The 55,179-nt window shown below is 69.5% G+C and carries 60 protein-coding genes and 5 pseudogenes (2 of these 65 only partly in view); 34 read left to right on the top strand and 31 right to left on the bottom strand.

The features are described 5' to 3' along the window. Window positions 1–441 carry the 3' portion of a hypothetical protein gene (locus AB0N63_RS27980; RefSeq protein ID WP_365532919.1) on the top strand. It extends 69 nt beyond the left edge of the window, so 441 of the gene's 510 nt are visible here — the last part of the coding sequence; its start codon lies beyond the left edge, outside the window; the stop codon is at window positions 439–441. Window position 442: 1 nt separating this feature from the next. On the opposite strand, the gene AB0N63_RS27975 is transcribed toward AB0N63_RS27980, so the two are convergent. Together AB0N63_RS27975 and AB0N63_RS27970 are read right to left on the bottom strand one after the other, a co-directional pair. After that, a complete protein-coding gene (locus AB0N63_RS27975; RefSeq protein WP_365532917.1) occupies window positions 443–823 on the bottom strand; it encodes a toxin Doc in 381 nt (126 codons plus the stop codon). A gap of 3 nt (window positions 824–826) precedes the next feature. Further along, window positions 827–1,063 carry an antitoxin MazE7 gene (locus tag AB0N63_RS27970; RefSeq protein ID WP_365532915.1) on the bottom strand — a complete coding sequence of 79 codons (237 nt, stop codon included), beginning with the start codon at window positions 1,061–1,063 and terminating at the stop codon, window positions 827–829. Between the two features lie 211 nt (window positions 1,064–1,274). Between AB0N63_RS27970 and AB0N63_RS27965 the strand changes: the two genes are divergently transcribed. Both AB0N63_RS27965 and AB0N63_RS27960 read left to right on the top strand, forming a co-directional pair. Beyond that, complete coding sequence (locus AB0N63_RS27965) at window positions 1,275–1,754, top strand: diadenosine tetraphosphate hydrolase (RefSeq protein WP_365532913.1); 480 nt, start codon at window positions 1,275–1,277, stop codon at window positions 1,752–1,754. 194 nt (window positions 1,755–1,948) lie between these two features. After that, on the top strand, window positions 1,949–2,302 hold the full coding sequence (locus AB0N63_RS27960; protein WP_365532911.1) for a TetR family transcriptional regulator C-terminal domain-containing protein: 354 nt from the start codon (window positions 1,949–1,951) through the stop codon (window positions 2,300–2,302). 122 nt (window positions 2,303–2,424) lie between these two features. Here the strand turns inward: AB0N63_RS27960 and AB0N63_RS27955 are convergent, their stop codons facing one another. Then, window positions 2,425–2,802 (bottom strand): MerR family transcriptional regulator, encoded by a 378-nt coding sequence (locus AB0N63_RS27955; RefSeq protein WP_365532909.1) that lies wholly within the window; start codon window positions 2,800–2,802, stop codon window positions 2,425–2,427. A gap of 128 nt (window positions 2,803–2,930) precedes the next feature. Between AB0N63_RS27955 and AB0N63_RS27950 the strand changes: the two genes are divergently transcribed. Next, on the top strand, window positions 2,931–3,872 hold the full coding sequence (locus tag AB0N63_RS27950) for an aromatic alcohol reductase (protein ID WP_365532906.1): 942 nt from the start codon (window positions 2,931–2,933) through the stop codon (window positions 3,870–3,872). Between the two features lie 90 nt (window positions 3,873–3,962). After that, window positions 3,963–4,121: pseudogene (locus AB0N63_RS27945) on the top strand (VOC family protein); the annotation flags it as partial. 163 nt (window positions 4,122–4,284) lie between these two features. On the opposite strand, the gene AB0N63_RS27940 reads toward AB0N63_RS27945, so the two are convergent. Then, on the bottom strand, window positions 4,285–4,419 hold the full coding sequence (locus AB0N63_RS27940) for a hypothetical protein (RefSeq protein ID WP_365532904.1): 135 nt from the start codon (window positions 4,417–4,419) through the stop codon (window positions 4,285–4,287). Window positions 4,420–4,884: 465 nt separating this feature from the next. Between AB0N63_RS27940 and AB0N63_RS27935 the strand changes: the two genes are divergently transcribed. From AB0N63_RS27935 to AB0N63_RS27925, 3 genes are all read left to right on the top strand, one after another. Beyond that, a complete protein-coding gene (locus tag AB0N63_RS27935) occupies window positions 4,885–5,349 on the top strand; it encodes a DUF2199 domain-containing protein (protein WP_365532920.1) in 465 nt (154 codons plus the stop codon). Next, a complete protein-coding gene (locus AB0N63_RS27930; RefSeq protein WP_365532901.1) occupies window positions 5,349–6,011 on the top strand; it encodes a hypothetical protein in 663 nt (220 codons plus the stop codon). Before AB0N63_RS27935 ends, AB0N63_RS27930 begins: the two co-directional genes overlap by 1 nt. A gap of 100 nt (window positions 6,012–6,111) precedes the next feature. After that, complete coding sequence (locus AB0N63_RS27925; protein ID WP_365532899.1) at window positions 6,112–6,762, top strand: DUF6000 family protein; 651 nt, start codon at window positions 6,112–6,114, stop codon at window positions 6,760–6,762. A 19-nt stretch (window positions 6,763–6,781) separates the two neighbouring features. Here the strand turns inward: AB0N63_RS27925 and AB0N63_RS27920 are convergent, their stop codons facing one another. From AB0N63_RS27920 to AB0N63_RS27910, 3 genes are all read right to left on the bottom strand, one after another. Continuing rightward, complete coding sequence (locus AB0N63_RS27920; RefSeq protein ID WP_365532896.1) at window positions 6,782–6,922, bottom strand: hypothetical protein; 141 nt, start codon at window positions 6,920–6,922, stop codon at window positions 6,782–6,784. Between the two features lie 195 nt (window positions 6,923–7,117). After that, window positions 7,118–7,588: a Pycsar system effector family protein gene (locus tag AB0N63_RS27915; protein ID WP_365532893.1), complete on the bottom strand. Its 471-nt coding sequence runs from the start codon at window positions 7,586–7,588 to the stop codon at window positions 7,118–7,120. A 537-nt stretch (window positions 7,589–8,125) separates the two neighbouring features. Further along, window positions 8,126–8,695: a hypothetical protein gene (locus tag AB0N63_RS27910; RefSeq protein WP_365532891.1), complete on the bottom strand. Its 570-nt coding sequence runs from the start codon at window positions 8,693–8,695 to the stop codon at window positions 8,126–8,128. On the opposite strand from AB0N63_RS27910, the gene AB0N63_RS27905 reads away from it, so the two are divergent. The 3 genes from AB0N63_RS27905 (at window position 8,682) to AB0N63_RS27895 (ending at window position 10,770) form a co-directional block, all read left to right on the top strand. Beyond that, complete coding sequence (locus tag AB0N63_RS27905) at window positions 8,682–8,999, top strand: hypothetical protein (protein WP_365532888.1); 318 nt, start codon at window positions 8,682–8,684, stop codon at window positions 8,997–8,999. The genes AB0N63_RS27910 and AB0N63_RS27905 overlap by 14 nt on opposite strands. Window positions 9,000–9,179: 180 nt before the next feature. Further along, window positions 9,180–10,142, top strand: a complete 963-nt coding sequence (locus tag AB0N63_RS27900) for a PIN domain-containing protein (protein ID WP_365532885.1) — start codon at window positions 9,180–9,182, stop codon at window positions 10,140–10,142. 106 nt (window positions 10,143–10,248) lie between these two features. Then, window positions 10,249–10,770, top strand: coding sequence for a hypothetical protein (locus AB0N63_RS27895; RefSeq protein WP_365532883.1), 522 nt, complete (start codon window positions 10,249–10,251; stop codon window positions 10,768–10,770). 140 nt (window positions 10,771–10,910) lie between these two features. Here the strand turns inward: AB0N63_RS27895 and AB0N63_RS27890 are convergent, their stop codons facing one another. From AB0N63_RS27890 to AB0N63_RS27860, 7 genes are all read right to left on the bottom strand, one after another. Then, entirely contained in the window at window positions 10,911–12,668 is a 1,758-nt protein-coding gene (locus AB0N63_RS27890) for a hypothetical protein (RefSeq protein WP_365532881.1), read from the bottom strand. A gap of 296 nt (window positions 12,669–12,964) precedes the next feature. Then, window positions 12,965–13,165: a hypothetical protein gene (locus tag AB0N63_RS27885; protein WP_365532878.1), complete on the bottom strand. Its 201-nt coding sequence runs from the start codon at window positions 13,163–13,165 to the stop codon at window positions 12,965–12,967. A gap of 248 nt (window positions 13,166–13,413) precedes the next feature. Further along, window positions 13,414–14,985, bottom strand: a complete 1,572-nt coding sequence (locus AB0N63_RS27880) for a Helicase associated domain protein (protein WP_365532876.1) — start codon at window positions 14,983–14,985, stop codon at window positions 13,414–13,416. Window positions 14,986–15,201: 216 nt separating this feature from the next. After that, window positions 15,202–15,759, bottom strand: a complete 558-nt coding sequence (locus AB0N63_RS27875) for an XRE family transcriptional regulator (protein WP_365532873.1) — start codon at window positions 15,757–15,759, stop codon at window positions 15,202–15,204. Between the two features lie 3 nt (window positions 15,760–15,762). Continuing rightward, a complete protein-coding gene (locus tag AB0N63_RS27870; RefSeq protein ID WP_365532871.1) occupies window positions 15,763–16,146 on the bottom strand; it encodes a hypothetical protein in 384 nt (127 codons plus the stop codon). A gap of 47 nt (window positions 16,147–16,193) precedes the next feature. Continuing rightward, entirely contained in the window at window positions 16,194–18,329 is a 2,136-nt protein-coding gene (locus AB0N63_RS27865) for a helix-turn-helix domain-containing protein (RefSeq protein ID WP_365532869.1), read from the bottom strand. 204 nt (window positions 18,330–18,533) lie between these two features. Beyond that, complete coding sequence (locus AB0N63_RS27860; protein ID WP_365532867.1) at window positions 18,534–18,701, bottom strand: hypothetical protein; 168 nt, start codon at window positions 18,699–18,701, stop codon at window positions 18,534–18,536. A gap of 150 nt (window positions 18,702–18,851) precedes the next feature. Here AB0N63_RS27860 and AB0N63_RS27855 point away from each other — a divergent pair, with 150 nt between their 5' ends. Then, window positions 18,852–19,064 (top strand): hypothetical protein, encoded by a 213-nt coding sequence (locus AB0N63_RS27855; protein WP_365532866.1) that lies wholly within the window; start codon window positions 18,852–18,854, stop codon window positions 19,062–19,064. A 400-nt stretch (window positions 19,065–19,464) separates the two neighbouring features. Here the strand turns inward: AB0N63_RS27855 and AB0N63_RS27850 are convergent, their stop codons facing one another. Together AB0N63_RS27850 and AB0N63_RS27845 are read right to left on the bottom strand one after the other, a co-directional pair. After that, window positions 19,465–20,172 (bottom strand): hypothetical protein, encoded by a 708-nt coding sequence (locus AB0N63_RS27850; RefSeq protein ID WP_365532864.1) that lies wholly within the window; start codon window positions 20,170–20,172, stop codon window positions 19,465–19,467. Next, window positions 20,169–20,528, bottom strand: a complete 360-nt coding sequence (locus tag AB0N63_RS27845; protein WP_365532862.1) for a sigma factor-like helix-turn-helix DNA-binding protein — start codon at window positions 20,526–20,528, stop codon at window positions 20,169–20,171. Before AB0N63_RS27845 ends, AB0N63_RS27850 begins: the two co-directional genes overlap by 4 nt. 47 nt (window positions 20,529–20,575) lie before the next feature. Between AB0N63_RS27845 and AB0N63_RS27840 the strand changes: the two genes are divergently transcribed. Continuing rightward, the gene (locus AB0N63_RS27840; RefSeq protein WP_365532860.1) at window positions 20,576–20,737 is read left to right on the top strand and encodes a hypothetical protein; all 162 of its coding nucleotides are present in this window, start codon (window positions 20,576–20,578) and stop codon (window positions 20,735–20,737) included. Between the two features lie 587 nt (window positions 20,738–21,324). Here the strand turns inward: AB0N63_RS27840 and AB0N63_RS27835 are convergent. The 5 genes and pseudogenes from AB0N63_RS27835 to AB0N63_RS27815 all read right to left on the bottom strand — a co-directional run. Beyond that, window positions 21,325–21,432, bottom strand: a pseudogene (locus tag AB0N63_RS27835) (DnaJ C-terminal domain-containing protein); the annotation flags it as partial. Window positions 21,433–21,450: 18 nt separating this feature from the next. After that, entirely contained in the window at window positions 21,451–22,308 is an 858-nt protein-coding gene (locus AB0N63_RS27830) for a hypothetical protein (protein WP_365532858.1), read from the bottom strand. 894 nt (window positions 22,309–23,202) lie between these two features. Continuing rightward, the gene (locus tag AB0N63_RS27825; RefSeq protein ID WP_365532855.1) at window positions 23,203–23,598 is read right to left on the bottom strand and encodes a hypothetical protein; all 396 of its coding nucleotides are present in this window, start codon (window positions 23,596–23,598) and stop codon (window positions 23,203–23,205) included. A gap of 103 nt (window positions 23,599–23,701) precedes the next feature. Beyond that, window positions 23,702–24,058: a hypothetical protein gene (locus AB0N63_RS27820; protein WP_365532854.1), complete on the bottom strand. Its 357-nt coding sequence runs from the start codon at window positions 24,056–24,058 to the stop codon at window positions 23,702–23,704. A gap of 38 nt (window positions 24,059–24,096) precedes the next feature. Then, window positions 24,097–24,743, bottom strand: a pseudogene (locus AB0N63_RS27815) (IS3 family transposase); the annotation flags it as partial. 66 nt (window positions 24,744–24,809) lie between these two features. Between AB0N63_RS27815 and AB0N63_RS27810 the strand changes: the two are divergent. Then, a pseudogene (locus AB0N63_RS27810) lies at window positions 24,810–25,466 on the top strand (hypothetical protein); the annotation flags it as partial. 100 nt (window positions 25,467–25,566) lie between these two features. On the opposite strand, the pseudogene dnaB reads toward AB0N63_RS27810, so the two are convergent. The 6 genes and pseudogenes from dnaB to AB0N63_RS27780 all read right to left on the bottom strand — a co-directional run. Further along, window positions 25,567–26,877 (bottom strand): annotated as a pseudogene (dnaB, locus tag AB0N63_RS27805) (replicative DNA helicase); the annotation flags it as partial. A gap of 144 nt (window positions 26,878–27,021) precedes the next feature. After that, window positions 27,022–27,591, bottom strand: a complete 570-nt coding sequence (locus AB0N63_RS27800) for a DciA family protein (protein ID WP_365532852.1) — start codon at window positions 27,589–27,591, stop codon at window positions 27,022–27,024. After that, entirely contained in the window at window positions 27,588–28,148 is a 561-nt protein-coding gene (locus tag AB0N63_RS27795; protein ID WP_365532849.1) for a hypothetical protein, read from the bottom strand. The genes AB0N63_RS27800 and AB0N63_RS27795 overlap by 4 nt, the downstream gene beginning before the upstream one ends. 67 nt (window positions 28,149–28,215) lie before the next feature. Beyond that, window positions 28,216–28,659: a hypothetical protein gene (locus tag AB0N63_RS27790; protein WP_365532847.1), complete on the bottom strand. Its 444-nt coding sequence runs from the start codon at window positions 28,657–28,659 to the stop codon at window positions 28,216–28,218. A 110-nt stretch (window positions 28,660–28,769) separates the two neighbouring features. Next, window positions 28,770–31,037, bottom strand: a complete 2,268-nt coding sequence (locus AB0N63_RS27785; protein ID WP_365532845.1) for a hypothetical protein — start codon at window positions 31,035–31,037, stop codon at window positions 28,770–28,772. Window positions 31,038–32,074: 1,037 nt separating this feature from the next. Further along, entirely contained in the window at window positions 32,075–32,374 is a 300-nt protein-coding gene (locus tag AB0N63_RS27780; RefSeq protein WP_365532842.1) for a helix-turn-helix domain-containing protein, read from the bottom strand. 113 nt (window positions 32,375–32,487) lie between these two features. On the opposite strand from AB0N63_RS27780, the gene AB0N63_RS27775 reads away from it, so the two are divergent. Together AB0N63_RS27775 and AB0N63_RS27770 are read left to right on the top strand one after the other, a co-directional pair. Then, window positions 32,488–33,132, top strand: coding sequence for an HAD family hydrolase (locus AB0N63_RS27775; RefSeq protein WP_365532841.1), 645 nt, complete (start codon window positions 32,488–32,490; stop codon window positions 33,130–33,132). 10 nt (window positions 33,133–33,142) lie between these two features. Next, window positions 33,143–33,982, top strand: a complete 840-nt coding sequence (locus AB0N63_RS27770) for a DUF1932 domain-containing protein (protein WP_365532839.1) — start codon at window positions 33,143–33,145, stop codon at window positions 33,980–33,982. A 7-nt stretch (window positions 33,983–33,989) separates the two neighbouring features. Here AB0N63_RS27770 and AB0N63_RS27765 read toward each other — a convergent pair whose 3' ends face one another. From AB0N63_RS27765 to AB0N63_RS27755, 3 genes are all read right to left on the bottom strand, one after another. Next, window positions 33,990–34,559, bottom strand: coding sequence for a guanylate kinase (locus tag AB0N63_RS27765; RefSeq protein ID WP_365532837.1), 570 nt, complete (start codon window positions 34,557–34,559; stop codon window positions 33,990–33,992). After that, complete coding sequence (locus AB0N63_RS27760; protein WP_365532835.1) at window positions 34,556–35,593, bottom strand: AAA family ATPase; 1,038 nt, start codon at window positions 35,591–35,593, stop codon at window positions 34,556–34,558. Before AB0N63_RS27760 ends, AB0N63_RS27765 begins: the two co-directional genes overlap by 4 nt. A 182-nt stretch (window positions 35,594–35,775) precedes the next feature. Further along, window positions 35,776–36,567, bottom strand: coding sequence for a GntR family transcriptional regulator (locus tag AB0N63_RS27755; RefSeq protein ID WP_365532834.1), 792 nt, complete (start codon window positions 36,565–36,567; stop codon window positions 35,776–35,778). A gap of 438 nt (window positions 36,568–37,005) precedes the next feature. Here AB0N63_RS27755 and AB0N63_RS27750 point away from each other — a divergent pair, with 438 nt between their 5' ends. The 13 genes from AB0N63_RS27750 (at window position 37,006) to AB0N63_RS27690 (ending at window position 48,583) form a co-directional block, all read left to right on the top strand. Further along, a complete protein-coding gene (locus tag AB0N63_RS27750; protein WP_365532832.1) occupies window positions 37,006–37,614 on the top strand; it encodes a hypothetical protein in 609 nt (202 codons plus the stop codon). Between the two features lie 173 nt (window positions 37,615–37,787). Continuing rightward, window positions 37,788–37,952, top strand: coding sequence for a hypothetical protein (locus tag AB0N63_RS27745; RefSeq protein ID WP_365532830.1), 165 nt, complete (start codon window positions 37,788–37,790; stop codon window positions 37,950–37,952). 272 nt (window positions 37,953–38,224) lie between these two features. Next, the gene (locus tag AB0N63_RS27740; protein WP_365532827.1) at window positions 38,225–38,536 is read left to right on the top strand and encodes a WhiB family transcriptional regulator; all 312 of its coding nucleotides are present in this window, start codon (window positions 38,225–38,227) and stop codon (window positions 38,534–38,536) included. 110 nt (window positions 38,537–38,646) lie between these two features. Then, a complete protein-coding gene (locus tag AB0N63_RS27735; protein ID WP_365532825.1) occupies window positions 38,647–39,006 on the top strand; it encodes a hypothetical protein in 360 nt (119 codons plus the stop codon). Between the two features lie 240 nt (window positions 39,007–39,246). Further along, window positions 39,247–41,115, top strand: a complete 1,869-nt coding sequence (locus AB0N63_RS27730; protein WP_365532824.1) for a DUF2637 domain-containing protein — start codon at window positions 39,247–39,249, stop codon at window positions 41,113–41,115. Between the two features lie 135 nt (window positions 41,116–41,250). Beyond that, window positions 41,251–41,799, top strand: a complete 549-nt coding sequence (locus AB0N63_RS27725) for a hypothetical protein (RefSeq protein ID WP_365532823.1) — start codon at window positions 41,251–41,253, stop codon at window positions 41,797–41,799. Beyond that, the gene (locus AB0N63_RS27720; RefSeq protein WP_311579348.1) at window positions 41,796–41,999 is read left to right on the top strand and encodes a hypothetical protein; all 204 of its coding nucleotides are present in this window, start codon (window positions 41,796–41,798) and stop codon (window positions 41,997–41,999) included. The genes AB0N63_RS27725 and AB0N63_RS27720 overlap by 4 nt, the downstream gene beginning before the upstream one ends. A 123-nt stretch (window positions 42,000–42,122) precedes the next feature. After that, a complete protein-coding gene (locus AB0N63_RS27715; protein ID WP_365532821.1) occupies window positions 42,123–44,753 on the top strand; it encodes a hypothetical protein in 2,631 nt (876 codons plus the stop codon). A gap of 11 nt (window positions 44,754–44,764) precedes the next feature. After that, window positions 44,765–45,193, top strand: coding sequence for a conjugal transfer protein TraB (locus AB0N63_RS27710; RefSeq protein WP_365532819.1), 429 nt, complete (start codon window positions 44,765–44,767; stop codon window positions 45,191–45,193). 84 nt (window positions 45,194–45,277) lie between these two features. After that, entirely contained in the window at window positions 45,278–47,545 is a 2,268-nt protein-coding gene (locus AB0N63_RS27705) for a hypothetical protein (RefSeq protein ID WP_365532817.1), read from the top strand. 39 nt (window positions 47,546–47,584) lie between these two features. Then, on the top strand, window positions 47,585–47,773 hold the full coding sequence (locus AB0N63_RS27700; RefSeq protein WP_029380917.1) for a hypothetical protein: 189 nt from the start codon (window positions 47,585–47,587) through the stop codon (window positions 47,771–47,773). A 48-nt stretch (window positions 47,774–47,821) separates the two neighbouring features. Then, window positions 47,822–48,013 (top strand): hypothetical protein, encoded by a 192-nt coding sequence (locus AB0N63_RS27695; protein WP_365532815.1) that lies wholly within the window; start codon window positions 47,822–47,824, stop codon window positions 48,011–48,013. An 84-nt stretch (window positions 48,014–48,097) separates the two neighbouring features. After that, window positions 48,098–48,583 (top strand): hypothetical protein, encoded by a 486-nt coding sequence (locus tag AB0N63_RS27690; protein ID WP_365532813.1) that lies wholly within the window; start codon window positions 48,098–48,100, stop codon window positions 48,581–48,583. 83 nt (window positions 48,584–48,666) lie between these two features. Here AB0N63_RS27690 and AB0N63_RS27685 read toward each other — a convergent pair whose 3' ends face one another. Further along, on the bottom strand, window positions 48,667–48,885 hold the full coding sequence (locus AB0N63_RS27685) for a hypothetical protein (RefSeq protein ID WP_217144802.1): 219 nt from the start codon (window positions 48,883–48,885) through the stop codon (window positions 48,667–48,669). Window positions 48,886–48,978: 93 nt separating this feature from the next. Between AB0N63_RS27685 and AB0N63_RS27680 the strand changes: the two genes are divergently transcribed. From AB0N63_RS27680 to AB0N63_RS27660, 5 genes are all read left to right on the top strand, one after another. Further along, entirely contained in the window at window positions 48,979–49,413 is a 435-nt protein-coding gene (locus AB0N63_RS27680) for a hypothetical protein (RefSeq protein WP_365532811.1), read from the top strand. A 46-nt stretch (window positions 49,414–49,459) separates the two neighbouring features. Continuing rightward, window positions 49,460–50,554 (top strand): hypothetical protein, encoded by a 1,095-nt coding sequence (locus AB0N63_RS27675; RefSeq protein ID WP_365532808.1) that lies wholly within the window; start codon window positions 49,460–49,462, stop codon window positions 50,552–50,554. 93 nt (window positions 50,555–50,647) lie between these two features. After that, complete coding sequence (locus AB0N63_RS27670; protein ID WP_365532807.1) at window positions 50,648–52,180, top strand: integrase; 1,533 nt, start codon at window positions 50,648–50,650, stop codon at window positions 52,178–52,180. Then, window positions 52,177–54,054 (top strand): hypothetical protein, encoded by a 1,878-nt coding sequence (locus AB0N63_RS27665; protein ID WP_365532806.1) that lies wholly within the window; start codon window positions 52,177–52,179, stop codon window positions 54,052–54,054. Before AB0N63_RS27670 ends, AB0N63_RS27665 begins: the two co-directional genes overlap by 4 nt. Next, window positions 54,051–55,179 carry the 5' portion of a hypothetical protein gene (locus AB0N63_RS27660; RefSeq protein ID WP_365532805.1) on the top strand. 965 nt of this gene lie beyond the right edge of the window, so the window shows 1,129 of its 2,094 coding nt (coding positions 1–1,129); the start codon lies at window positions 54,051–54,053; its stop codon lies off the right edge, out of view. Before AB0N63_RS27665 ends, AB0N63_RS27660 begins: the two co-directional genes overlap by 4 nt.

Here is a 55,179-nt window from a genome sequence, read left to right as displayed (position 1 = left end):
GGCCTGGAACGGCTGCTGCTGGAGTTCCGCGCCCTGGTCGCGAAGCAGGAGCCGGGCAGCTGGACCCGTATGACGGACTACGACCTGTCCTTCGAGCGCCTGGCCGACGCCGTCGACGCGGCGACCGCGACCCGGCGGGGTGCCCACTGGGAGGGCCCCGATCTGCGGATGCGCTGCACCACGACCGAGGCCGCCTACACCTGGCCCACGGGCGGCCCGTACGACGGCGGGACGCCGGTCGTGTGGAACGTGCCGGGCTACGGTTCCACGCCGCCTCCAGCGATCCCCGGTGCCCCCGGCCGAAGGCGCTGTGCGGCTTCAGCTGGTCGACGCAGGAGGGCCGTGTCGTGGACGGTCCGCTGGACTGCCGCGAGTGCCTGCGCGAGGTCCAGCTCGGTGCCGAACGCCCCTGCGGCAACGAGCGCGCGGCGGCCGCCGTGATCTAGGGCAGTCGCAGGGAGCGCAGCCGTTCGGCGATGGTGAACGAGTCGAGCCGCAGAGCGGTGATGTCGGCGATCAGTTCGCGCCAGGCCTCGAACTTCGTGTTCACGCGCTCCCCGTGCATCCCCAGGTACGCCACGGCCACGCCGAAGCCGTACAGCTCATTGCGTGCGGGCAGCGGGCGGAGCACGGCGCACTCCTCCAGCATCACGGCCGCCCGCCAGAAGGCATCGGGGTGGTGCTGGTCATGGCGGGGCGGGTCGACCTTGTGCCGGGCGGCCAGGCCGACGAAGACGGAGTAGTCGTTGACCGCGAGGTCGTCCAGCAGCTCAGCCTGGCGTTCCAGGAACCACCGGTAGTCGACGTAGTACTCGGCAGGCACAGGTCAGGCCGCCCGCGGGGCGGTGTGCGCCGGCGCCGGGCCGTATTCGGCGTCGAACGCGGCGACCGTCTCCGGGTCGCTGGTGACCTGCCGGAAGATCTCGGCACCCTCAGCCAGGGCGCGCTCGCGCCGCTTCTCCTCGGCCACCTGCGCCAGGTAGGTGGCCAGCGGCAGCCCTGCCGCGTCGGCCAGGGCCTGCAGCGCGTCCGCGGTGGTGTCGTCGATCTCGATGCCAGCCATGTATCGAGTATGCCGCCTGAGACCACCCCGGGACCACCGACCTGGAAATCTCTCCCTGACCTGGGCGTTTATGGTTCATCGAGCGCGGCCTGATGGGAATCTTTGAAAACGGCCGGGGCCGCTCCTCGCCTCACTTGCTTGGTCCTTGAACTGTGTGGGGAGGATGGAGATCGAAGAGCGGTCCTTGATCACCAGAATGTAGGTTTTGGCCATGACTGGTGACTGGCGGAGGGACCGGATCGGGACTGCGCTGAGGGGCGAGAACCCGACCGTGCTGCGACGGCTGACGTCGGGGTTCGCGGTGATCGGGGACGTTCAGTTCCTGCCTGGCTACTCGGTCCTGCTCGTGGACGAGCCGGACGTGCAGCGGCTGTCGGACCTGCCGAGGGCGAAGCGGCTGTCGTTCCTGTCTGACATGGACCAACTCGGCGAAGCGGTCGAGCGTGTCTGTCGGCGGCTGGACCCGGCTTTCCGCCGGGTGAACCTGGAGATCCTGGGGAACACGGACCCGTTCTTGCATGCGCATGTCTGGCCGCGGTTCGAGTGGGAGCCTGCCGATGTGGTGGGTGCTCCGGTGTGGCTCTATCCGCGTGAACGGTGGAGCGACGAGAAGTCCAGGCTCGGTCCGCAGCATGACGTGCTGCGGGAGGCGATCGGCAGTGAACTGGACCAACTGCGCTCGGTGACCTGAGTGTTGTGGGCCCGCCGACCGTCAGGTCGGCGGGCCCGGTGATCGGTGACGGTCAGCCGTAGCTCACTGGAGGCATCTGAGCGGGGCGATGTCGGTGACGCGGTTGGTGATCGTGGGGCGAGCGGCTTCCTGGGTGGCTGGGCAGGCTCGACGAGGAAGACGACCGCAGGTTCCTCGCCGAGGCGCCTGCCACCATGGCTGCCTTCTTCGACCGCCTGGTGGACTGGGCTGCAGCAAACGCCGAACGCCCGGGCCGCACCCAGATGAACAATGTCCTGGTAGCCGAGGCCGCTGATCCGTCCCACCCGGCCCACGCATTCTTCCGCGCCCGCTACGACCGGGTCATCAGCGGGTGTGAGCGGATCGCCAAGGATGCGGTCACGGCAGGCGAACTACGCTCGGAAGCCGACATTCACGAGATCGCAGTCACCATCGCAGCCGTGATGGACGGCCTCCAGCTCCAGTGGGCCCTCGCCCCTGACACCTTCGACATGCCAGGTCACCTGCGCCGCATTCTCGACGCCATGTATGCGGGCATCAAGGCCTGAAGCGCGCATCGGCTGCAAGGGGCTGCGTATAGGGAAGTGCGGGCAGGCTTTGACGCCGTTCGCGAGGGCGCGCCGGGCTTGCTTCTACTCGATGCCCGCCCTCGGGTCCCGGGGGGTTGCAATCACGCTGGGGTCAGCAGGTCTGCGTGGCCCGTTCGCCGGAGGTAGTCGATCACCGCGTCTCGGCTCTTCTCCAGGCACACGATCCTGTTCTCGACGACGCGCAGCTCGCGAGCGAGCTCCTCTGCCAGGATCTGGGTGCACGCGCCTGCCGCGTCCTGGGTCGACGGAGCCTCGATGTCCAGCACGATCTTGATCATCCTCGTCGACAGACCAGCCTCGACGAGCGCCCGGACGTGACGTGCATGCTCGACCTGCTCCTCGGAGTAGTCGCGGTAACCGTTGGCCGACCGCGACGACTCGATGAGCCCCTGCTGCTCGTAGTAGCGGAGCATCCGAGCCGGGGCTCCTACCTTTTTTGCGGCCTCACTGATCTTCATCACTCACTCGCTCCTCCTTGCCGGCCGACAATTTGACCTTGACACTGATGTCAAAGTTTACGGTGCTTCTTGAGGCCCCAGCGACCAGAACGTTCTGGGGGAAAGACGAACACGAGAGGGACCTTCAGATGACCAGCGACAGCTCGATGCCCACCTCCCGGGACATCCTCATCATCGGAGCCGGGGAGCTCGGCATGCCCGTAATCCGCAACGTCGTCCGACGAGCGAAGGACGTGGAGGGCTCGTCCGTCAGCGTGCTCCTGCGGGCCGGCGCCATCACGTCCACGGCACCCGACAAGCAGCGCGACATCGCTGAGATCAAGAACCTGGGCGTGAAGATCGTCGAAGGGGACCTCGTGAAAAACACCGTCGCCGAGCTCGCCTCCCTCTTCGCCGACTACGACACGGTCATCGGGTGCACGGGCATCACCGCCGGACTCGAGACCCCCATGAAGGTCGCCCAGGCCGCCCTCCAGGCGAGGCTCCCGCGGTACTTCCCGTGGCAGTTCGGCGTCGACTTCGACGTCATCGGCCGAGGAAGCCCGCAGGACATCTTCGACTCCCAGCTGGACGTCCGTGACCTGCTCCGGTCCCAGGACCAGACCGAGTGGGTCATCATCTCCACCGGCATGTTCATGAACTACCTCTTCGAGCCCGGCTCGGGCATGGTGGACCTGCCCAACGACACCGTCAACGCACTGGGAAGTCTCGAGACGGCGGTCACCGTGACGACACCCGAAGACATCGGCGTCCTGACCGCGGACATCCTCTTCACCGAACCTCGCATCCGCAACGAGATCGTCTACCTCGCCGGTGACACCATCACCTACGGCGAGCTGGCCGAGACGCTGGAGACCGTGCTAGAGCGTCCGTTCCGCCGTGTGGTGTGGACGGTTCCGTCGCTGCTCGACGAGCTGGCCGCCGACCCCGACAACATGACGCGGAAGTACCGCGCGGTCTTCGCGCAGGGCCGCGGCGTCGCGTGGGCGAAGGACGACACCTACAACGCACGCCACGCGATCCCCGTGACTGACCTCCGCCAGTGGGTCAAGGAGAACCTCGCCGGCTGACGCATCCCCCAGCCCCCACGCGCGGGCGGCATCGGCCTGCAGTTCCTCACCGGCGACCTCCAGGGCAGCCATGACCCGGGCGGCGTCGTGGTCGGCACGCTCGGCGAGCTCTCCGAGATTGCCCGAAAGCTCCAGTGGCGCCGCGCGCCGGGCGGCGCCACCAACCACCTGGTGTCGAAGTCGCTCTACGCCAAGGACCCCGACGGCATCGAGTTCGAGGTGATGTGCCGGGTGCCGCGCGAGGGCTGGATGCCGTGAATGGCTTGCACCTCGCTCAGAGCCGATGCTACGGGGCGCTCAGAGCCGCTTCTGGGACTCGGGACACCGTCAACCTCAGGGAGGAACTGGGCGGCGCAACGTCGACGCCCGCCAACCGAGACAGACACTCGAGTCTCCCCATAGGCGAGGAGCGTCAGCGGCCCTGCGAGAGCGCGACATCGGAGAAGGTGGACACGACTTTCGCCGCGTTAAGCGCGGAATCTCCGATCGCGCTCCCGGCGCGGGTCAGTCCGAGCAGGGCGGCGAAGAGGGCGGGACGATGCTGCATGCTGGATCTCTCCTGAGCTCGAAGGGGTGAGGGAGCGGGCCGCCGGCCTTTGCCGGTGCTGCGGCCGCCCGGTTGTGCGGGCTCCGTCCCGGCCTGGACGGTCGGGACAGGTCTTGCGCACGCGGCCAGCCGGTGAACGGCCGGTGCGGGGAGGGTCATCAGGTGCTCGGGTCGACGGGCGTACCGTCGAAGCACTCCAGGCAGCAGCCGAGCTTCTTCGATGTTGGCGGGGTGCACTTGTTCCGTAGCTGCGGTATTCCAGTGCCAAGGCGCCACGGAAGCCGCTTGCCATCGCTTGTCCTCGGGGTAGCCAGCTGTGACTGAGCGGAGTAGTTGGCTGCGCGGAGTTGTGCCGAGCAAGCCCCCTTCGGGTACGGCTGGAGTCCGTCGCTAGGCTCCGGGCCCATGACCAGTGACTTGGGGTTCACCTGCGCGTGCTGCGGGGCCCACCACCCTGAGGTGCCGATGAACTACACGGCCGAGGGCCCCGCCGTGTGGGCTCCGGCCTTCGCCGACGCCGACGACTGCTTGTTCTCCACGGACCAGTGCGTGGTCCGCGCTCAGCACTACTTCGTCAAAGGCCTGATCGAGATACCGGTCATCGGCAGCGACGAGGCGTTCTCCTGGGGCGTCTGGGTTTCGCTCAGCCGAGAAAGCTTCTCCCGGGCCTCAGACCTGTGGGACAGACCCGGCCGCGAAACGGAGAAGCCCTACTTCGGCTGGCTCACCACCGATCTTCCGGTGTACCCGGCGACGTCGCTCAATATGACAACGCGCGTCCATACCCGCCCGGTTGGCGAGCGCCCCTTCGTCGAGCTGGAACCGACTGAGCACCCCCTCGCCGTCGAGCAGCGCCCAGGGATCAGCCTGGAGCGTGTGCGGGAGATTGCGTCGCCCGTGCTCCACGCGGGTGAGGGCGAGCAGCGGTAATGGCTGACCAGCCCGTATCGCCCGTCCCGGTCGCGCCTGCCGGCCTGAGCCGCAGGGCCCAGCGGTTCATCGAGACGGAGGGCATCCGCGTTCGCCGACAGGACATCCGGCGACATCGCGACGGGTGGATCGAGCAGGGGATCCCCGCTGCGGAGATCGAACGTGCCACTGCTTTCCAGGACCGCTGGGGCGGCCTCGCCTTGCCGCCTGCCCCGTTCTACGAGGGTGGTCCGCGCATCCTGGACGCTGACTGCCCCGAAGAGACGCCCGCAGAAGGCTGGTCATTTCCGGCAGGGGACTGCCGGGTGTCCATGGCCTACGGCTTCGTGATCGGCCCCGACGGTGCGTTCGGTATCGCCGCCGACCGCTGGACGCCCCTGCATGCCAGCACTGACGGATGGGTGGAATCCCTGGCGCTCGCAGCTCATGCCCGCCGCTGGGCCACGACCGTCACAAGGGTCACGCGCAATGCCGTCGACGCACTGGATCTCGGCGAATTCGAGCCGGTCCCCGAAGTACAGGGCGTGACGGACTCTTGGTGGCGGGGCAAGGACTCCCTCATCGCCGTGTACCGGGGTGAGGCCGTGGGCCTTGGCGCCCCGCAATGCCTCGAAGCCCACATCTACGGGGGTCTCGACGAGTGGGGTCTCCATGGCGGCTGACCCGCGGGCCTTGGAGCTGGGTCTGCCTCTGCTCAGCTAACAGCAGACCAAGGGAGGGGCTGGCTCTGTTCCGCGGTGACAAGGCAAGATCGGCTGTGTGATGTGCAATCCGCACGACGATGCCGAGTTGCTGACCTTGGTTCGCCGCTATGTCACGCCCGAGCGGCGCTACCTGAAGCTCGGCGGCGGCTTGCTACGCGTGCAAAGTCCTGAGTGTGACCGATTCATGCAAGATCTCCGTGAGGACGCAGGACTCATCACCGCCGATGAGATCGCCAAGCTGCTTGAAGGCGGCTGGCGAGAGCGGAGAACTGCGGCTTGGCCCATAGCTGTCTCCCGCTGGACGGAGTTCCGTGAGCGCCTCGGGGAACTCCTGCTGGCCAGCGAGGTCTGCTGCACTGGGCTCGCCTACAGCGTGGCCCTGGCCAGTTTCGGAACGGCGCGCGACGCCGATCTGCTCGCCGCCTACCTGGATCGCTACCTCCGCCGTCCTGACCTCGGATACGACCAGACTGTCGTCATGGGCGCTCTCCAGTTCATCGACCTGAACCTCGGAGGGGGTCAAGCCGACCGCTTCCGGCAACCGGGGGGCCTGTGGCAACAGTGGCTCCAGGATGCACCGCACATGCAGGGCGACTCGGACCCCACACCCTCCTCCTTGAGCCTCATTCGTCGGCTCTGCGCGTTCATCGATGAATGCGCAGAGGCGCGAGGACCGGCCCCTTCTCCCGGTGGTCTCTCTGGGCCGTGATCGCCGTCCGGGGGAGCGGTCAGATCTGTGTGCGGGACGCGATGTAGTCGAGCCAGTCGCGTATGGCGTATCCGGTCCAGCGGGTGGCGTTGCTGATGCTGGTGCCGGTGAAGTCGGCGAGGACGGACGCTGGTAGGTCTGTGGCGAGCGCGAGCTGCACAATTGTGCAGATCCGATCTTGGGCAGCGGCCTCGTTGCCTGCGTTCCCGTGCTGCACGGGCGTCTGCCGCCCGGGGGTGCCGGGTGGTCGGGCATGCTGGAGGTGTTCCGCCCTGTGACGGGGACGGAGCAGTTCGGGGCGGTCGACTTCTGCCGATGCTGCGGCCGCCCCGGGCATACAGCCCGCCATCCGGTGTCAGGCGGCCAGCGCGGTGAGCGCGGCCAGGGCCAGGAGCGCGAGGGCGAGGAGGATGCAGTCGACCGCGCGGCGCAGCCGGCCGAACTTGACGAGGGCGATCACGGACAGGACGCGGATGCGGGCGGTGCGGGTGTCGCCATTCATGCAGGCGCGGATACCGTCCTCGTCCAGCCGTGCCCAGTATGGGAACGATGCCCGGTCGCCTCCGCTGAGGCGGGGGCGGACGACCAGGAGCAGCAGGACGGTGGCGGCGGCGAGCGCGGTGACGGCGAGGGCTCCGAGGATCGCGGCGGGCGTGGGCAGGTGGTGGCCGGCGAGGGAGGCGAGGCCGGCTAAGGCCGCCCCTGTGAAGGCCAGGAGCAGGGAGGCCTTGCCGTCGGTGCGGCCGATCTCCGTGGTGACGGCCGCCAGAGCGTCGGTGAGGTTGGTGTCGGCGGTCGCGGCGGCCGGGGTGGTCGGAGCGGACATGAGGACGTCTCCTGTCGTGGTCAGGTAGCGATGACGGGACGGGACCACGAGCGCCCGCCGGCTCCCACAACAACTGACTCCGACCCCGACCCGGACGGCGGCGAGGACGCCCCCGCCCCCGAGGTCCGGCCCATCCTCCGGCTAGCCGGCTGAACCGCCGCCGCACCCTCGCACCATCACGGCGCCCCCGACCGGGAGGGCGCCGTCGTCGTTCCCGGCAGGGACCGAGCAGCGAGCCAGTAGCACCGGCTACACCGGATCGTTCTGGAGCAGCAGAACAAACCGGCGCCGCCCGTTGCACCATCCCGGGGCCGGCCTCCGACCCGTGCAGCACCCTTGTGCTACGCGGGCCCATGTAAATGCTGCGCTGCACCCACGACACCGCCCTGCCGCCATCCGACGGCCACCACCAGGAGCAGCACCAGGTCCCTGCCGCAGGCCCTCGCCTCACACCTGACAACCTCACAGCACCCCCCGGCCACCAGGGAAAACAGGGTGTATGACTCACAGCAAGCCGGTGTCCGCGAGCGGCGGCGGTCAGAGGACGGTGCCGTGCAGGGCGCGGCGGTCACCGGATATGGCGTAGCGGCGGGCGGCGTGGCCGTGCTCGAGGGGCTCCCCGATCTCCTCACAGAGCAGAGCGAGGACGTCGGCCGCGTCGGTGTCTGACAGGTAGGTCGGCGCGACTTCGAGCATCAGCTCGCCGATCGCGTGGGTGCTGGCGGCGAGTTCGTCGACAACGCGGCGCAGCGCGGCGACGGTCGGGTCCGCCGACGCGTCGTCGGACGGCGGGGGCGGCGCGGTTCGGATGTCACGGACGGCCTCGCGGACCACCGCGCGCACCGTGGCCTCATCAAGGGCCTGGAGGCCGTTGTGAGCGAGCGCGGCGAGGCGGCGGGTGATCTCCGCGACGTCACCGCTACGGCCAGAGACGGCGATCAGGGCGCGCTGGGACAGGCCGTAGTTGAGCGCGGCCGCAGCGGCCGGGCCGGTGTCTCGCATGCGAGACGGATCGGTGCCGGCGGCGACGGCACCGTGGATCGCGGCCAGCGAGCGGGCGACGTCCAGGAGCCGGTACGCCTGCGCGCGGCTGATGCCGAACTCCACGGCGCAGTACGACTCCCAGGTGCCGTGCCCGAGCGGCACCCCGGACGCGGGCGGTGTGCGCGTCGCGGACCCGGGCGGCGAGCACCGCCACGGAGCGCCGGACGTCGTCCATCGCCTCGCGCAGCCCGGCCGTCATCTCCCGGGCGCGGGCCGCAGTGAGCGGCGGCCGCGTCGGTTCGGCGACGTCGCCCTGGTCCTGGTCGTGCTCGCCCATGACTCCATCGTCCGCCGCGTCGGCGGCTCCGGCCCGGGGCGTACGGAAGCACGGCACGCGAGCTCCACCTCACAGGCCACACCCTCATAGGGCACCTCGCCTACCTGGGCAAATGGCGTGTGAGCCTTATAGACCTCACATCGTGACAGGGGCTCCGTGACACGATTCCGGGCCACAGGCGGAGCGGGCGCCGGCCCCCTTGGAGGCGGCGGTGGATGTAGCACTGGAAACCTGCGGCACCGTGTGGCCCGCCCCTGGCAGGATCCACGCATGCTCATCACGCCCCGCCCGGGAACCGACCGGCAGAACCTACTCGATGCGCTGCGGACCGTACACACGGCAGCGTCCAACGAACGCGGCCGCGGGTATACCAGCGCCTACGGCAGGCTGCTCGGCTATCTGGAGTGGGCCCTGCGCTCAGCTCAGCAGCTGCGGAACCTCGTCAGTGCCGAGGACCTCACCGCCCTGGTCCTGACGAAGCGCCACGACACGCTCCTGGACGGTGTCGGGCACCTCGCGGGCTCGGAGCAGCAGCGCCTTGTGAACCTGCTCGTGGACCAGGAGCTGGCGGAGCGCGACGAGGCCCTCAAGGCGGCGATAGACCTGCTGCGGTCGCTGATGAACCGCTGGGACGGCCCGGAGTGGTTCGTCGTCGCTGACTCCAGTTTCTACATTCAGAACGCCGACAAGCTAGAAGACGTCGACCTCCACAAGGTGCTGGGGCTGCCGTCCGGTGAGCACATCCGGTTGCTGTTCCCGATCACCGTGGTCGACGAGCTGGACGGCCTGAAGGAGGCGGGCAAGCACCGGCCGCGCTGGCGAGCGGGCCACACGCTGGGACTTCTGGACGGCACGCTGAACGGATCCCTGTCCGGGATCTGGCGCCGGTCCCGCCTCACCCAGGACGAAGTCCGCGGCCAGATCAGTCTGGAGATCGTCCTGGATCCGCTGGGGCACGTGCGGCTGCCCCTCGCAGATGACGAGATCATTGACCGGGCGGTCGCCATTCAGTCCCTCGCAGGGCGGCCCGTGCGGCTATTGACCTGCGACACCAGTCAGCACACCCGCGGCAAGGCGGCCGGTCTGCAGGTGACGAAGGTTCCGGCGAAGGATCCCGGGTCGGAACCCGACTGGGAGGCGCAGGACAGCCCCGGAAACGGCACTCGCGCCAAGCGTCGCGAAAGGCAGGCCGCCGACGCGGCAGGCCGCCAGGGAGACGCACCGGCAGGCTAGAGGCCCGGCGTCCGGCCGGCCGGAACACAGCGGGCCGCGCCGGATCGAGGCCAGCGGTTTGTGTGAGGACTCCCCCCGCAGCCCGCCGACTCACTACGGTCAGCGCATGACCAGTGACGGTGTAGTCGTGGACGAGGCAGTCCGTGCGGCATGGGACTCGTACCGGATCTTAGAGAAGCGCACGTCAGAGAAGGAACGTCGGCAGGCGCAGCAGCGTGTCCAGGCCGCGATGGACACCTACGGCCGGGAGGAAGTGTCCCGGGGTGCGGTCTTCCTGGTGGGCGTGCTGACCGCGCACATCATCGGCCAGCAGGAGGGCGAGGAGGAGGACCGCCTCGATCCGCTCAGCGATCTGATCCCGGCCGTGATCCGCAAGCTGCCCGGCTTCGAACTGGCCGACCCCGCCCAGGTACCGATGGTGACCGGCGTCCTCATGGCCGCAGCCATGGGCATGGACACCGTGGCCTGGCGCGACCAGTTCGGGACGATCCCACCGCAGGAAGCCCTGGTACACAACTTCGTGCTCTGGCTGCTCGCCGACCTCTTCGACAGCCTGGTCGAACAGCCCGGCGCCACCGACCAGATCATGCGGGAGACTTTCAACTCCCTCGCCTCAGACTCCGGTTGATCCCCAGACGCCGCCGCACCGAGCAGCTGCGGCCACAGGCATGAAGTGCCGCCCCGCGCCAGGGCCGCCGATGGATCGCGGTCGTGAGGCTGCCCTTCGCGGGGGCGGGTGGATGTAGGACGTACCCTGCGCCGTACAGCTCAGGCAGCCGGGCTCAGGCCCGCTGTGGTCATCGTCGTCTCGGGGCGGGAGGCGGCAGCCTTGAGACGCATCCGTTCCTTGACCACGTCCTCGCCCTGGAAAGCATCCCAGTACGAGTGGGTAGTGACAGTTGCGGACAGTTCGAGGCACTCCCGGCGCAGCCGGGCGACGGATGCCTTCTGCTCGTTGGTCCATCCCGGGCTGGGCTCCCGGCCTCCGGTGACCTCGCCAGTATGAGGGTGTTCGATACCGGGCCAGCCCTCCAGGGGTTCCACCGACCAGGGCAGGGACCGCAGCAGCGCCGACAGCTCCGCGGTGGCCTGGTTCAGGCGGGTCCGGGCGGCGAGCAGGTCGCTGGGAAACGACGTCTCGGCCATGACCGAAACAATACGCGTGTTCGAATCTGGTTCGTCTTTCGGCGCGCCTGTGCCAGGCGCGTCCTGAGGGGCTTGCCGGACCTCTGCAGTGGGGGCGCTGACCGGCTGTGGCGGCTCTGCGCCCAGGGGCGGGGCGGTGGGCTGTGCCGTCTGGTCACGCCGGAGAGCCCCGGTCTCGCCCTCCCCGGGCTGCGGCCGGCGGAGGACCAGCGGTACACCGTGCGGCGCGAGTTCCGCCGCGGCTGGGTGCACGGGAGGCTGCGGCCTGTCGACAGTGATGGAGAGCTGCGCGAGGCCGCGTCGGGGCAGCGGTGCGCTTGGCGTCCACTTTTCCTCTCCGAATCGGCAGGACAGCTCCGCCTCCTCACCCGAGAAGTGGATCGCGTCGCCAGGTTCGACGACTCCCTCAGCCGGCGGCTCGTCGATCGGCCGGTACCCGGACCACGTGGCCCGGTCCTGGGCAGGCACCCACATGTATGTCCCAGCCCGCGGGCTGCGTTGTGAGGGGATGAAGAGCGGCACCACGGTTCCGGTGGCCGCGCCGATCAACGTCTGTCCGACGGTGACGCCCCGGGTGTTTCCGGCTCCCCCGGTCCAGCCCGTACCTTCGTCGTCCAGCCGCCGGGGGGTGTCCCACTGCAGGTGCACCCGGCCGCAGCCGGTCTTCGCCAGCCCGTCGGGGCATGGACGCTCGGCCGCCGCTGTGCAGGTCCACTCGACGAGGACGCGGTACCCGCCCATCAGCGGAAGATCGGTGGCATTGCTGATCTGCCGCCATGTCGCCGGCCGGGTCAGCATCCAGTTCGCTCGGTCGACGAGGTGGAACTTGTCGTTGTCGGTGATCCAGTTGGCGGTGAGCCCGGCGCTGGCGTGTGCTCGGGACCGGCGCAGGACCGTCCCGGAGCTGGCGTTGTAGTACTGAGCCTCGCATCCCAGGTTCAGTCCTCCATCGCCGATGACGGTTACGTCCGGCCGGGCCGTTCGGAACTTGGTCGCCTTCTCCACGTCGTACCGGATGCCGGCCGCGTCACAGGTCCGGGCCACGAACTCCTTCATGGCCTTGTGCCGGTCGCTCTCTTCCGGCGTCATCTCGTGGGACGTGGGCAGGTGCGCCGCCCGCAAGCGCACCAGGCCATCGGGGCCGCGATGCTTCCGGACGTACATGAAACGGCTCTGCACGCCGTTCTGCTCTGCCTTGCACATGCGACCCGCCTGGCTTTCGACGCACTGCAGCAGGAACCGGTCGCGTTCGGCGATCGGGCGGAGGAGCGCGTCGATCAGATCGGGCACGAGGTGTCTGCTGGCGCGGGGGAGACCGAGGTCGTCCTTGTCGAGTGCGAGGACTTGCTGGAGTTCCTCGTGCCAGACGCCGTTCGCCAACGTGCACCGCCTTCGCTTGGGAGGACTTCCCTTCGAAGGTAGAGCCGGGCACTGACAATCCACCAGATGCCGGGTGGTCATAGGGAATTCCGGCAATCTGGTTCGTCCCGGATCAACGGGTTCGGTGTCGGCCGGTGTCGGCTACTACGGTCGCTGACCGAGTTCCTGTCACGCTGGCGATGTCCTTTCTGCGGGGTGAGCGGCGGTACGAGAGCCGGGCCCCGGCAGTTGCGATGCCGGGATCCGGCCCGTGGTGTGCCGGCCGGGTCAGGCGGCGGCTGGGGTGAGGCCAGGGTCTAGTGGCGGCCGGTGGCCAGGTGGACCGTGAGGGTGTCGCCGTCGGCGGTGGCGGCCCGGTAGGCGGGGTGGGGCAGAAGCGCGGGGAGGACGACGTCGCGCAGCACGGCGGCGGTGGGACCGTCGGCCGGGGCCGGGGCCGGGGCGCCGGTCGGGTCCTGGAACACCTCGCTGTCGGGGCTGGACTGGAAGTCGAGCACCCAAGTGCCTCCGGCCGCGGTGAAGGCGATTTGTCGCCCTGGATGCCGGCGTCGGTGACGTCGCTGGTGCCCGGGTGGTCCTCCAGGACGTCGGCCAGGCGCACGGCCTCTTCGTCCACGGTGGTCAGCGGGCTCTTTTCGCGGTCGATAGGCAGATGTCACTGGGCGCTTCAGTCGGCCAGTTGAGCATCGGAGCTGACGAGCGGCAATGCACCTGACGACCCCGACTTGCCAAGGCCTACAGAGGGTCAGGGCAAAACCTCCCCGTAGTGGGCCAGGAGCGCCCTCAGCTGAAGAGCCTTGTCGTCGCTGCGGCCCTGGAGGCGGCTCTTGTTGTTACGCTTCCACCTTGCGAGTGCCTTCTCCTGCTCGTCGCCGAGGTTCAGGCTGGGCTGAATGTGCCCCCGCGCCGACCCGAAATCCGCGAGCTGCTGGAACATCGAGGTCCACTGGTCTCCGCGTTGGTTCCAGGTCCATCCCGGCAGCGCCTCGAGTTCGGCCTTCTGAGCGGCGGAGAGCACATCGCGGCGGGAGCGCCAGGAGTTCAGCCACACGCCGACGGGGTGGCCGTCCCACTCCTCGCGCTGCTTGATCGACGAAACGGCCCGACCGGTGGCTGCGCAGAACCGCCGCATCACCGCGACCTTCGTTTCCTGGGCGTCCTGGTAGGGGTCCCACGACCAACCGGGCACCTTCTCCATGGCCTCCAGCTGATCGCCAGGCAGATCCCCTCCGCGGGCGATCAGATCGGCTCGCCGCCCCCGCAGATTGTTTGCCCACACGGTCGCGGCACGGCGTGACAGCACCTGCTCCCGTTCACCTGGGTCCGCCAGCTCAGCCCACCGCAGGTAGCGGTCGTAGCTAGCCCAGAAGCCAGCCTCGTTCGCGGTCTGGGCCGACCAGCAGGCGATCGTCGCCAAGCGCTCGGCCCGGTCGCTCCGAAGGCGGCCGGTACGCTGTAGATCCCGCTGCTTGCGGCACCAGCGCCCCAGGCTCCGCCCGTCGACGCGGACCTCATCCGAGGGGTAGCAGTCGACGGCAGCGGCCGCGTACTCGGCTAGGCCCTCGAACATGGAGTCCCACGCATCGTTCTGCGCCGACGACTCAAGCTTTCGTGCTGCCTGTTCGCCGATGCGCTCGCGGATCCACCTGCGCGCCGTCTCTTCCGCCTGCGGCGCGTCCAGGGCGCGGTAGTGCTCGGCCGTGGCCGGGGCCAGCAGGCCCAGTGCTGCCAGGTGATCGAGGATGTCGGCTGCCGCGGCCTCCGGCTCGGCGAGGAAGCCGACCTGCGCGTCGTAGGCCGGTGAAAGGAGGTCGAGCGGTGCCTCCCGGATGCGCACCACGGTCCAGCCGGCGTCGCGTAGGCGCTGGGATTTCGCGATGTCTGTCTTGCGCGCCTTCTCGGTCCCGTGGAAGTAGGACCCGTCGAACTCGAGGACCAGGCGCAGTCCGTCGGTATCGACCAGCATGTCGACGCGCTCGACCTGCCCAGTGTGGACGGCATCACGGTTGACGTCGATCGAAAGGACGGTGCTGAGCTCGGCCTTCAACCGCAGTTCCTGCACTGAGGTCTGGCGCAGGCGGCAGCTGGGGCAGCCGGTGCCGTAGCGCTTGCGGAACCCTCCCGTGCGGTTGTTCACCACGGCTTCCCACGGCTCGTGCTCGTCGGGGAAGTCCGGGCAGTTCCACCACACCCTCTGGTTGGCCCCGACGGTCAACTCGTCCGCGTTGATACCGGACTTGTCGACGTTCAGCGTCGCAGCCAGCTCCGGTTTCACCACCGACAGCCGGTTCGCATCCGTGATACGCAATGTCCCCACCCCGACTGCTCCTTCCGCCCCCAGGGTCGCCGAGGCCACCGTATGCGCCGCCTCGGACACTTGAGCCAGCCGCCCCCACAGTGAGGCCCCCAACGAAGAGGTCAAGGCCACACCCCGCCGAGACCATCAGGATTCAACTGGCCGACTGAGCCGCTCACTGGCCAATCGAAATGCTCAGTCAGAGCAGAAATGCAGCGGGCACATTTCGCCTCCTGGTTAGTAATCCAGATCGAGGTAATCAATGTCATTGATGGCCACGTCCGACAGTCCCATGGCGCGGGCTCCGCCGTCCTGGAAATACACTTCTTTGAATCCTTCGGCGATGATTTGGCGCATCTGCTGGTCGCTGGCCCCGGCGTCGCGGGCGTCGAAGAGGCGCTGCGCGTACTGGGGGGGGAGGTGCACGGTGAGTCGCCGGAAGCGGCCGTCGTCGGTTGTGCCGACCGGCGCGGTGTACCCGAACCGGGCCCGGGTCTCCACGGTGATCCCGCCAGTGGTGGCGGCCTGGCGATGCCGGCGCTTGCGGACCAGAGGCTGCCACCGCTGCCGGACGATGTCGTCGATCTTCGCGGCGACGTCGGCGCGGGCGTGTTTGCGGGCGCCGCGCCGGTAGCGGTTGACGGAGTCGGCGGTGACTCCGAGCTCCGCCGCGACGGCCTTCGCGCTGCCGAACTGCCGGATTAGGAAGCCGATCTGGCCCTTGAGGGTCTTGGGCGGCTCCTTGGTGAACGCCTCCCGGTCGGCGCGTTCGATAGCGTCCTCGATCTCGTTCACGGCTCAGCTCCCGTCGTAGTCGTCGTCACGGTGGAACCGGTCGTGGACGGGGCGGGCGTACTTGGCCGCGTCGAGGTTCACGGCCAAGCGCTCGGCCACACCATCACCCTCCGGCTTGAGGTAGCCCAGCGCGCGCAGCTCTGCGACGGCCTTACGGAACGCCTCTCGGCCTTCAGCGGCCAGCCGCTCGTCGCGGGTCAGCGAAGACAGTTGGTGCATCAGGGGCCGGTCGTCGTCCGTGTATCCGGTAGTGAGTTCGGCCAGGACACCGCGAGCGCGCCAGGTCAGGCGCATATCGCGCATCGCCCAGGCGAACAGGAGCGGGTCGTAGCCCGGCGGTCGGGTAGGCAGTGCCCATCGAGGACGGATGCTGTCAGCGGAGGTCATCGGTGCGGTCCTTCGTGTGGATCGAGCGAGGTGGGAGGGGCGGGAAGTTACTCGCCCTCGTCCAGGACGGCGTCGCCGCCCTTGATGTGGCGGGCCGGGTTGAGGCCCTTCTCCATCAGCTCCACCGCCCACGGCATCGGCTGGACGCCCTCCAGCTTCGCCAGGCCCGGCGTCGGCCCGAGGCGGAAGCCGCCCGGCTGCGGCTTGCCGGACGCCGCGTAGGGGAGGAAGTCCAGCGGGCTCGCGCCCGGCGAGGGGTAGACGACGCAGTCGGAGAGGACGGCGAGCGGGAACAGCCCGGTCATCTTCGCCATGTTGTTGAGCTTGCGGTGCATGTTGACCCGGGCCTTGCTGATGACGGCGGCCCGGATGTCCGGGCGCCAGGTCGGCCGCTGAAGGGCCGGCCACCGCTCGCCCTCCTTGTAGTGGCGGCCCTGCGGGCGCTCGCGGAGCTTGCCGACGCCGCCCTTCACGGTGGCCTTGATGGCCGCGAGGACGGCGGCCAGGGCCGGGTCGACCTGCTTGTGCTGCTCCATCGCGGCGAGGAAGGCGCGGTCGTCCAGGTCCTTGGTGACGCCGAGGTCGGCGAGGGTGTCGACGTAGGCGTTCTTGAGGCGGTCGTGCCACGGGTCCAGGTACGCGCCGGTCTCGCGGCGCAGGTACGCCTCGATCGGGTGGACGTCGTAGCCGAGCTCCTGGGCGTAGGCGACGGTGTGCGTCTGGTACCAGGCCGGGCCCGTCGGACGGGAGCCGTCCGGCGTGAACGGCGAGGGCAGGCGCGGGTCCAGCTCGATGTGGCTCAGGTCGACCAGCCAGCTCCCGGGGATCTTCGGATTGAACTTCGGGGCATGGAAGTGGTCCGGAGCGGACAAGCCGACGACCAGGCGGGCCGCGGCGGCGAGGAACGCGGTGTTGAGGTCCAGGCCGACCGCGAAGGGCATCATGCACTCCGCGCCGGTGAGCGAGTCCACCGACCGCACCCACTGGTACGCCTCCTCATTGAGGAACCCGCCCGTCCAGCCGGACTGAACGACGACCGGGTGCTCCGGGGTGGCCTCCGGCGGCGCCGGGTCCATCGGCTCCGTCCCCAGCGAGCCAGGGTTGTAGGCCGAGATCCAGTTGCCGGTCTCCTCATCGCGCTCCGGCTTCGTCGGCGGGCGCAGCGCCGTCATCAGCTCCAGGCCCGAGACGGCCGTGGAGCCGCGCGGTGTGATGACCCGCTGGGCGTACACCCCGAGGACGCGGGCGATGTCGGCCGGCTCCATCTCCGAGACGCCGGGCCAGGACCGCTCATCGAGGGCGTCCCACGACAGGATCGCCAGCTGCACGCACTGCCTCTCGCGGCCCTGCGCCTTGCGGTAGATCCGCGCCCACGGGCCGAAACCGCGCTGCGTAAGCTGCCACTTCGCCTTCGCCACCTGCTTGACGACCGGGTGGTCCTCCGGCAGGCGCAGGGAGCGGCGCTGCTCGTGGCCCTCCAGGCGCTCGGGCAGCCCGAGCTTCACGGCGGCCGCGGCGGTGAGCACGATCAGCGGGTCGGAGTCCTTGCCGTAGCGGTTGAGCTTCGGCGCACCGAGGCCGGACTCGCGCAGCGTCCACTCCACCAGCTCCGGGATCGTGGTCGCCGGGCAGTCCAGCACGATCCCGTCGACGCCGTACGCGGAGCCGTCGCCGTCCAGCACGGCGAGCGGGCCGTGCGGAAAGCGCGGGTCGACGGCGGGCTTCGTCGCCTTCTTCGCTGCCGGGCGCCGCGACGTCGCCGGACGGGCGGCCGGACGGGCGGGGCGCTCCGGAGCGGCCGGGGCGACGGGAGCCTCCACCGACGCCGGAGCCGTCGCCTCGGGCGCGGCCGGGCCCGTGAATGTCTCCGGCGTCACCGGCTGCGGCGCGGCAGCCGGAGCCACGGGGGCGACAGGCGCGGCGGGGGCGCCGTGGGCGGGGTACTTCGCCGCCCACCCCTTCAGCAGCCGCTGATACGCCTCCAGGCGCGGCGACTTCGGCTCGGAGCGGCCGTTCTCGTAGTTCTTGACCGTCTGCGTCGTGGTCTTCAGCGCGGCCGCGAGGCGGGCCTGGGTGATGCCGGCGGCCTCGCGGAGCCGGGCGCGTTCCGCCGGGGGCGGGAGCTGCGGCTCCTCCGCCAACAGTGCGTCGATGTTCGCGAACAGCTCTTCCTCGGATGCCATGCGTGGATCTCCTCTCGTGCCCCCACCCTAGCAATATTTACCCCAGTCTTTAACCTCTTCATTTAACCCTGCCGGAGTGACTTAGCGGCCAGGGTGGACGATCGGCGCAGGCCCTGGCTCATAGCTGACAGGCTCCGTGTGCGACGCCCTCACCTGAGGGGACGCGGTGTGAGGCTCATAGATGGCGGACCGAGTAGCCGAGGATCACCCCGCCAGCCGGGCGTCATCGAGCGCGGCCGCGGCTTCAGTGCCGGGCATCCCGGCGCGCACCGAGCGGCGGCCGACCTTCGCCTTGTCGACCGGCCGGCGGGGCGTGGGCGTGCCGGGCGCCCGGAAGCGCCGGCGGCGGGAGCGAGGAACGGGGGTGCTCACGGAGCCTCCCGATGTCGCGGGGACAAGCAAGCTGCGCGACGCGGCCGGCGACCTGACGTGGGCAAGCACTTCTATACCGGTACCGGCATCGTGTACGCGGCCGACGTGCTAGACCCTGATGTGGAAGATCCAAAGTGAAGGAGAACCCACGTGCCGTACGGCGATGGTATGCGCGACAAGCGGAACACGACGGAAGCCGTGGCTGCCCTGCTCGACTACGCGGAGAGGAAGTTCGGCGCTGACAACGTCGACGTCGAGTTTCGCTACCTGCTCGGCGGAGTCGTCCACTCCGCGAAGGCGGAGGGCAAGGAAGAACTGAAGAAGACCATCATGTCGAGCTTCGAGGTGAAGAACCGCGAGTGACGCACTGCTTGTAGGCCTGGCCGGGTTCGCCAGGTCGATGACGGAATATCCGGCTGCCGGGCGGATACGCGGCAGCCGTAGTCTTCGCGCAGCTAAAAGCGGATGTCGAGCCACTCCACGTCTGCGGATTTCACCTCAAGGCCCGCAATGGCCTCTGCGACCGCATCACAGCGACGAGGCGTCCCAGGCGGCCGGGGGACTGCCCCTGCGCACGAAGTGCCCTGCGGCGGCGCGGCGCTGTGCCCGGGTCCACGGGCGGCGCCGGGAGGGAGGCCGCTGATCGTCCGGCAAAGCAGGGGAAGTGGTCACGGAAAGCCAGTCCCTTCTGGGGACATGCTGAAGGGAGCCCTCCCGGGTGGGGGTGGTGCCCGGGAGGGCTCCCTTCGGCGGCGGGTCGGGGTCAGTGGCTGGTGAGTTCGCGCAGGCGGTCCGCGAGGCGGCGGTCGGGCCGGCCCAGCAGGCCGTCGTCGTCGGCCAGGCGGTCGACCTCTTCCCGCAGGTCGCCGATGGGGACCTCTCGGTGGGCGCCGGTGCGGGCGCGGTACCCGGCGAAGTTCTCCAGCACCTCGATCAGCATCGTCCTCTCACCGACGTTCAGGTCGTCGCCCTCCGCGTCGGCCAGGGCGTCTTCGACCCGCGCCCACCATGCGTCCGCTTCCCCCAGCTCTCCGTTGGTGAGGTGCTGGAGGTGGAGGCAGTAGGCGGCCGCGCCGTGGTCGGCGCCCGCGGCGAGCCCCCACCAGAACCGGGCGCTCTCGGGGTGGTTGGCGAGGTAGAGCCAGCAGGCGAAGACGTGGATCCCGTCGATGTCGAGATCGTCGGTCCAGCCGTCGAAGACGGTGCAGGTGGTGCCGATGATGTCGGCGAGGTACTTCACGTGCGAGGCGGCGCCGGCCTGGGTGGCGCTCCAGGAGGCGACCGCCGTCAGCCGGTGCCGGGCCGATGTGCTGTCGGGCCGTTCCGGAGGCGGCGCCGATGCCGACTCCGGTGCAGGCGCCGGGAGATAGCCGGCGTCCTGGGCCAGACGGCGCAGGCCGGCGGCCACGTCGAAGGGGCGGCGCGGCTCGCACGTGGACGCGCCCGCAAGGCGTTCTTCCCATGTGTTCATACGGTGTCCTCCCCCTTCAAAATCCGCCGGTAGACCGGGGACAGGCGCTCCCGGGCCTTGCGGAGGTGGTAGTCCACGGTCCTGGTCGTGATCCCCAGGTACCAGCTGATGCGCCGGGTGTCGTAGTGGCCGATGTAGCGCAGGACCACGACGTCGAACTGCTTCGCGGGGAGCGCGCCGAGCGCCGCGTACAGCCCGGTGCCGCTGTCCAGTGCCGCCATCTGCTTGCGCAGGGACAGCAGGTGCTCGGATATGACGGTGCGCCTCACGATCGCCCACACCTCCTGCTGGAGGTCCTCGCTCTCCTCCTTCAGCTTGTCCCACAGGCGGAGGATCTCCAGGAAGGCGCGGTGCACCGCGGATTCGGCCGCGTCGTTCGTCCCCAGGACGCCAGGGCCAACGCGTGGAACCCTTCCTGGTTCAGGATGTAGAGCGCCTCGAACTCCACGGGCAGCGGGAGGGGGGCTTCGGCCACGGGGACGCGGCCGTCCTCGCCGACTTCTTCGGTCATCAAGTCCTCTTCATTGAGGGCACGGTAATCGGCGCGGAAGTGCGCCGGGCGTGAACTACTCAACCGCCCGAGAGCCCCGAACACGCATGCGTCGCCTGACGACTTTTACGTTGCGAGATCAACCACTTGCGCACGGTGACGATAGTTGTACCGCGCAGCGTGCTTGACCAGCACCTTTGGGTCACTAAAAGTGACATGGCAATGACAGAACACCAAGAACGAGTGACGAAGGCCACACAGCTCTCAGGTTTGAGGGTGCCCGAGATCAACTCACGATCGAGTGAATCATCCCAATTCATCAGAGATCCACGGCTGTTGCTGCTAAGGGGTTGAGACGCCTCCATGCCGACACCGACCCACGCCAGTGGCGTACGGCGGCGACCATGTGGGGCTGACGGGCGGAGCGGTCGCCCCGGACCCGGCGCAGGGCCGTGGTATAGCAGACGCCATCTGCCGATCGCCGCCCCTACGGCTTCACTCGCCGGGACGACGGCGACAAAACGTCAACCGTGCAACGGCACAAGGGTTGACGGCGCAGGTCAGCACGTCTTGGGGTGGAGGGCCACATGCCGGCCCCGTCCAGCACGGCAGCGCCCACTGCCGGAGCGGCAGAGCTTCGCACACCGGAGCCCGACGGCTGATCAGTCGACGACGTGCACGATGACGTACAAGTCCCCTGGCGCACCGCCATGCTTGCCGGGACCGCCGAGCCCGCGGACGCGGACCTCCTGGCCGTCGCGTACCGGGATGCAAGGAGCGTGGCATTCTCACGATCTTGTCCTGTAGATCACGCTGACACGTCCGCCCGGTTCCAGGTACCACGCTCGGCTCAGGACTCCAGGGTGTTCTGCAGCCACAGCATGCACGACCTCGCTGACGTCGCGGGCGGGAAGGGGAAGGGGCGGGAGCCGGGGGCCGGCCTCAGGCCGGCTGTCCAGGAGGAGGCCCACAGGTGCGCCCGTCGCCGCGGCGATCGCCAGCTGCCTGGTGAACTTCTTCCGGATCGCATGACCAATCGAGCCGGTGAGCGTTGTCGCGTCGCCGACCCACGTTCCATCAGGCTGCAACGCGTACTCGATCCCGACATGCCCCTTGAGGTCGAACAACAACACGATAGATTCGGAGGGGTCTCCCTCGTCGAGAGGAAAGGGCGTCACAGTCGGGATGTCGTTCGTGTCGGCGAGCGGTCGGTCCGGGTCGTTCAAGGGGCGGCCGGACGACAGGCTCTCGCTCGCGAGCCCCAAGATCATCCGGTAGTAGGTTGCTGTCTGCCCTCGGTCACGTCCGACCTGAGGGACCACGCTCACCCGCAGGCCGAGGCCCGGATACTCGGTCACCAGCCGCGTGAGTTGCGGCAGCAAAGCCTTGGCTGCACCGTCCCGGGCGGCACCCAGGCCTTGTTTGCCCTCGGTGAGAGGCATGGGCACCACCGTATGGTCGATGAACCAGGAGATCCCGTCGACCTCAAGGTGAAAGTCGGTGGTAACCGTCCCATAGCGGTCCCTGTAGTCCCTGTGATCAGGGTTCCCGAGGAACACCGCCCTGTTCCCTTGACCGGACCAGTACCGCATCAGCGCCTCGCACGCTGACCTTTCCCAAGGCTTGTCCAGCACATTCAGGTCCACCAGGCACCTCCCTGACTGCCTTCGGCGCCTCTACCGACGGACCTGCGAACCCTACTGGCCGCTCCGCCTCGCTGCCCTCGTAAGCCGCGTCCGAAGGGCATCTCGAGCAGCGGACGGCTGACCAACGTGCCCGAGGCCAGCCCGCCGCTGCCCGTCAGCGCCGCGCGTCCTTTACTCAGCCGTACGCCGGGCCCCGGAGGCGAGGGCGGGGACGAAGACGGTCAGGGAGAGCGCGACCGGCAGGACGGGAACGGCCGTGTTCATCGCTGCTGTCGGTGCCGGGAGGCGTATGAGAGGGGCACCAGCGCCAGCAGCGGTCCCCACAAACAGCAGCGGTGCGTATAGCCAGCCCATGACGGCGCGGCGGGCGCCCGTCAGGTTGCCCTGGACGACCGTGTCCAGATCATCAGGTGGCTGACCGTGGCGGCGGTCATGATCAGGGCACCCAGCAGCGCCACCGTCACGGCTGCCCCGGCGCGTACCGGGCTCCCGCCCAAACGAACGGAAGCCAGCGCGTCGCGACCAGCCCCCAGCACCGGACCAGCCCCAGCGTCAACAGCGCCGAGGCAGATCAGCGGAGACCAGGTATCCGACGCCGGGCAGGTCGTAGTCGGTGCGCAGCATCTCTTCGCTGTAGCCGACGGGAATTCCGACGGTCATGGCAGACAGGAGTGCGTCTCGCTGCCCTGTCCCTTGGGCCCGAAGAAGGCCACGATCAATGAGAAAGGGTCATCGGAAATGCGAACCTACAGGAGGTCATGTAGGTTCTCACTTTCGGTGTCAGGCGCCGACGCTATGACCTGGACGTTCCCCTCCAGTCTCACGACGTGTCGGCAAGCGGCTGTCTCAGATCGATGTCATTTCCTCAGACAGCCCAGCCGGCTGCGCCGGACCTCATGAACCTGCATCGGCGGCCGTCCGTTCCATCCACTCCCGCACCTTCACTGCTTGCTCGATGCGGTTGACGATGTCCTTCTTGGACGCCGTGTCCAAGGTCTCCGGGATCTTGTCGAAGGTGTCGGGAAGGACGTCGAGGAGACCCCAGATCTGCTCGCCGGTGCTGACGGTCAGCAGTTGCTGGCACCTCCACTGCAGCGGCACCTCGGGACGGTGCGTGAGCCGCTGCACGAGTGTCGGGAACAGGTAGTGCGTCGCTTCTGCGGCGAGGTGCTCTCGTAGCCAGTCGACCGGGAGCCGCTGGCTGAAGCCATGCATGGCGGCCTCCTGGGCCAGGTCCAGGAGCTGAGCGGTGTCGACGGCTCGGATGGTGCGGGGAAGGGTCGGGGTCATGTAGCGATGATGCCAAGAAGCCCTCGGAACACCGAGAGGTTGGCGGGGTCGGGTTGCAATCTGTCAAGGACCTCGGCCCAGGCTTTCTCGAACTCGCCGGAGGTCACCCTTCCACGGACGGCTCGCCCTTTATGCGGATCCATTCGTGGATGGTCTCGATGGCGTAGAGGAGGTCCTGGAAGGTGCAGAGATCCCGGTGCTGTTGTCGGACCTGGCCTGTTGCCATGTCCCCGTACTCAAGCTCGGCTTCCCCGCTGCTCCAGACGATGAGCACGGCGACGACGTCATCGTTTTCGAGCGTCATCCAGGTGCTGTTCTTGGTTCGGCCGTCCTCGGGCGACTGCTGGACCGCACCCGTGATTCCGCAGGATTGCAGGCGTTCCTCATGCTCGGTGAACCAGACCTGGAGCCTCTGCGGCAGTTCAACCGATATAGGCTGCTTTTCTTCGCTTTGCCTCATGGCTGGGCGATGAACCCTGCGGATCGGACCGGGGCCTTGGCTGCGGCCGGATCGGGGACGGTGGTGCGGTGCCGGCGGCGCAACCGGACCCCTTCGATCCCGGACTCTCGCATGATGCGGGCGACTCGCTTGTGGTTGACCGCCTCACCGCTGGTCTCGCGGAGTTCGGCGGTGATCCGCGGGACTCCGTAGGTGCCGTCCGATTCCCGGTGCACCGCCCGTATCCGGGCCGCCAGTTGGGCGTCGGCCGCCTGCCGGGCGGCCCGGTCGGCGGCTGTCCGGCGCCAGTAGTAGAAGCTCGAGCGGCTGACGCCGAGGACGTGACAGAGCCGCTTCACGCCGTAGCGGCGCTGCAGGTCGGCGACGCACTGGAAGCGGTTCACCAGCGCGTCTCCCCGGCGAAATATTTGGCCGCCTTCCGCAGGATCTCGCGTTCCTCCTCCAGCTCGCGGATCTTCTTCCGCAAAGCCGCGTTCTCCGCCTCCAGCGGTTGCGGCGGCTGGGCCGTCTCCGGTGCCCGGCGTCCTCGCGGACGGCTTGCTCCGGCAGCCCTCACTCAGTTCCGCAGGGTCTCCGGATTGATGCCCAGATCGGCGGCGACCGACCTGATCGTCGCCTCCGGCCGCGACTCGTAGAGCGCGACCGCGTCCGCCTTGAACTCCGGCGGGTAGTTCTTCATGACCACGAGATGTCCGTTCTCAGATCCTCAGGATCCAGTGTCTCGTGTGTCCAACATCAGGGGTCAAGGCCCGAGAACTGGCATGCCGGGAAGAGTCCGCTGCACGACGGCACAATGATGCGGATCAACGCGGCAACCACCCGACTCGTGCGCTCGATGCTGTCGTTCGACCATGTCGACTGGATCGGTCTCGGTCTCGCGATCGTCAACCCGTCCCGGGTTTTACCGACCGGGCAGTCTGTGCTCGAGCTCGGGCTGGCCTGCCACAACCCTGACGACCCGGCACACGAGGATGATCCGCGCGTAGAACTCGCGGAGATGGCACAGGTCGCGATCTCATGGGGGCGAAGGTACTGCCTTAGCGAAAAGGAGTTCGGTCTGCGAACCCTGGTCGAATCCTTGTGTGCATTCGACAACGGCTGGTTCGGGGCACCGAGTTGGGGGCGCATCGTCGATCGGTTCCTTACGGCTGTCGACGACCGGGAGAATGCGCACTGGCGCATACACCGGGACAAGCCTTGGTTCGACGAGTGGTTCACCAACCGGCCGGCCGACATTGCGGGCACCACGGAATTTCGTCGGCTGCTCCTTGCCGGGCCCGACCTGCTGTCCGAGGAGGCCGCCGAATGGTGCGTGGATGGCGCCATCGGCTACGTCTGCCAGGACGACCACGCAAACGGCTGCCCGCGGTGCGGTATCCCGCTGGCAACGGAGTCCTCAAACGAGTGACGGCAGTGGCCAGCGATTCTCAATCCCGTGTCAGTTCGGCCAGTCACATGACATCGCGACTGAGAAAATGACACGGGATCTGAGAACCTACAGGACAGGGCTACGTCTGGGCCATGTCGACGAAGCGGGAGTAGTGGCCTTGAAAGGCGACCGTGATGGTCGCGGTAGGGCCGTGGCGATGCTTGGCGACAATGAAGTCGGCCTCGCCGGCGCGGGGCGAGTCCTTTTCGTAGGCGTCCTCGCGGTGCAGGAGGATCACAACGTCGGCGTTGTCCTCAAGGGCGCCGGAGTCCCGAAGGTCGTTGATCATCGGTTTTTTGTCGATGCGCTGCTCGGGACTGCGGTTGAGGGTGGAGATCGCGACGATCGGCAGGTGGAGCTCTTTGGCCAGAAGTTTCAGGCAGCGGGCGATCTCGGAGATCTCCTCGTAGCGGGAGCCGAGTGGTCTGGTTCCGTAGGTGAGCAGGTGGACGGCGTCGATGACGATGAGCTGTACGCCTGCGCGAGCCTGCAGGTAGCGGCAGTGGGCGCGCAGGTCGTGGACGTTGGAGTAGGCGCCGTCCTGGATGTAGATCGGGGCGGCGCTGACGTCGGGCATCCGCCGGGCGAGGCGGGTCCAGTCCTCGTCGGTCATGGTGCCGGAGCGCATGTGGTGCAGTGCGACGCGGGCTTCGGCGGACAGCAGGCGCATGCCGATCTCGTTGCGGTCGGCTTCGAGGGAGAACACGGCGCTGGGCAGGGCGTGCTTGATGCTGGCGCAGCGGACGAAGTCGAGGGCGAGGGTGGACTTGCCCATGGCGGGGCGGGCGGCGACCACGATGAGCTGGCCGGGGTGGAGTCCGCCGGTGAGGGAGTCCAGGTCGGTGAAGCCGGTGGGGACGCCGGGCAGGGTTGCGTTGCGGCTGCCGGTCGCCTCGATCCAGTCGAGGGTGTCTTCCATGACGTCGCCGAGCGGGCTGGCTGGCGGGAGGAGGGGGCGTCGGGTGGTGGCGGCGAAGATCTCTGCCTGTGCCTGGTCGGCGATGCGGTCGACGGCGTCCGGGTCGGCGTCGGAGGCCAGGTTTTCGATGTGGAGCGCGGCGATCTTGGTGCGGCGCAGCATGGCCGTGTTCTGTACGCGGTCGGCGTTGATCTGCCAGCTCCGGGCAGAGGAAGGCTCATTGACGAGGGCGGTGATGTAGGCGGAGCCGCCGGCCTTGTCGAGGTTGCCCTGCTGGGTGAGCCGGGCGGCTACGGCGAGCGGGTCGGTGGTCTCGCCCCGCCCGTACAGGTCGAGGATCGTCGAATAGATCAGCTCGTGGGCGGGCCGGTAGAAGTCGTGCCCGTGGAGGGTGTCAACGATGTCGGCGATCGCGTCCTGGGACAGCAGCATCGCCCTCAGCACCCCCTTCTCCGCTTCAAGATCGTGTGGATGGTGCAGTGCGGCGTCGTTGTCGTCGCTGATCACCCCGGGTCCCCTCCCCCATGCCCTTTTCCCAGGCCCCGCCGGCCGCGGTACGCGGCATCAGGTCAGCGTAGCGGCGGCCCGGCCCGCATGATCACGCTTTCGTCCCGATCACCTCGGGAGAATGAACTGAGTTCCTTCGCACGGGAGTTGCCGTGCCTGGCGGTTCAAGGCCGCCTCGATGGCGGGGTCGGACGGCACAATTGTCGGCTTCGGCTGTGGCGCGCCGGGGCTTTCCGGCATCGGCGGCAGCAGAAGGAGCGTGGACGGGTCCCTCTTCACCAGTTGGATTTGGCGCACCGCGCCCGCACCGAGGACGTCATTGAGCCCTTGCATCAGGCGGTCAGCCAGCAGCCGAGCGTTGGTGAGCCAGGCCACCGAGGTCCCCGCCAGGGTGAGCGTCCCGGTCTCGGAGTCGAAGGCCGTGGGCACCACGTGCTTAGCTAAGGGGCCGGCCACCGAATGCCAGGCCGGCAGCGGCGAGACCTCGGACACAGCGAAGAGGTCAAGCAGGGCTCGCGCCAGTCGGACCGGCGGTGTCCGCCCCCGCATACGCGGGCGGCGCGCGGCGGGGGCGCGCTCGCTGAAGCGGCCTCGCCGGGCGTCCTCGCGAGCCCGGCGCAGGACCAGCAGCGCTAGATCGATGCGTGCCTCGGTGCCCGGGTGCTGCTGGTCCTTCAAAGTTCGTGGCGAAGTGTCGGAGTACCCCAGACCCGGACGACGTCGTGGTCGGTGAAGGCGTACACCAGCCGGTAGGCCGGTGCGGCCTCCGGACTCTGGTACTGCTGACTCAGGTACTGCTCACCTTCCTGCTTGCTGCGGCGGGGAGTGCCGCACATCTGCCAGGACTGCCCGTTCCACACCTCGGGGATCCAGCGCTTCTTCGGCTGCGGCTGCTCCTCCCGGATCCTGTGGCTCGAAGGGACCCGCATCGACGATGCATCGTCCTCCCCGTCGGCGGAGCGCGGGCGCGGTGCACGCGTACCCGATCGTCGGCGGGTCTCGCACAGCAGGCACAGGTCGGCGGCGTCCGGGTCGACGGGGCCGCCCGGGTGCTCAGGACAGCGGGTGGTCGGTTTGGAGGTGCTGACCGCGTCGTGCAGCAGGGCCAGGGCCCGCTCGAGGTCCTGGCGGATCTCCTGAGTGTTGGCGCCAGCGCCTTGGTCTTCGAGCCGCTGCCCGTGCTCTCCGGCAACGCGAAGGGACCGTCCCAGGGCGATGAGCTGGGCATGGTTCATGTGGGTCTCCTTCATACGGAACCAAGAAGGCAGGGGCTTGCTGGCCCGCGGCAGGCAAGGCGGTCGGTCAGCTGGATTTCGGCGTCCGGGCCAGTCGCAGCCGCATGGCCCTCCATAACTCGCCGGCGCCGCGGCTGCTAATGGGCTCGACGCGGTGCAGTGCGGGGCAGCAGGCGTCGTGGACGACCTTGGCACTGCCGTAGTCGCGGTGATGAGGGCCTGGCCACGCGATCCCGCCGGCCAGGTGGTAGACCTCGGTGTCGGCGAAAAGCCGGGCTGGGTAGTCCCCCGGCACCAGCGCGATCCACGCCGCCTCAGCCTCGGGTTCTCCGCCCTCACGGACACGGGCAGGATCAGGGCCGGCCTGCGGCCGGTAGACGTTCACGCCGCCGTAGTCCATGGTGCGGTGGCGATGCGTGGCCAGGGTGCAGCGCGGACACGGCACCGTCAGCTGGCGCCCCCATGCCGGCGCCAGCTCGTCGCCCGGCCCGTAGGGCGAAGGAACAGACACGTCCGCTCAGCCTCCGATGTGTTCCAGCCCCTGCCCGGCCGACGTACACCAGGCACGCCACCAGGAGCAACTTGCAGAGTACCGGCAGGAACTGACATGCCGACAGCCCCTTAAGCGGCTTCGTGGTGGGCCCGGCCAGCCGCCGCTCGTGCCCGCACCACCTGCAGCTGCCCCAGCCGACTGCGCAGCAGGTAGCCCGCGGCACGGCGGCAGGCGTCGTCCGCGGCGGCCTCCGCGCCCCGGACAGCTCGCGGACACCGGCGCAGCGCCGCCTCGTACACGGCGTCGGCCTCCGCCATGGCTTCCTCACTCTCGGCCAGCCGACGCAGGGCGGCAGCCCGGCGCTCGTCACGAACCCGTTCGGCGACCTCCTGCGCCGCGTACGCCACCAAGACCTCATCCCCACCGCGGCGCCGGCACACCTCAGCGATCAACGTCCGGGTGTCGGCCTCACACCGTGCCGTGAGCTGCGCGACTTGCTGCACATCGTTCAGGTCGGCCCGCACAGCGACCGCCAGGTCGACAGCCTCCTGCACCAGCAGATTCGTACGCCGAGCGTACGAACACGGCGGGCACAGACCCGCCGCATCCGGCAGCCCGCACTCCGCACACGGGGCCGACCGCCGAGCCCGCTCAGCCGCCACCTCTCGTTCCCGGCGTTGTGCCGCGGCCGCCCGCCGCCTCGCGACCTCGACAACTGCACGGGCGTGCCGGAGCCGGGTGCGCTCTGCCTCCAGCACGGTGTGCTCGCGCAGCCGCCGCTCGCAGGCGGCCCGCAGTTCGGCAGCACCCGCGCCCGACAGGTCCGCCGCCGTCTCGGTACGGACTCGGGCCCGCACCGCGCGCCGGTCCGCCAGCAGCGAAGCACACGAGGCGCAGTCGCCACCGGTGTCCAACCGGATCCCGTCATCACACCGGCGATCCGAACACGCCTGACGCTGCACCAGGCCCCGCCCGATCAGCCACCCGTACGGCGTGGTGACCAGGGCCTCGCCGCCAGTCTCCGACAGTCGATCAGTGAGCCGGTCGGCCAGCAGCCGAGGCGCGACCTCCGGCTGCTCCAGCAGGCCCGCCAACCGCTCCAGCTCCACCTTCGTCGCCGCCTCGACCTGGTCCTGCTGCCAGCCGGACAGCCGCGCCCACAGTCCGGAAACCGGCCCCAGCGCCACCCGCAGACGAAGATCATCCGGAAGGCCTACCCTCTGCTGCTGCGCCTTTTCCCAGTCCACGGCCTTCGGCCGGCCACCGGCTCCAGCTACGGCAGTCCGCTGCCCAATCCGCTCATCGGCCGGGGACTCTTGCAGCTTTTCCCCGCGGAGCGGGCCGACCTCAGCCACCGGCGACGTGCTCGCGGCAACGGCGGCCGCGCCGTCGTCGGCTTGCTCCTCGCGCGCGCACGCGCGATCCGGCAGATCACCGAATCCACCACGGCCTTCGCCGGAAAAGCCACCACAGAGAGCGAGGGAAGAGACGGGAGTAACCGGGTGAGAGTGGTCAGTGTGAAGGGCTGCCGCAACGTCGGGCTCTGCAACAGCTGGCACATCCGTCACCGGCAGGCTGCTGACCTGGGGTTCCGTCTCCGTCTCCGGAGCTCCACCAGGCCCTGCCGCAACGCCGGGGTCTGAAAACTTGGGCTCCGGGGCCTCCGCACGGTCCTCCTGGACGTCGTCGGCGACGGTGCGACCGTGCGCGGCGGCGACCGCCGGCACCATCAGCCGCGACCGGTTCGCCATGCCCGAGCCCGTCTTCAGACGCACTCGCAGCACCAACTCCCGGCCCTCCAGGCGCTCCAGCACCCGTTCCCCCGCCGACGCGGTGCAGCCCAGCAGCCGGGCCACCGTCGCCGCGGCCCGGCCGCGCTTGGTGTCCACGGTCCCGCCGCACTGCCGCACCCGCCCGGTCTCCCGCGCCTCCAGCACCAGCAGCAGCAGCGCCAGCCGGTCCGTCGCCGCGCCCCGACCGGTACGCGTACCGATCAGCCCGGCCGGAGTGACCCGGCCGTCCCGGTGCTTCCAGCCCGGCGCCATCACGGCCTCCAGCAGCCGCTGCAGCGTCGCGTACTCCTTCTTCGTCAGGTTCAGCGGGTGCCCGACAACGCCCTGCGCCGCCCACAGAGGCAGCACCTTGCACTCCAGGCCGATGTCCTCGCGGTACTCGCCCTTCTCGGTATCCACCGACACCACGCCCGAGCGGCGCAGTCCCGCCACCACGTCGGAGGCCGTGTAGGACGCGGACATGCCGATCCACCGGCCCAGCTCGGAGGTGCGGATCTTCACCACACCGGTCTCTGACGGCGTCCGCGACGCCAACACCAGCACCGCCAAGCGCACCACGTCCGGTGCACCGTCCAGACCGGCCAGGTCCAGCAGCGTGCGCACCGCGCCACCCAGACGGGCGCGAGCGTCCCGCCCGAGCGACAACGGATGACCCGCGCCCCGCTCCGGGACCGGCCCGGCCGCTGCCGGGACCGACCGCAGCCGACGCCGCGAACATCCGACCGGGGCCTCGCCGGCGGAGTTGTCGAAGAAGTCCTCGGACGGGTGGTCCAGGGTGGCGGCCGACGCCGCCACGGCACTCACCGGCCCGCCCGGAGGAACGAGAAAGAGATCATCCCGGCAGCCTGGCGCGGAACGCCTGTGGACAGAGGCCGGGAGCCGGCGAGACCCCCGATCCCTCCCGCCGGGCGGGCAACGACTTCCGATCGCGTCCCGTCCCACGGGACGGACCCCCGGAGCACCGCAGCGACCGGCACCGCCAGTAGGACAGGGGTTCCCCTCTTGGTATTGGTGCGTCGGGATGGAGTCGGCGTGACACTCCGTCTCGAAGAATATTCGTTACTAATGCCGTGAACAGCGCAAACAGGACGTGCGAATCCTGTCACGTGAGAAGCGCGAGGGGATCGAACCGGTGTGAATCGGGCACGGTCGAGCTGACAAGGGGACACCAGGTCAGGCACTATGACGGGGACACCAACTTCCATATGCGAGTCGGACCGTCCTGCGCGAAACGGGAAGAGCCGACGAGTGGATGCGGGTGGCAGCCCCTCCGTGAGGAGCGGGCACCGGACGATGAGGGCCTCCTTGGCCTCCTGTCGGACGGATGACGCGGACAGCCCTCGGGCTGGTCGCGTGCGGTGATCTCCCTTCGGGGCGGTTGCTGTGCGGCTCCGACGGCCTGCGAAAGCCGCCGGAACCGGGTGCGGAAGCCCCTTTGCGAGAGGGGCGACTGCGGTAGTGCTGGTCCTTACGGACCGGTTGTGTGAGATGAGCCAGCTCAACGAGCTGGAGCCCAGAGCCGGGTGCGAACCGGAGACTGGGTGGCCGACACGGGTTGCGAATCCGGTCGGCGAGACGGGCCGCGCGGCCGTAGTGGATTGCGAGTCCACTTTTTTGGCGCGCGGCCGGTGGCGGCTACGTCACCCCGACCCCCTCGATTTCGAGGCTGGCGTCGGCATGCCTTCATCTGGCTTTGCGGATTCGGGATACCGCTCCGCGAGCCGCTTGAGCAGATGCATGTAGACAGCGCGGTGCGGACGCCGAGGGTGGGTCTGCCCCAGCTCCCAACGGGCCACGGCAAGGCGCTTCACGCCCACGGCTTCCGCGACCTCCTGCTGCGTGAGGCCAGCCGCGAGGCGCAGTTTCGCGCGCACAGCTGGTGGCGGCAGGATGTCGTCCACGAGGGCGTCGACCCGCTTCAAGCGGTTCGGGTCGGTCACAGCGCAGCCTCTCAAGATCGAAGGTACTCTGAAAGATACACGACGCGATCTCTGTCTGGGAGTGGACACCACGTGAGCCGTCTGCCGCATGGTGCCCGATAGGGTTCGTGCACGTGGCTCGCCTCGCGTTTTTCGATCTGGACGGCACGCTGGCCGATCGGCAATCGGCGCTGAACGACGCGTTGACGTGCCTGTGCCGCTCCCGAGCGCTTTCTGCAGATGCCGAACAGTGGCTGCGCACTGCGCTGGCCGACCGGGCGACCGCCGGCGACTTCGCCCGGCTGCGGGAAGCCTTCGGCTTGGAGGTGTCGGCCGCGGACTTGTGGCAGGAGTACGTCGACCTCATGGCGGCCGCCGTCACCTGTCGCCCCGAGGTCCTCGAGGGCCTGACCCGCCTGCGCGCGGCCGCATGGACGATCGGTGTTATCACCAACGGGGCTGGCGATATTCAGCGAGCCAAGCTCGCCGGGACCGGTCTCGCCCCCCTTGTCGACGGTGTCGCTGCCTCCGGCGACCTGGAGATCCGCAAGCCGGACCGGCGCCTCTTTGAACTCGGGGCTGCCCGGTGTGGCGTCAGCCTTGCAGGCGGCGGTTGGATGGTCGGCGACAACCCGACTGGAGACATCGGCGGTGGCCACCAGGCTGGCCTGCGCACCATCTGGTTGCGCGGACGCCCCTGGCCTGACGGACTTCCCGCTGCTCGTCACGTAGTCGACGACGTCACCGACGCCATCACCATCCTGCTCAACGAGAACTAGGAGTAGCTCCGTGGACCAGCCGACCGTCGGCATCCTCCACCCCGGCAGCATGGGCGCCGCGGTGGCCGCCTGCGCCGCGACCAACGCAACCGAGGTCTTGTGGTGCGAGACCGGGCGCAGCACCGCGTCCACGGAGCGCGCTGCCCGGTTCGGACTGGCACCCGTGGCTTCGCTGGCCGAGTTGCTGGACCGCAGTGACATCGTAATCAGCCTTTGCCCGCCGGCCGCCGCCGAGGACTTGGCCCGCGACGTCGCTGGGCACCACTTTGCCGGGCTGTACGTGGAGGCGAACGCCATCAGCCCCGAGCGAACCAAACGGATCGCCGCGCTGCTCGAGTGCAACGCGACCGTCGTAGACGGTGGCGTCGTAGGCTCCCCGCCGGTCGGCGGCAAGACGCCGACTCTGTACCTGTCCGGCCCGGATGACGCGACCGTGAGCCTCCAGGCTCTGTTCGCGGACACTGCCGTCCGAACAGCAGTGTTGGGCGCCGAGGTGGGGAAGGCGTCCGCACTGAAGTTGTCGTACGCCTCGTTCCAGAAGACCAGCCGCGTCCTGGTGGCGCTTGCAGTCGGCATGGCGCGCGAGCATGGCGTCGACCAGGAGCTCATTGAGGTCGCCTCCCGGCGCACCGACTCGTACCTCTCCGAGCCGCAGTACGTCGCCAAGGCCGCCGCGCGCGCCTGGCGCTGGGGCCCGGAACTGGAGGAAGCCGCCGACACCCTCGCGGCCGCCGGCCTCCCACCAGAGATGCTGCGTGCGGCCGCGTCCACGCTGGCACGGTGGAACGACGCCAAGGACGACAGCTCGCTCACGCTCGCTGACGCCTTGGACCGACTCGCCCAGCCGTAGCCCACGCTCATGGCGCTGCCGCCCCTGCCCGCTGCGCGAGCAGATGGTCGATGAGCCGCGCCGAATCCTGGGGAGATGCCACCGTGGTGTCCACCCTCAAGTCCCAGATCGCGCCCGGGTGCGCGTCCAGATCCTCGCGAGTCGCATCCCATGCCACCAGCCGCGCCGCGGTGTCCTTGTCTCCCCGGCCCAACGATCGGTCAGCCGTCGCCTTGCGGGGGCACCACAGCAGCACCACCGACCAGTCCGCACGATAGCCGTCGACCAGCGCCCGAATGCCGTCGACCTGCCCAAGGTGCACTACCGGCACCCCGGCCGCGAAGGCTGCGTCCAAGCCAGGCGCGTCGATGACGTACGTGTTGCCATACCGCGTGTTCGCGTAGACGACGTCGCCCGCGGCCTCCAGCTCGCGCAGCTGCTCCATCGTGCCCATCCGGTAGCCGGCCGATTTGCCGATGCCGACCTTGAGCCGGGCGAACTGCGCGTATCGCGGGCTCAACTCGGTGAGGGCCGCGGTGACGGTGTCCTTCCCGGCCGCCGGCGGGCCGTACAGGATCACACCCTGCTTCGAACTCACGCGTACATCGCCCCCATCGCCTGCCGGGCCTGGTCCGCGAGCGTTACCGCAGTGCCCAACCTGTTGTCGACGACCAGATGCGGCACCGCCGGGCGCAGCTCCAGGTCGATCGTGGCCATGTACTCATCCCACCGCTGGAGCTTCCATGCATCGCGGGCAGCGGACCGGAAGGTGATGTACTCGCGCATTGACTCCTCATCGCACCGCACCCATACGGGGAAGACATCAACGCCCATGGATGCGGCCCGATTCGACAGGCGCTTCATCCAGTCCGGGTCGGTCATCTCCGCGATGAACGGAGCGGTCAGCACGGTGGAGATGCCGCACTTGATGTTGGCCATGGCCGACTGCATCAGGCAGTCGTACTCCACCGGCCGGACCTGTGACCGGTAGAGGTCGGTGTGCCGGTCGTTCGCGTCGCCACCCAGCGCAACCAGGAGGCGTTCCACGAGTGGGCGGGTGAGCGGGTCCTTGTCGAGCAGCGGCCAGCCGGTGAGCTGAACAAAAAAGCGGGCAAGCTCGGTTTTCCCGCTGCCAGCGAACCCACCGACGAGGATCAAGACGGGACGGTGCGGGTCGCCACCGGTGTGCCTCCGCTTCCACGCGTCGATGATGCGCTGCTGGAGCGCGAAGTGGTCGGCATCATCACTGCCGGGCGCAATGCGGTGGATCGCCCGCTCGACAGCGAGGACATGCGCGCCATTGAGGCGGTCGTCCATCGGTGTCAGCGTGAAGGAGGTCTCCTCCCCTGGCAACGCGGCCCGGAAACCGAGGTCGGGTTCGGTCGCGCGGTAGAGGAGGCAGTAGGCGCGCCGGTAGTGCGGGCCTGGGTAGACCTCCCCCTGCTCGTGCTGCCACAAGGTCTGAGGATTCGCAGCTGGAATGCCCTTGAGCCTGGCTCGTTCAGCGACTTCCCGAAGCCGCTCGCCGGCCTTCTCCAGGGTCAGGCCGTGAGCCTCGCGCTGCTCCCGCAGCCGGTCCGGCCTCCACCCGGCTCGCTGCTTCCCCACCCTTTGCCCCTCCGTCATCGTCATGGCCGCGAGCCTAGGGCTCGGGCTACATATCGCATGTATACGCGGATGTTGAAAACGTGTGAATGGCGGTGCGTATGAGCTTGGACAAGCCGCTGTGATGGTTCGCCCCACCCGGCCCGAGTGTGATGGTCCTCACGAGATGAGCAGCCGACGGGAGGGGAGCTATGGCACGCGAGGTGCGGTCAACGGTCGTCGTCACCATCTCCGTCGTCTTCAGCGAGGCGAGCACTCGCGTGGCGTCGGATGGAGTAGCCGATCTCGAACTCTTCGGCGCTCATCCTGGTGTCGTTCAGTTCGACAACCTCGCCGTTGGGGCTGGTCGTGACTCGCACGACGCGCAGGAGCGGAACGCCAACGTCGGCTGGGAGGTTCAATGCCTCCGCCTCTTCAGGCGAGGGCATGCGGGCGGAGACACTTTCGCTCCAGCGGAGCGGGCGGTGGCCCATCTCCTCCAGGCGGTCGTAGATGCCACCGGGCCCCGTGTCGGCCTCCGCGAGTCGAGTTCCTCGAGCGAGGTCGGCTGGCAGGTAGCTGGTGGCCAACTGCTTCGGCTTCCTGCTCTCGGGGTCGCCCATCACGCGGTCGCGAACAAGGACTTCGGACCCGGTGGCGAGACCCATGAGGGCAGCGAGGTCGACCGGCACCACGCCCCAACGCAAGGTGGGAGGCTCCAAGGCCACCCACGGTTGGGCAGTCGGGTCGAAGTAGTAGCCGATCTCATCGCGGAAGACCTGGCGGGATCGGGTGATGCGCCGCTTCTCAGGCCGCTCCCGCACGATGGTCCCTCTGCGGCGTACCGCGACTACCAGACCCTCTTGCTCCAAGAGCGAGATGGCGCTTCGCACGGTCTGATAGCCAGCGCCGTACTGGGCCTGGAGCTCGGTGAGCATCGGCAGCTTATCGCCCGGCATGTATCGCCCCTCGCCGATCTGCTGTCGCAGGTCAGCGGCGATGTCGCGATACGAGACGGGCATCGGAGCCACCTTTCAGAGTGCTGCGCGGATCTGATTCTAGGGCTAGCTCTATCAGGCGGCGACGTGCGAGTACAACCGATCGACACGAATAGGGCTATCGCTATTGACTCTGCGGGTCGACATGGTCTCTACTAGGCGATAGCGATAGCTCTAACGCTCCGTTGAGCAGTGGTTACCGCCCTTCAGCACCACCGCAGTAGTCGTCCGCCCTTCGGGGCGGCGGGGTAGTCCTCGGTGACCCGAGGACGCTCCTCGGGTCACCGAGGATGCGAGAGCACCATCGAACTCCCCCGGAGCCTGACGGCACGACGACTGCGTGCACGTCGCAGCGCTGTGCGCTGTCTGTCCTGCGGGACGCCGGCCTCGTGTCGTGCGGCCCGGAGGGCGGAGAGAGCATCGCGACCCGCGTCCCCGCCGCCCCATCCGTGAGGAGCTCAGATGTCTGCTTCGACCCTTGAGCGCACCGCCCGTCCCCGCCGCAGCCGGACCCGCTCCCGCACCGTCAACAGCCGCCCGGCGCTGGCCCTCTCCACCCTCCGGCCCCACCAGTACGACCTGCGCCCCGCCTGCGCATCGCTGGTCTGCCCCGACTGCGAGACGTGGGTGCCGATCACCGGCCTCCAGACCAAGAAGCCCAAGGTCGTGCCGCACGACACCGGCCGCGCGGGCAAGGACGCGGCCGTCCGCTGCCGCCTGGGCAGCAACCGCCTGGTTACGGTCGACGTCACGGTCCGGAAGTGGGAGGAGCGCCTGACGGACGGCAACTCGGAGACCGCACACCGCCGCCGGACCACCGTGCGGCGCAAGCCCAAGGTCGCGGTCGCCCCGGCCGTCAGCCAGATCGCCGCGCAGAAGCAGACGCCGGCGGCCGACGAGCCCGGCGACGGCCGCCCCCTGTGGCTGCTGCGCAAGGAACAGTGGGCGGCGACCGAGCCCGCGGTCCGCGACTCCGACACCCGCCGCGCGCAGCTGCCCGCCGGTGCCGCGCCGCTGGGAGCGCCGCCGGTTCCGCTCACGACGCTGCACCCCGAGCGCTGCGCGAGCTGACCCGCCCCGGACGAACGACCACGGCCCCGGCCACCCCGCAGAGGGGCGGCCGGGGCCGTGGCTGCTCGTACAAGCAGTCAGCTCCCCAAGTGGGGAGTGATCGCGACAGCCCTTGGGATTGCGGCCCGACGGGCTGTCCAGGACCTGACTCGGAGGACCTGATGCAGCACAGCATGACACGCACCACGGCACAGCCGCGGGCCGGGATCATCGACGACATCGAGCGCGAGGACGACGCCAAGGGCTACGAGCCCGAGGACGCCGCCCGCGTCGACGTCGCCCTGGTCCTCGTTCTCAACACCGCGCCGGCGGCGACCGACTGGGAGGTGGCGGCGTGATCACCAGCCTCACCGACGCCGAACGCGACGAACTGTCGCGGAAGAACGCGGAGCAGAACCGCCGGTCGGAGAACAACCGCCGCTGACCGCCCGCCAATCCAAGCAGCGCCGCCCCGGCCCTGCCCGTCGCCCCCGCGCCTTCCCGGCCGGGGGCGGCGGAGAGCGTTGGGAGCTCCCGCCCGCTCCGGCCGTCAGGCCGCCACAACACGCAACAGCCCCGGGGCGGCCACCCCGGGGCTGACTTCTTGCTCTGGACCTTCTGGGAGGCCCTGATGAATCGCGACTCCATCGTACGCACCAGCTACGCCCCCGACGCCGACCTGCCCGTCAACACCAACTGGCGCGAGGACGGCGCCTGCACGCGGGAGGACCCCGAGCTGTTCTTCCCCATCGGCAACACCGGCCCGGCCCTCCTGCAGATCGAGGAGGCCAAGTCGGTGTGCCGCAGGTGCCCCGTGCTGGAGCGCTGCGCCTCCTGGGCGCTGGAGATGGGCGAGGACCACGGCGTGTGGGGCGGCATGAGCGAGGACGACCGCCGCCGCATCAAGCGCCGCGCCGCCCGCAACCGCACCAAGGCCGCCTGATCCGGTCTGGCGGCTGCCTGATCCGCCCGCACTGACCGCTGCACCACGGCGGCCGGGACGGGCGGTGACGGGGAGCCGGACAGCCCGGACCGACAGCCGAGGGAGGCCTCATGGCCACGACGATGACCCCGCTCCAGCCCGGCACGGAAGCCGCCGCCCAGGCGTGCGCCTTCGCGATCTTCGGCAGCGACATCCCGCCGATCGACCCCGACGACTACGACGGCAGCTGGCGCACCACCCTCCACGTCATCGCGGAGGAGTGGGTGGGCGAGGGCCATGTCGAGCGGCACGCCGCCCGCACCGCGACCGCGATCAACGACCTGCTGAACACGCAGAAGCTGTTCGGCGAGGGATCGCCCGAGGCGCGCGCCGCTGGCACTGCGCTCAAGCCGCTGATCGACAAGTGCCGGATCTACGGCATCACCACCGACGACCTCCGCCGCGACGGCGCGCAGCTCCACACGAGCTGATTTCGCGCCCGTCCGGCGGGAACCGATCCCAGTTTCGCGCCCGTCCTGCGCCGCTTCGCGAGTACGGCCGCCCACCCCCCGGGCCGCCGGCCTTTTCGTGTGCGCGGAGCGGGTAGAGCCGGTGTCCGGTTCGCAAGCAACCATCCGCACAACCGGCCGCTTCGGGAACGCCTCACCGCATTTCGGGAGCAGCCCCCGCCGTTTCGCGCACGCCCTGAACGACCGCCTCCGGAGGCCCCCATGACGATCACCGACTGGCCGCGAACTGCGGCTGAGCCCGACCCCGACTCGGCTTCACCGGCCGCCGTTTCGGGAACGCCCAAGCCGGTTTCGCAGACGCCCGGCACCGTTTCGGAGACGGCGGAGTTCGTTTCGGAGACGGAAAGCGGAACCGGAACGGACCGCTCCCCGGCGAAGCTGACCGGCACCCAGAAGTGGACGGCCGGAGCGATCGTCGCTGCCGCGCTCGCCCTTGCGGGCATCGGCCTGTACCTGTCCTTCGAGCACGTCGCCCAGTTCGCTCACGAGGAGCTGCGCTTCGGCTCGCTGGGCAAGGGTCAGCTGTTCGCGGTCGGCGTCGACGTCGGCATCATGGTGATGATCGCGGTCGACCTGCTGATGGCATGGCTCAAGCGCCCCATCAGCTGGATCCGCTACCCGGTGTGGCTGCTGACCGCCGCGACGGTCGTCCTCAACGCCGCGTCCGGCGCCCCGGAAGGGGCCTGGAAGCTGCTGGACTACGTCGCGGCCGGCGCGCACGGCGTCGTGCCGGTCCTGTTCATCACGGTCGTCGAACTCGGGCGCACCGCGATCGACCGGGTTGTCCGGCCTGAGCAGGCCGAACGAGACTCGATCCCGTGGCTGCGGTGGGTCCTCGCCCCGGTCGCGACCGCCCGGATCTTCCGCCGGATGCGGCTGTGGGGCGTCACCTCCTACCCGGAGATGATCCGCCGCGACCAGCAGCTCATCGCGTACGAGCAGTGGCTCAAGCGCAAGTACGACGGCGACATCTCCCAGGCCAGCGAGGATGAGCTGCTGCCGATGAAGATGGCCCCCTACGGCTACACCGTCGACCAGGCCCTGGCCATGCCCGACGAGCAGGAACAGGCAGCTCAGGAGCGCGCGGAGGAAGCCGAGCGCCGCCGCCTGGACGCGGAGACGCGCAGCGAGGTCGCCAAGGCGGAGTCCGAAGCCGAGCGGCTGCGCGCCAAGGGCAAGGTGGAGCTGGTCCAGGCGGAGGTCGAAGGCCAGACCGGCCAGGCCCGCGCCCACGCCCGAGCCCAGGTCAGCGCCGCAGAGCGGGCCGCTGAGCTGGAGCAGCAGGCCCTCGACAACGCCGTGATCGCCGAAGCCCGCGCCCGCGAGGCCGAGGCGGAGCGCAAGGAGGCCCAGGAGCGCAAGGCGGCGGCCGCCGCCGACCTGGAGAAGGCCGAGCTGGAGCGCAAGGCCGCTGAGCAGCGCAAGGCGGCGGCCGAGGCGGACAAGGTCGCGGCTGCGGAGGCGGGCGCGATCGAGACCGAGCGGATCGCGCAGGCCCGCCGGACGGCGGCCGCCGCGGACCTGGAGGCAGCCGAGCTGGAGCGCCAGGCAGCCCAGAAGCGGAAGGAAGCGGCGGAGGCCGACCGGGTCGCCGCAGCGGAGGCACAGGCCATCGAGACCCAGGCCATCGCCGAAGCCCGCCAGGCCGCTGCCGAAGCCGACCGGCGTGCTGCCGAAACGGAGAAGGCCGCTGCCGAAACGCGGCGCGCTGCCGTCGAAGCCCACCGCAAGAAGGCGGAAGAGGACCGCCGCCGGGAGGCCGCTCTCGCCGACATCGCGCGCGCCAAGAAGGAGGCCGCCGAAGCCGAGCGGGCTGCTGCCGAAACGCGGCGGGTCGCTGCCGAAATCGAGCGGCGCGCGGTCGAAGCCGAGGACGCCGCGAAGCTCAAGCCACGCGAGCGCGCGGTCCGCAAGGTCGCCCGGATGATCCTCGCCGTCGGCGGCGACGCCGACCAGCTGCCGCTCACCAAGATCCAGCACGAGCTGGCGGTCACCTCGCCCGGCACTGCCTCGGAGTACCGCCAGGAGGCAGCCGAGCTGCTCGCCGGCGGATACCGCCCGGAGCAGTGACCTGCACGAACCGCGGTTTCGACGGTTCCACCGGCCCCCGAGATGCCGTCAACAACTCGGGGGCGCGGTGAAGGCGCCGAAACGCCACGACAAAGCCTCCCAGATCGCCCCCGCCCCCAGAAGGAGAACCCACTCATGGATATCAACGCCCTGTTCACGGACGAGGGCCTGCGGGCCTTCACCGCCACCGTCCGCGACCAGCACGTTCGTGACGCTCAGCAGTACGGGCAGATCGCGGACATCGTGCGCCGGCGCCTGGAGCAGACGCCGATCGACGGCGACCGCTGGATGTCCAAGAAGCTCCGCGCCTGGAAGGTGTCGCGGCAGCTCAAGGCCATGCAGAAGGCGTCCGGCGAGGCCGCGAGCAAGGCGGAGGCCCTGTACGCGACCTACAAGAACGAGGTCCTGGAGCTCCCCCAGCGCAGGGCCGCGGCTGAGGCCCGGAAGCTGGAGCGCAAGCAGGGCAGGCAGGCCGCCCTGGGCGCCGCCGTCGCCAAGTCCCTGGACAAGACGGTGACCCCGCTCAACAGCCCCTCCGAGCAGGCGCCGGGCGCGGTCCCGCAGGCGAGGCCGGCGGAGTTCGTGACCCCGGACAACCCCTGGAACCAGTGGCCGATGGCGGCCGGTGGTGAGCGGCCGATCAGCACGATCAACGACTACTTCGGGAAGGGAGAAGGGCAGTGACGACGCCTCGGCAGACGCAAAACCGCGCGAAGTTCTGGAACGCGCGGGTCGCGGAGGCCCAGAGCGACCAGGAGCGGGCCGGGGTCTGGTACGACGCGTGCCGGACCCTGGCCCGCCAGGCCGAACGGGACGGCAAGCCGAACCTGTGGCCCGCGCTCACCAAGACGCTGCACGACTTCTACAAGAACCACGGAGGGTGACGAAGTTCTTCTTCATCACCGCTTCCTCCTCGCCGCCTGGAGGACCCAAAGGCGCGCGCGTGTCGTGCGCGCGCGAGGGTGCCCCAGGCGGTGACCGTCTGTCAACTCCGAGAGGGAGACGTCATGGCCGACGACGACGGCCCGAACAACCTGATCCACTTCCCCCGCGTGGGCTACACGGCTCCTGCCGAACCCCCCGCGGAACCCCCCGCTTCGGCCCCGGCCGACGTGCCGTTCGCCGCCCCCGCAGACACCTCCCCGGCCACGCCCGAAGCGTTTGCACCCGCGACGCGAACCGACCCGATGGGCGTCATCGCGACCCTGCCCGAGCCCGGTCTCGGGGCCCCGTTCGCCGCCGACTCGGAGCCCGCCACGGCACCCTCCGCGGCGCCCGCGACGGCGGGCACGATGGTCCCGGCGACCTTCCGTTCGGAAGGTGCGCAGCCCGCCGCGCCGCGCCTGGGATCGCTGTCCCTGGCGGCGATCCTCGCGGTGTCCCTGGCGGCCATGCGCGGCATCCACTCCGCCGTCGCGGCGGGCCGGGCGAACCGGGAGCAGCGCGAAGCGGTCGCGAAGACCGCGAGCACCGCCAAGAACGGCTCCTTGGGGGGCGGTTCGAAGAAGCAGGTGCAGCCCAGCCACGAGTACGGCCGCAAGACCCTCCAGCGCGGCCCTGGCGGCCTGGGCGGCCGCTCCGGCGTCTCGGGTCCAGGCAGGTCAGGGCGGGGCGGCAGCGGGCCGTACAGCGGCTCGGGAGGCCGGGGGCGCGGCGGGTCGACGACCCGCTCACCCAGCGGTTCCGGCGGCGGTGCTGGTGGCGGGCGCGGACGCGGGCCGGGCACCGGCTCGGGCGGCGGCGGCCGCACCACCTCGCCGAACAAGAACAGCTCCGGCATCACCCCGCTCAAGCGCACCTCGCAGGGCGGCGGCGTGAACCTCAAGAAGAACCGCGGCCCCGGATCGTCCGGCGGCTCGGGCGGTTCGGGAGGCTCCGGAGGCGGCAAGGGGCCGAACAACAGCGGCGGCGGGGGCGGAAGGAAGAACCGCGGCCCCGGCAGCGGCGGCGGGTCCGGCCCCTCCGGGGGCGGCGGCTCCACCACGAACCGCAAGCGCGGGCCCGGCAGCGGCGGGTCCGGGGCAGGCGGTTCGTCCGGCGGCCTGGGCAAGAAGCGCGGACCGGGCTCCGGAACGGGGACCGGCAAGGGAACGGGCCCCGGCACCAAGAGCCCCGGCAAGGGCACGGGGTCGGGCGGGAAGACCACGCCCGGCGCGACCACCTCGAAGGGGACCGGTACCGGCAAGGGCACGGAGACCGGCCCCAAGAGCGGCACGAAGAAGTCGCCGCGCGGCACGACCGGCCCGTCCGGGATCCTGCGCAAGAAGCCCGGCACCACCACCTCCGGCACCGGCCCGAAGACCAAGCCGAAGGGGAAGGGCAGCAGCGGCGCGGGCACCACGGCGCCCGGCAGCAAGCGCGGCGGCGGGAAGAAGGGCAAGACCCGCTCCGGCAAGGGCGGGACGATCCCGACCCCAGTGCCCACGGCGCCGGGCGGGAAGTCCCGCAAGGGCAAGAAGCTCACGCTCACGCCGGGGATCGCGCACGGCACCATGGCGGCGTCGGACACGTACGGCTGCCGCTGCCGCAAGTGCCGCCGCTTCGACCGCGAGTACGGCAAGAAGATGGACGCGGCCCGCAAGGCCGCGGCCAGGGGGCGCACCACCTTCGGTGAGGCCGTGCACGAGACCGCGAGCAAGCGGCTCAAGCGCCGCCGCAAGAAGATGGGGCCGCCCATCGTCACCAAGGTCAAGGTCAAGAAGCCGAAGAAGAAGACCGGCCCGAAGACCAAGCCCGGCAGCACCGCGCCCGCCGGTCCCGCCGCGAAGACACCGGCCGGTCCGGCGGCGAAAGCGCCGGCCCGCCGCACGCCCTGGTCCACGGCCAAGGCACGGGCCCGCAAGCGCGCCCGGATGCGCACCACCACGGTTCCCGGGCCCCGCCCGGCACCGACGGCCGGCCCGACCGCACCGACCCCGCCACCGGGCCCGCCCGGTCCTCCGGCAGCTGCACCGGCCCCGGCCGCTGCGGCCGGGGCCACCACCGCCCCGGCCCCGCCGGGCGGCGGCACGGTGCCCGGCACCGAAACCGGCACGCCGCGCCTGTCGCCGTTCGAGGCGATGGGCATGGCGACGGCGGTGTCCGCTCCGGCTGGTCCCATCACGGTCGAGCGGGCCGACTCCCCTGGGCCCGGCCCGGCCACGTCCGGCGGGGGCTTTCCCGCCGGCACCTCGAGCATGAGCACGAAGGAGAACAGCGTGAGTGACGCCTGGCTGACGAAGTGGGGCAGCGGCAGCGTCGCGGACATGGACGCGCAGCACGAGACCGAGGTCACCCTCGACGACACGCTCGACGTCCTGGAGGAGCTGACCGAGCAGTCGTTCAAGGCGCACGAGACCTGCCGCAAGCTCTCCAAGAAGGCGCGGCAGATCCGGCACGAGCTGGACGAACTCGCCGCCGACCTGCGCTCCACGCACAACGTCATCGGCCGCATGACCGGCGCCGCGATGGCCAAGCTCGCGGAGTCCATGGAGCTGCTGGCCCGCAAGGCCGACGAGATGTCCACCAAGTCCCTGACGGCGGCGGAGCTCTCCGAGAGCGCGGAGAACGCCATGTTCGACGCCTACCGGCCCCTCCAGCAGGCCACCGAGGACGCGGGCCTGGCCGTGCCCGCCGCCCGTATCCACAACGAGAACTGAGAGGAGATCACGTGAGCGACAACCTCCCCGCCATCCCGGGCATGAACAACGGCGGCGCCAGCAGCGGCAACGGATTCCTTGCCCTGGCCGGCCGGACCGCCAAGCTCGCCGCCTCCGCCCTCTTCCTCAAGGAGGGCATGCACCTGCTCCGCTCCCACATGCAGGCCAACGCCAACGCGGCCATGCGCCTGTCGGAGATGTGCGGCCAGGCCGAAGTCGAACCCCGGTTCACCTCGATGATCGAGGACACCTCCGCCGCCCTCACCGCGGTCGCTGAGGCGTCCGGGGAGATGGTCAACGCCGCCGACGCTGTCGACACCGACGCCCGCGGCTTCAACAACGCGCACGAGCGGGAGTACCGCCCCGGCTACGAGGCCTCCAACGGCTCCGGCGTGCGCCAGGCCAAGCCCGGCTTCTACCGGCGTACCGGACGCCGCTGACCCACCCACCCCCGCAGCAGCAGGGGCCGGGCCCGCACGCCGGGCCCGGCCCCTGCTGCCCCCTGCCCCTGAACGGAGGCTGTGTTGAGCACCATCGACCAGGCGGCGCCGGCCGCCGACACCACCAAGCGCGTCCCGGGCCACGTCATCTACCGGCGCGTCCTGGCCGAACGCACTTCCTACGCCCTCGCGGCCGCGGGCATGGCCGTCGGCCCGCAGCTGGACGACAGCGCCTGGTCCTACCTCGCCTCCGGCGGGATCGGCCTGGGCACGCTCGCCTGGCTGTACGTGAAGACGAAGGACCCCGACCAGGGCCCCGGGCTGCTGACCCGGGCGCAGCGGGCGATCCCGTTCCTGACGGCCGCCGGCACCTACGTGGCGAACCTGATCACCCCTGGCTTCAACTGGTGGGAGGTCGTCGCCCCGGCCGCGTGGGCGTCCCTGATGGGCTGGATGGCGCCGCTCACCCGCAGCGCCGGCTTGGTCCTGGAGCTCACCGAGCACCAGGCGCAGCACGGCGCCGGTCCCGGGGAGCCGCTGACCTACACCGAGTTCCTCGCCGCGAAATGGGCGCAGGCCACCGGCGACGGCACCCGGCTGGTGTCCATCCAGCCCTACCGCGCCGACCGGCCCGACTTCGAGGCCGTCGTCGTCGCCCAGGCCGGGAAGGCGGTGCCCACCTTCACCGAGGTGCAGCTGGCCGCCGCGTTCGACTTCCCGGTCGGCACCGTGAAGATCCGCCCGATCCAGGGTTCCGGGCCCGGCCGGATGCGGCTGGTCGCCCGCCCCACCACCGAGGACACCGAGGCCGCCGCCGAAGGCATCCGCGGCCTGTGGGAGACCGCGGTCGCCGCCCCGGGCAAGGCCGCCCCCGGCGTCGATCTCATCGACTACCGGTCTGAGCCGCACCGCATCGTGCTGCTGGTCGCCTCCCCTCCCGGCAAAGAGATCCACCTGCCGCACACGGCGATCTGCTCCGCGTTCGGCATCGACGACCCCTCCCGCCTCGTCATCGAAACGGATGGAATTCGTATGGGCGTCATCTCTATCTACAAGACGAACCCGCTGATGAAGGTCCGCAAGGCCACCGTCGAAGACCTGACGATGGACTCCAAGGGCCGCGTCACCATCGGCGTCTGCCACGACGGCAAGCCCGCCCGGATGCGGCTGTGGGACCCCGGACAGGGCGCGCTGCGCGGCATCACCGCCGGCGTCACGGGAGCTGGCAAGTCCGTCCTGCAGAACCTGATCCTCGCCGCGGAGAAGCGCTCCGGCGTCGTCTCCTGGGTCGGCGACGTCCAGGGCGGCATGTCGCTGCCGGAGGCGGAAGGCCGGGTCGACTGGTTCGCCAAGGGCCCGGTGGAAACCCTGCTGATGCTCACGGCCGCGCACGCGGTCATGAAGTACCGCGAGCGGATCTCCAACGAGATGGGCCGCGGCGACTTCGCCCTGAACCGGCCGTGGCCGCTCATCAACATCACGCTGGACGAGATCAACCGGCTGCTGTCCCACCCGGACGAAGCGATGCGCAAGGCGACCGCCTACCTCATCGCCGACATCCAGAAGACCGGCCGCAAGGTCGGCATCGGCATCCGGCTTGCGGTGCAGTCCCTGCACCTCAAGGACCTCGGTGACGACGACGCGATCCGCCAGCAGGGCAAGGTCGGCGCGCTGTTCCTCATGCGCACCGCCTCCTCCTCCACCAAGGAGATGGGTCTGGACGGCATCGCCCCGGCCGGTTTCCAGATGGAGAACATCCCCGCCCGGATCTACGAGAACGGGCAGATCGAGGCGCTGTTCTCCGGCAAGGACGACGAGGACGGCGAGTCCACCGCGGGCATGGCGTACATGTTCCTCGACGGCCGGGCCAAGTTCATGCGCACGTTCTTCGCGGAGAAGAAGGACGGGATCTACCCCGACCTGATCGCCCTGTACGGCGACGAGCCGCCCACCGGGCTGACCGAGGGCGAGGCCAAGGCCGCGCAGGCCGGGGCCGCGGTCTACGGCGTGCGGCACACCAACCCGTACGCCGACTGCGACACCCTCGCCCAGGCGTTCTCCGACGCCCCCGGCAGCAAGCCGACGGCCGGCGCTCCGGCCCCCGACGGCGGCGGCGAGGCACCCGCCCCGTTCGATGCGCCGTTCGACAGCGGCCCCGACATCGGGGAGGAGCCCGGCCTCCAGGACCAGATCCTCGAACTGCTCGCCGACGGCCCCAAGCAGCTCAAGGAGCTGCGCGCCGCGCTGCCCGGCTTCCAGCCCTCCAGCGTCAGCAACGCCTGCTCCCAGCTCAAGGCGAAGGGCCTGGCCATCTCGCGTAGGCGGGGCCTGTGGCAGCTCGCCGACAACTGACCCGCACTCACCACTCACTGACCGAAGGAACTGATACCCGTGGCCCTGTCGATCTCCTTGGTCCTCCTGCTCGGCATCATCGTCGTCATCCTGGTGCGCACCGGCTACCAGCGGATCATGCCGGGCATCGCCGTCTGCCTGTTCGGCTTCTTCCTCGCCAGCACCGGCATCGCCCCCACCATCACCAGCGCCGTGTCCTCCCTCACCGGCTGGATCAGCAGCTTCTGACCACCCCGATCCCGACCCGACCCGCCGAACGAGAAGGAGAACCCGACGATGAACCGCCCCCTGGTCCTGGTCGTCGACGACGCCACCGACCTCCTCGCGGCCAGCCCCCAGGCCCGCGCCCTGGTCGACGAGCTGCTGCGCACCGGCCGCCAGAGCGGCCTGGTGCTCCGCTCCCACACCCGCCGGCCGCTGCAGTACCCCACGCCCGACGCCCTCGAGGACACCGCCGACCAGCGGTAGCCCCGCCCGCTCCCCCGCCCCCTGCGCCCTCCCCGCCACCACGGCGGGGAGGGCGCCCGCGTCTGCCCCGAAACGGAGATCACCGTGGACTTCGACCACATCACCCGCCCGCTGTCCGACTCCGAGGCCAAGGCCGAAGCCGAGCGGATCATCGCCGAAGCGATGCGCCCCGAACGGCACTTCCCGACGTCGTTCCGCGACGACACCCCGCTGCCCGCCTACGGCGACACCCCGCCCGAGAAGCAGGACGACAAGCGGATCGTCCCGGCCTGGGCGGCCGGGATCGCGGTCGCCTCCATCGGTGTCGGCGCAGGCATCACCGGCGTCGGCTGCGGCGCCTGGCTCGTGCTCCAGGGCCTGGCCTCCGTCACGCTCTACGGCGTCCTCATGGTCACCCTGCCGTTCGCGGGCGTCGCCATGGTCGCCACCGCGATCGGCGGCGCGTTCAGCAAGGCTCGCAAGTCCGTGTCCAAGACGGTCTACGAGGGCCCGGTCGTGCAGAACACCCAGATCAACAACACCAGCAACCAGCGCGGGATGTTCTCCCGCACCCGCAACGACGTCCGCTGAGCTCCGGGCGCCCTGCCTCGTATCCGAACACCTCGCCCGCGGGCCGGGGCTTCGGGTGCGGGACAGGCCGTCCGGCCTCGCGGTCAGTCGTAGTCGATCCAGATACGGCCGTGGTCGTCGACCTCGGCACCCCGGATCTGGCCGTCGACGATCGCGCCGTTGATCGTCACCTCGACGTCGTAGTCCACGTCGATCCACAGCACGCCGTCGTCGTCGGTGAACGCGGGCCAGATCTGCCCGTCCGTGTCCACGACCTCTTCGAAGACGACTTCCTCCGGCTCGTCGCGGGTGAACCACCCCATCGCAGCCGCCTCCCCTCTCTCCGGGCCCGTCGCTCACAGCTTGGCCCACTCGCACGCTCCGTGAACACCACATCGTCGACAAGGAGTTGCCCCATGCAGTCCAACGACAACACCCGCCAGGACCGCCAGGAGCTCGCCTACCTCCCCCTGCCCTTCCCGAAGGCGCCGGTCAAGCAGCGCCGCCTCGCCGCGCTGCGCGAGGGACTGCGCGGCTGGTGGAACCGGGCCTGGGACGTCGACGGCGTCCTGTACGAGATGTGGGACGACGTCCTCAGCGCCCCCGAGGACGGCCTCCGGTACATGGCGCCCTGGATCCGCGCCGTGCTGATGACGGCCGGGGTCGCCTTCGTCGTGCTGATGGCCAAGGCCGCCGGCGAAGTCGGCCTCCAGGCGCTGCACCAGATCCTCACCGCCGTGCCCAAGGTGCAGGTCGGCGTCGACACCTCCAGCGGGGTCGCCTCCGTCGTCGACCAGCCGGTGCGCACGTACCTCGCTTGTGTACGGGTGGTCAATGACCAACTGCCTTGAGGCACTACGCGGGAAAATACCTTCGCCATGGAAACCTGGTACCGGCATGATTCCCACCGTGCATGAAGACGAGGGCCATCGCAGGCGCGCGCGATACACGCTGGCTGATGAGGAAATCGGGCATGCCTGGGGCGTCTGCGCCGAGGTGGAAGGGCTGTTCGGGGAGCCCCAGCGGGGAACCTACGAGCTGTTTGGCTGGGTTCCACAGGCAGAAGCGCGCGGTTGGATCGGCAACCGAGTGTGGCTGGTGCCGGACGATGAGACGCTCGATCCCTGGCTGCTGGAGGACGCGGAAAGCGTAGGCCAGCCCCTGGGGGCAGACAGTCTCGTACTCACCGGCTTGGACGACTACGAAGGCCCGCCGGAGGGACACAGGGGCCGAGTTCGCGTGCACGACGGGCACCGCTGGCTGGGCTCCTGCCGAGAATTCGCCCGCGTCCTGCCGCCCAAACAGTCGGCGCCCCCGCTCGTCCTGCGGGGCCTCACCCAGGGTGATCAACTGCGGGCAGCACTGATGAAGGGCACCCGGCGGGCGCTGGACCTGGAGCAGGCCGCCTTGGAGATACAGGACGACCAGGGCGAGCCGCTCACCGAACGCCTGCTCTGGGCCAGAGTCAGCGCCTGGCGCCCATCCTCCTACGGGACGGACCGGATCGACCTGGAGCTCGACGGAGAGCTCTTCACGCCCGTTCCCGAATACGCCCGGCCCATCTGGGAGCGGTGGTTCACCGGACCGCCGGACACCCAGGGTGCCTGGGTCGGCCTCGACACCCGGCGCCGCGGAGCCTGGCTCGACCTCGTCCGAGAGCGGGCCTGCCGGCACCCCCACCGTGACCGGCCGGCCGGTTACGCCTACGAACTCGACGGCCGACACGTCACCGACGAACCGGGCCTCTACCTGGCGCTCGGCGAGGCGGTAAACGGGGCGGGTGGCTACTTCGGCGGCTGTCTTGCCGCAGTCGATGACTGCCTGCGTGGCACCTTCGGCTACACCGCCCCCGCAACGCTGCTCTGGCGGGACGCTGCGACCGCACGCGATCACCTGTCCCAGACCCTGGCACCAGACGGCCAGCCCTACGACCTGTTCGGCGTGGTCCTCGAGGTCCTGGCCGAGGGCGGCATGCACGTCACCTTGGCTTGATCTACGGTCCGCCCGCCGGGCATCGACCATGTCCGGACGGTTTCCAACCACTTGTGCGCCGAGTCAGTGACAGCAATGCCGTACGGTCCGTGAGTGTTGCGGCTTGGAACCTGGTCAACCCACTTCACCAGTAGAGATCTGCCTGAGTCGGCAGAGCCAGCTGGCTACCTGCGCCTTCCCCCTGCGGAGTGGGAGCGATGGCTGGATGACCTGGGCATTCCCGACGGCACGCCGTACCTTCTCTCACCGACCTTCGCCTACGACGTCCACCTCAACTCGTACTTCCATCGGGTGGACTTCTTGGAGGGCCCGCTCAACAGCCAGAACAACAGAGCGTCTGCTTTGGCGCGGTTCTTGAACTTCCTGCACTCCAACCGAGGCGGGAAGGGCTGGCAGGACGCTACCGAGGCCGATCACCTCGCCTACCACCACTGGCGTCGACGTGACGTGCGCGGGCCCAGGGTCGACGGTGGTACGTGGAGCCAGGAGGTCTCACATCTCCAGCAGTTCTACCTGCACGCTGTGTCGAAGGGCTGGGTCAGCGAGGTTCCCATCCCGCAGCGAGCACCCAGGGAGTGGTCCGGCCACCAGGTGCCAGGCCCACGCCGGCCGGAAGGTCAGTCCGTACCGGCCACCTACGCCCATGACGAGGGTGGCGAGCGCATCGAGTGGTTGCCGGCCGCCTCATACCGCCGCTGGCGGGACGTCGGGGTGCGGGGCTACGGGCTCGACGGTCGTCCGCGGGCCGAGTTCCGAGGGCGCTGGAGCGAACGCAATGCCACATTCTGCGACTGCATGGTCCGCACCGGACTGCGCCTGTCCGAGCAGGCCCACCTTGTCGAATGGGAAGTGCGCACCGGACCCGGGCCGACGGGCTACAGCAGGTTCTGGCTCCCTGGCGCGATCGCCAAGCGGCACTCAGCCGGATGGATCTACGTTCCGGCCTCCGTCCGGAGGGATCTGACCGACTACGCCGTGCACGACCGCGCCGCGGTAGTGGAGGAGGCACAGGCCGACGGCCGTTACGAGAGGATTCGTCGCCCGCTGATCGTCGAGGACCGCGCCAGGGCGAACACCGCCCGCTACACCACCGGCGCACTGGCCGGGCGACTCGTGGATGTCCGTCTCCTGGGCCCGGCCGAACGCCGACGGCTGCTCGTGGAAACGGAGGCGGGGCTGGAGCCAGCCCTGTTCTGGCTTGGTGAGGGCGGTATGCCGCTGGCGGTGTCCACCTGGAAGGACATGTTCACCACCGCCAACCAGCGGTGCGCTGAGCTGGGGCTGGACCTGGCAGCTCACGCCCATCTTCTGAGGCATACCTTCGCCGTCATCACCCTCGAACAGCTGCAGCGTGGACACATCGCTGCCTTGGGCTCCCTCAACCTAGCTCAGCGCCTGCACTACGTCCGGATCTTCGGCGACCCCCTGGACTGGGTCCGCCGACGACTCCGACACGCCTCGGTGCTGAGCACCTTGATCTATCTGCACGCTCTGCAGGAACTGGAGATGGAGACCCGGATGGCGCTGGTGCCCGACAGCTGGGAAGACGTGCGAGACACCGCCGTCAACGATCTCGGTGACGAGGATCCTCCAGCGGACCTGGTCGTCGCCGGGGTGAGCGGATGAGCCGCCGCGGCCGAGGCAGCACCGGACCGGGGCGCGTGTCGGTTCTGCCCGACGGAGACTACGAGCCACCGGCCGCGAGCCGGCAGCGCAACGGCGGCCTCGTGGTCGAGTTCACGGGGGATGACGGCCGCCGCAAGAGATTCGACTTCAGCCGCCTGCCCATGCCTGGCTGGCAGGGGTTCCTTGCCGAGGCGTTCACCCATCGGACTGGTCCCGGCGGAGGGCTGCGGACGCTCGCGAGTGTCGACAACTGCTGGCGGATGATCAGGGAGTGGGCTCACTTCCTGCAGGACCTTGGCGGGACGGCCTCCACGCCGGAGGAACTGTCCGAGGAGCACGTGCAGGCGTTTTTCGACGACACCGGTGGCACGGCCACGGGCCGCTACCAACTGCAGGCGGAGATTCGTACGCTCCTGTCGGAGCAGCGCTTGACCGGCCGCATTCCCGAGGCGGCCATGAGCGCGCTCAGCCGGACGATCCCCAAGCCCATCAGCACACCGGTCGGCGGCTACTCGAATGGAGAGTGGGACCGGCTGAGCGCGGCGGCTCGCGCGGACACCGCCCGCGTCGCACGGCGGATCCGGGCATCGGAGGACCTGCTCCGAAGATTTCGAACAGAACCAGGGAGGCTGAGCGCAGCGGAGTGCGCCCGCGGCGAGCTCCTGGACGCGATGGCGACGACCGGCGTGGTTCCCGCGTTCAAGGGAGGGCCGGGAGACCGCGAGCGACGCGATCTTGCGGCGCAGCTGTTCGTGACCTGGCAGGACCTGGCGCCGATTCTGGTACTGCTCGCGATCGTGTCCGCGCGCAACGGCGAGACCTTAAAGGAGCTGCCGGCCAAGCACCGGATGCTGGATGGCCGCGCCGTTGAACTGGAGGTCATCAAGCGACGCCGCGGCCCCCGGCGCTGGTTCGAGACCGTGACCTGGGAAGTCGGTCCGGCGGGCCGGGAGCTGCACACCGCCGGAGGTGTCTACCTGTTGTTGCTGGAGCTGACCGCGCGGAGCCGCGCCATCTGCGGCTCATCGTCGGCCACCTGCTTGTGGCGCAACGGGAACAGGTCCGGCATCGCAGTCACGAAGGAGGAGCACTGGGCACCATTCGAGCAAGCCCTGCGGAAGGGGCGGGGCGCCGAACCGGGCGCCTGGGCGAAGAGCCGGCACCCTCCTCTGCTGGCCGATCGCGACGATGACCGGCACGAGCCTGCGCTGCTACAGGTCTCGTTCAACCGGATCAAGACCACCGCCGACGCCCGGCGGACCAAGGAGATGGGCGGACATCTGCCCTCGGCGGCGAAGACGAACACCGCGCAGGTGCTGTTCACCAACTACCTGGCTGCCGATGAGGCGACCCGCGAATGGGCCGAGGAGGTCATGGCTGAAGCCCTGGTCGACGCTGAGCAGGCAGCTATCCAAGCCCACCAAACGGCCCTTGAGTCGAGGGGCGGTGAACCCACCGTGATCCCTGGGCCAGCGACACCGGGAGACCTCAGGAATGCCGGCCTGGACGAGGCGTCGGCTCAGAACCTGGCCAGCGGCAGCTTGGACGCCGCCTGGACCGCCTGCGCGGATCACGGCCGCCACCCGGTCAGCGGGACTACCTGCGAAGATTCCTTCCTGGACTGCTTCCACTGCGGAAACTGCCTGGTCACCCGTGACCACCTGCCCCGGCTCGTGGCCTTGAGCGACGCGCTGCTGAAGCGCAAACAGCAGATGAACGAGCTCGACTGGTGGCACCGCTACGGACCGGCCTGGGTGGCGATCAAGCGAGACATCCTCACCAAGTTTGACCCGGCCGAGGTCGCTGATGCCCGCGACCAGAAACCGCACGACGCCCTGCTCGACCTCATCGAGCCCACCTGGGAGCACCCATGACCGCAGCCACGGCCCTCAAGGGCCCAGCTCCCCGCCGACGTCCCGACTCGGACCCGTACGTCCTGCGGACCCGCCAGCTGCGGCCCGGCGTCACGCTCAAGCAGACCAGCCGCTACAGCGACGATGTCTGGCAGCTGACGTTCGCGCTCCTGCAGGAGCACCAGCGATCCTTCATCCTGAACTTCCTCAGCGTCCCGGAGCGGTTCCGGCCAGCGGCGAAGAGGCTGTTCTACTGCCTGCTGACAGCGGATCCGCCCGACGGCGAGGATCCGATCAGCGTGCACACCGTCCGCTCGTACTTCTCTGCGATCAAGGCGCTGATGCTCTGGCTGGACAAGCGGTGGCCACCTGCCCGAACCACGCTGCGGGAACTGACGCCTCAAGATCTGGACGCATACAACCGGCACCTGCTGGCGACCTACCCGCATCAGCCCACCAACCGCTGCAGCCACCGCACGACCATCCGGATCTTGTGGCGCTGGCGGACCCGCCTGGGGCCCGAGGCCTTCCGTTTCTACCCACTCCGCCTCGACGGCTGGAGCGCGAACCAGGCCGCCCGCCAGACCGAGAACACCACCGACCGCCTGCCCGAGCCCGTCATGGGTCCCCTACTGGGCTGGGCGTTTCGGTTCGTGGACGAGTTCTCGGCCGACATCCTGCGAGCCGAACAGCGTTGGCGGCAGCCGCGCCTTGGCCGGGCCACCTACCCGCGCCGCAAGGGCGCCATCGAAGCCCGGCTTCGGCACATGCTCAACGTCCACATCGCCCGAAAGCGGCCCCTGCCCGGTCATGAGGGGCATCCGAATGTCGAGCACATCGCCCGCACGCTGGGCTGCAACCGCAAGGCAGTCGACGCCCACATGCACTTGATCATTGACGCTGCTGCCGTCGTCGGGATCGCCCCGTTCAGCTACTTCGACACCGACATCACGGGACGGTTGGACGGCGAGCCGTGGATCGACGGCATCGCCACTTTCCACCTGGCCAGCACGAGCCTCGCGAGTCTCCGCCGCCACCTACAAGCCGCCTGCTACATCGTGATCGCCTTCCTCAGCGGTATGCGTGACTCGGAGGTCAAACACCTCCGCCGCGGGTGTCTACAGACCCATCGAGACGAGGACGGCA

The sequence above is a fragment of the Streptomyces sp. NPDC093260 genome (assembly GCF_040683715.1).
GTDB lineage: Bacteria > Actinomycetota > Actinomycetes > Streptomycetales > Streptomycetaceae > Streptomyces > Streptomyces sennicomposti.
The sequence above is the reverse complement of the archived record's forward strand: the minus strand, read 5'-3'. Positions and strand labels throughout refer to the sequence as shown.

Coding starts and splice junctions, on each gene's coding strand:
- AB0N63_RS27970 (WP_365532915.1), bottom strand. CDS start 1,063: ATGGCTGGCATCGAGATCGACGACACCACCGCGGACGCGCTGCAGGCC.
- AB0N63_RS27965 (WP_365532913.1), top strand. CDS start 1,275: ATGACTGGTGACTGGCGGAGGGACCGGATCGGGACTGCGCTGAGGGGC.
- AB0N63_RS27960 (WP_365532911.1), top strand. CDS start 1,949: ATGGCTGCCTTCTTCGACCGCCTGGTGGACTGGGCTGCAGCAAACGCC.
- AB0N63_RS27955 (WP_365532909.1), bottom strand. CDS start 2,802: ATGAAGATCAGTGAGGCCGCAAAAAAGGTAGGAGCCCCGGCTCGGATG.
- AB0N63_RS27950 (WP_365532906.1), top strand. CDS start 2,931: ATGACCAGCGACAGCTCGATGCCCACCTCCCGGGACATCCTCATCATC.
- AB0N63_RS27940 (WP_365532904.1), bottom strand. CDS start 4,419: ATGCAGCATCGTCCCGCCCTCTTCGCCGCCCTGCTCGGACTGACCCGC.
- AB0N63_RS27935 (WP_365532920.1), top strand. CDS start 4,885: ATGAACTACACGGCCGAGGGCCCCGCCGTGTGGGCTCCGGCCTTCGCC.
- AB0N63_RS27930 (WP_365532901.1), top strand. CDS start 5,349: ATGGCTGACCAGCCCGTATCGCCCGTCCCGGTCGCGCCTGCCGGCCTG.
- AB0N63_RS27925 (WP_365532899.1), top strand. CDS start 6,112: ATGTGCAATCCGCACGACGATGCCGAGTTGCTGACCTTGGTTCGCCGC.
- AB0N63_RS27915 (WP_365532893.1), bottom strand. CDS start 7,588: ATGTCCGCTCCGACCACCCCGGCCGCCGCGACCGCCGACACCAACCTC.
- AB0N63_RS27905 (WP_365532888.1), top strand. CDS start 8,682: ATGCCGAACTCCACGGCGCAGTACGACTCCCAGGTGCCGTGCCCGAGC.
- AB0N63_RS27900 (WP_365532885.1), top strand. CDS start 9,180: ATGCTCATCACGCCCCGCCCGGGAACCGACCGGCAGAACCTACTCGAT.
- AB0N63_RS27895 (WP_365532883.1), top strand. CDS start 10,249: ATGACCAGTGACGGTGTAGTCGTGGACGAGGCAGTCCGTGCGGCATGG.
- AB0N63_RS27870 (WP_365532871.1), bottom strand. CDS start 16,146: ATGACCTCCGCTGACAGCATCCGTCCTCGATGGGCACTGCCTACCCGA.
- AB0N63_RS27865 (WP_365532869.1), bottom strand. CDS start 18,329: ATGGCATCCGAGGAAGAGCTGTTCGCGAACATCGACGCACTGTTGGCG.
- AB0N63_RS27850 (WP_365532864.1), bottom strand. CDS start 20,172: ATGAACACATGGGAAGAACGCCTTGCGGGCGCGTCCACGTGCGAGCCG.
- AB0N63_RS27825 (WP_365532855.1), bottom strand. CDS start 23,598: ATGACCCCGACCCTTCCCCGCACCATCCGAGCCGTCGACACCGCTCAG.
- AB0N63_RS27820 (WP_365532854.1), bottom strand. CDS start 24,058: ATGAGGCAAAGCGAAGAAAAGCAGCCTATATCGGTTGAACTGCCGCAG.
- AB0N63_RS27795 (WP_365532849.1), bottom strand. CDS start 28,148: ATGAACCATGCCCAGCTCATCGCCCTGGGACGGTCCCTTCGCGTTGCC.
- AB0N63_RS27760 (WP_365532835.1), bottom strand. CDS start 35,593: ATGACGATGACGGAGGGGCAAAGGGTGGGGAAGCAGCGAGCCGGGTGG.
- AB0N63_RS27755 (WP_365532834.1), bottom strand. CDS start 36,567: ATGCCCGTCTCGTATCGCGACATCGCCGCTGACCTGCGACAGCAGATC.
- AB0N63_RS27750 (WP_365532832.1), top strand. CDS start 37,006: ATGTCTGCTTCGACCCTTGAGCGCACCGCCCGTCCCCGCCGCAGCCGG.
- AB0N63_RS27745 (WP_365532830.1), top strand. CDS start 37,788: ATGACACGCACCACGGCACAGCCGCGGGCCGGGATCATCGACGACATC.
- AB0N63_RS27740 (WP_365532827.1), top strand. CDS start 38,225: ATGAATCGCGACTCCATCGTACGCACCAGCTACGCCCCCGACGCCGAC.
- AB0N63_RS27735 (WP_365532825.1), top strand. CDS start 38,647: ATGGCCACGACGATGACCCCGCTCCAGCCCGGCACGGAAGCCGCCGCC.
- AB0N63_RS27730 (WP_365532824.1), top strand. CDS start 39,247: ATGACGATCACCGACTGGCCGCGAACTGCGGCTGAGCCCGACCCCGAC.
- AB0N63_RS27725 (WP_365532823.1), top strand. CDS start 41,251: ATGGATATCAACGCCCTGTTCACGGACGAGGGCCTGCGGGCCTTCACC.
- AB0N63_RS27715 (WP_365532821.1), top strand. CDS start 42,123: ATGGCCGACGACGACGGCCCGAACAACCTGATCCACTTCCCCCGCGTG.
- AB0N63_RS27695 (WP_365532815.1), top strand. CDS start 47,822: ATGAACCGCCCCCTGGTCCTGGTCGTCGACGACGCCACCGACCTCCTC.
- AB0N63_RS27685 (WP_217144802.1), bottom strand. CDS start 48,885: ATGGGGTGGTTCACCCGCGACGAGCCGGAGGAAGTCGTCTTCGAAGAG.
- AB0N63_RS27680 (WP_365532811.1), top strand. CDS start 48,979: ATGCAGTCCAACGACAACACCCGCCAGGACCGCCAGGAGCTCGCCTAC.
- AB0N63_RS27675 (WP_365532808.1), top strand. CDS start 49,460: ATGATTCCCACCGTGCATGAAGACGAGGGCCATCGCAGGCGCGCGCGA.
- AB0N63_RS27665 (WP_365532806.1), top strand. CDS start 52,177: ATGAGCCGCCGCGGCCGAGGCAGCACCGGACCGGGGCGCGTGTCGGTT.